Genomic DNA, 57,671 nt, shown 5'->3' on the forward strand with positions numbered 1-57,671 from the left:
TGCCGGAAATCGTATAGGTGTACTGAGTGCCCGGCGCGACGTTGGTGGTATTCAACGTGAAAGTGACATTGTCGCCCTCATCGACCGAGGCCGCGGAGCGCACCAACTCGAACGTCGCCGGCTTCGGCGCTGGCGGCGCCGGCGGCGCTTCGGCCTTGTTGCCATTGCTGGTGTTGTGCTCGATCGCGGCACCCGCCGCACCGGCGCCAGCGACACCGCCCGCAATCCACCACGCATTGGACAGTGCCGATGATGCCGTGGACGCAACGCCTGTCGACGCCGCCGCCGATGCGCTGGAGCCCGCGGAAGAGACAACCGCGCCGCTGGTCTGCGCCATGCTCACATAGCCAGCGCTCTCTCCTGCAAATCCTGTGTCGAGCACTGCACCCGGCATGGCGAGCTCAGGCGTGGCCGGCGTGATTTCCGGTGCCGCCCCGCCCGGAAATTCAACGGCCACCGGCGTCTCACCCTGCGCCGTTTTCTCGAAGAAGCCTTCGATCAGCACGGATTCGCCAAAGCCCTCGATGATCAGATCGTTGCCATCGGCGCCGCCGCGACGTGCCTTCACGCCTGCGGGCGTGGCGCCGGTCGTGGCATCGACGATCTCCAGACGCTCGCCGTGCTTCAGACGCAGTACCGTGCGCCCCGCGACGGTTGCTTTCTCAATGGATTCCACACGACCGGCAGCATTGCGTATCGAGAGTTGCATAGGAGTTCGCCTTTGAAAAATGATCCAGCCAGAGTCCGTTGGGGCGGCATGGTAGGCAGGCGGATCGGCGAACGTGGGCCGACAAGATTCAGAATGACAGTAACTGCGACTTCCCCACCATTATGCAGCCACCTCGAGACTGGCCACGGGCGTTCGACCCGGAGTCGACCGCAGCGCTCATGACGCAACGACCTGTGCATACATGCGACGCGTGCGCAATGCAGCCGCAACGTAAGCCCGCAGCTCGCGCGGAGCGATGTTCTTGGAAAGCACGATGTCCGCGCCCGAGTCGAGCAGATCGGCACGCACGATGGAACTATCCAGCCGCGTCACCGCGATCACCGGCACGCGCTGCCATTTCTCCTCGGATTTCAGCCAGCGGAAGAACTCATCGCCGCGCATCTCATCCATCATCAAGTCGCAGATGATGATGTCCGGATCGATGGCGGAGAGCCGGTTGCAGACTTCCGAGGCACTGGTTGCGAACGCGATCCGATGACCGTCACCGCCGAGCATCGCGGCCAGGGCGAGCCGTGCGGTCGCGTCGTCGTCGATGATCAGCACCAGGGGAGACGTGAGTTCGGTGCCCGCGCCCGGGTTCAGGGCGCGCACCAGCGCCGAATCGGAAACGGCGGGAGTGGTAGCTTGCAGCATGCGTGTCATCCTCGGGATGTTTCGAACACATGCGCACTGTAACGACCGAGCGCTCCGCGTGTGCGATCTGGCTCACGCAAAGTAGTTGCATCGTGCATGCAAAGCACGATGTTGGTTGCAAGGTGATGGTGACGGAGGGTCAGTTGGCGGGTGGCCGCTGCGCCTTGCCCACCGCGCCGCCCTGCGGGCCGAGCTTGCTCAGATAGCCATTGGCCTGCTCCAGATAATCCGTCACCACCTCGTGCGCCTTCGGTGTCAGCGACACGAAGTCACGCCGGGCATCCTTGGGATCGGGGATGCGCGCCATGTAGCCGCGGGTGGTCAGCTCGTTCACCCGACGCAGCAGCGTGGTCGAAGAAACATTGGAGTTGGAGATCATCAGGCCGGACACCGACAGGCGTTGATGCTGGCGCTCGGCGCGCGCGAGGTCGAGCAGCAGATCCCACGCCACATCGTCGAGCTTGTGCTGGGCATACCGGGTGCGCAGCTCGCGAAGCATTTCAATGGTTTCGATGACTGAGGTCGACGAGGAGGCAGCAGCCTCACGCACCGGCTCCGCCTGCAGCGGCGCGGGTTTCGCTGGCGCCGCTGGCGGCTCTGCGGCCACGGCCAGTCTGCGCAAGCGCTCGGTGAGCTCCTGCGATTGTTCGATCAATCGCGCCACTTCCGGTGACAGCACCTGATCCATCTGATCCTGCGCGGCCCGGGAAATCGCCCGCCGGACCGCATCCAGCAGTTCGGCGGGACGTACCGGTTTGGTGAGGAAGTCGCAGACGCCGAGACGCAACGCCTCCACGGCCGTCTGCAGGGAGGGTTGCGCAGTCAGCAGCACGACGCGCGGCGCCGGCCGGTCCAGCGCCAGGGCATTGATGCGATCGACGAACTGGAAGCCCGTCATGCCCGGCATATAGATGTCGCTGAGCACGACCGAGATGGCTTCGTTGGCGACCACGATCGCCAGTGCCTGCTCGGCGTGGGTCGCGGTATGACATCGATAGCCGGCGGACACCAGCACGCCTTCCAGGATGTGCAACATCGCGGGGTCGTCGTCGAGCAGCAGCACTTGTTCCTTCATAAAGACATCCCCGGTCGATGACGGTATCCGATCACGTGCACCGGCACATGCAATACGCACGCACCGTAATCATTATTGAGTTTCATCGCCCGTCCGTCTCCTGACCAGAGTCTGAGAGTGCGCTCGGGGAAAGCCCGATTCCTGCACTCGCCCCGCGCGCCGACCCTGCCAAGCCGCTCATAATAAATTTCGCGCCGCTTGCCCTTGCCGAAAGTAGAGCAGATCGAACTCGGCAGTAGCAACCGGATGTCCCATTTCTGGCACATATTTCATTCAGCGACCCGACGAACATGGACATATGGAGCCGCGCGCCCGACCGCCGCCATGCCCGCCGATGCACGCATTGAAAAAATTCTTCGCCTGCAGCCGCGCGCAGCAGCCGTCCGTGATCGCGATGCTGACGGGCTCGCTGCTGGCGGTGCCGGTCCTGATCATCGACGCGGCCGCAGTGTTGCCGGCGCAATACCCGCCGCTGCCGCTGGCGTTGATGGCCATCATGATCCTCGGGCTGGTTGCGGGCCGGTGGGTGGCACTGGGCGCCGTTGCGCTCACTTCCATCGACGTGCTGCTGTTCGATGGATCGTGGATCGAGTCCGCACAGCTGCTCGCCGCGGTGATCGCGGCCGAGCTGCTCCGCCACGGCCTGCGGGCGATCCTCGTAACCGCATTCCTGCTGCTGATGACCCTCGCGGCGAGCGCGTTCGCAGCGAGCGGCAAACTGCCGGGCCTGTATTTCATCACGACCAGCCTGATACAGATCAGTGCCGCAGTGGCCATGGCGGCGCTCGCGATGCTGGCGATGCCCCGGCGCAGCCCCTACTTTCCCACCCGCTGCCGCATTCAATGGGACCTGGTGTTGTTCGTGCTCGTGGTCGGCATGGCGAGCGTCGCGGCCTACTCGCTTGCATCATCGAACACCCCACAGTCCGCCCGCCTGCTCGGGCTGATGCTGCTCGCTCACGTGGTTGCGTTCGAGGTCGCCCGGCGCTTTCGCGCCATGGCGCGTGATCGGGACGGCACGCTGCGGCGCTGGCTCTTCCAGAGCTCCCGGCGGGACTCACGCCCTTACAACCGCATGCCGCCGGACGTCACCGCGCAGCTGCTCGGCCTGGCTCGCGAAACCCGCCGCCTCAAGCGCCTCGCCGATCGCGATGAGCTCGAAGTCGCCGCCGCCCGCCAGACATTGCAACGTCAAGGGCGCGAGCTGCAGCAGTCGCAACGAGCGTTGCGAGAGGCGACCGAAGCGCTCTCGCAGATCACTCAGGCGCACGAAGTCATGCAGGCGCGCTGGCAGGCGCTCGTCGAGCGCGCCGGTGACGCGCTACTCGTCACCGACGCGTGCGGGCGCATCGAATATGCGAACCGGGCGGTGGTGCGTCTGCTGGGCACGGATCCCGCCGACTTGCTCGGCACCTCGATCGAGGCACTGATTCCCCCTTACGCCCTGCTGCTGCATCCCTTCAATTTCGTTGCAAACGACGGCGCCCGCCACGGCCAGAGCACGCAGGCACCAGTACGGTGTGCGGGAAACAAGGATCGCGAGCTCGCCATCCGGATCACCGAGTTCGTTGCGACCGGCGCGACCCGGCATGCCATCCAGCTGCGCATCGCCGATCGTACCAAGCAGGCGTTGAGCGCTCTCAGACAGGCGCAGAACGCAGTGGACAGCGCGCGACGCACCCGCAATTCGTTCAACGCCGCCATGAGCCACGAGTTACGCACGCCGCTGCACGGCTTGATCGCGACACTCGACATGCTGCGTGATGAATCGCTCTCATCCCAGGGCACGCAGCGACTCGCGATCGCCAAGGCCTCGGCCCGCTCGCTGCTCAAGATTGCCAACGACATCCTGGATCTGAGCCGCATGGAAGGCGGCGATTTCACGCTCGAACGACAGACCTTCTCGTTCACTCACCTGGTGCAGGAGGCGGTAGAGGAAGCGCGGGCACAGGCAAACTCGCGCGGGCTGCAGCTGCAGACCAACCTGCTCGGCACGTTCCCGCCGGCGTTGCTCGGCGACCGGCAGCGCATCCGTCAGATCGTGGTGAATCTGATCTCGAACGCCCTCAAGTTCACCAACCAGGGCGGCGTGCGCGTCGATGCTCAGTTCGATGGCAGCCATTGCATCATCGATGTCATCGATTCCGGAGAAGGCGTGCCCGAAGACAAGCGCGAGACCATCTTCGAACCGTTCGTGCAGGCTCACGCGTCGGCGAAACATCTCGGCGCGGGCCTGGGTCTGTCCATCTGCCGGCGCTTGAGCGTGGCCATGGGCGGCAGCCTGACGCTGCTGCGGACCGGCCCCGCCGGCTCGACGTTCCGCCTCACGCTGCCCCTGCAGATCTCGGACGAGCCCGCGCCCGAGGACACCAGTCTGCGCATCTTCAACAATCCGCGCGGCCGCATCCTGGTGGTGGAAGACCATCCGGCCAATCAATACGTGGTCAAGAGCATGCTGGATGTGTTGACCTGTCCGGCCACCATCGCGAGCGGCGGCGCGGAGGCGATCGAACTGCTCCGGCACCAGGAGTTCGATCTCATCCTGATGGATTGTCAGATGCCGCGCATGGATGGCTTCGAGACCACGCAGCGCATCCGCAAGCTGCTCACCCGGCACGTGCCCATCATCGCAATGACCGCCAATGCCATGCTCGAGGATCGCAAGCGCTGTCTGGATGCCGGCATGGACGACTTCCTGCCCAAGCCGTTCGGCCGTGGCGCGCTCAACGACATTCTGTGCAAATGGCTGGCGCCCAAGCCGGGCTCCAGAGCCGGTGCGGCCAGCCTCGGGGAGTCGCTCGCGAGCACGGTGCAGAAGCTGCCGGCCATCGAGGCCGAAATCTTCGAGGAGCTGTGGCGCAATCTGCAGTGGCAGCTGCCGCCGATGCGCCGCATCTGTGAGACGTTTCTATCTTCGGTGCGTGAAACGGATGAAATGTTCGACGACGCCGATGGCGCCGCGCTCAAGCGTCAGATCCACACGTTGCTCGGCACCTCCGGCATGATCGGCGCGCGTCAGATCGAACGGATCGCCGCCGATCTGCAGAACGCGGTCAAGGCGCGCAGCTGGGACGACGTGGAAGCGATACGCGCGCCGCTGCAGAAAGCCGCTCGGGAATTCGAGCGGGATTTCGCTCGTCGACTCAACGCTCCGCCGGGCCCGCAGCACCTCTCGCTCGACGCCAGCGAGCTGTGATCCGGCTCAGAGGATGTTCCAGCTGTCCCACAGCCCGTGATCGACACTGGACTGTTGCGGATCGAGGATGAAATCCTCCAGCGCCGGCGGCCGCGGCTGCGATGACCACTGCAGGCTCAGCAAACCTGAGATCTGCTCGCCCGTCCCGGTGACGAAATGAGACAAGTCGATGGACGCACCGTGCTCCTCGATCACCAGCGCAGCCTGCAGATCCTGCGCCTGCAGGATGCGCAGCGACTGATCCTGCTCGCGCACCCGCAGGCCCGACAGGTCGATCGTGTCCACGCCGATCTCGAAGTCGGCGACCGAAACACTCGCCTCGAGTGCACTGCTCGCATCCGGGGCGATCACGAACGTATCGGCACCACCGCCGCCGAGCAGAATATCTCCTCCTCCCTGACTGATGAGCGTGTCGTTCCCCATGCCGCCCACGAGCGTATCGATGCCATCGCCGCCGAAGAGCAGATCCGCCCCCATGCCGCCGACGAAATGATCATCGCCGGCGCCACCGATCAGGGTCGAGCCCTCGTTGCCGGCGACCAGCGCGTCACCGGCGATGCGTATCGCGCCATCGTCGAACAGCAGCCGATCGGCCTGCACCCACAGCTCGTTGTCGCCCGCCAGTTGCACGATTCGCAGCAGCGGCTGATCGGGATCGAGCGCAATGCCCTGCGACTGCAACAGCAGTGCCTGCGCCTCACGGGCCGCCCCTGAAACGAACGTGATGCTGTACTGAGATTGCACCCCGTCGAGTCGCACCGTATCGAAACCCTCACCGCCGATGAAATGATCCTGGCCGCCGTTGCTGCACGGCTCGAATACCGTGGCCTGCTCGTGGGACTGAATGAAATCATCCGCGTCCGTCTCGGAGCCGATCTGCGTGCCGTTGATCACGACGGGTGCCGCGCCGGTCACGAGATGTAATTGTACCAATGCAGGCTGCGATTCGTTGCCATCGCGATCGACGACGACGACTGCCACAGCCACGGTCGCGGCACTCAGAGCGGCCGCATCGATCTGCACATGGAAGCGCCCCTGCAGGTCGGCAACTGCGGAGTAGATCTCCGCTTCGCCCCCCGCCGCGGACAATTCGATCCGCAACGACGCACCAGGCGTGGCCTCGCCCCGCAGGACGAAATCGCCGGCGGCATCCTGTCGCAAGGTCGCCATGGCGCCGATGTCCAACGTCGCCTGATCGGGTCCGGGCACATCGATCGTCGTCACGGTAATCGTGCCGGACGTTGCGCTGATATCGACACCGCCGTGCGCCGAGCCGCCGTCATCGCGTACCTGGAACGTGAATGTGGACGCAGTTCCGCCCGCATCGCCTGCGACATAGACGAGCCTGCCGGCCTCGATATCGGCGCGGCTGATCCACTGCTGTGCCGACACTGCCTCGCCATTCAACTGCAGCTGCCCGGTCGCGGGCAGCGTCATGATACGGATCGCAGACAACTCATCCGCGCCGGCGTTTGAGCCGGCGTCGTTCGCATCGGCGAACGCGAAATCGGTGATCGCGAACACATGCTGTGCGTGCTCGAGCACGCTCAATGCGCTGTCACCGGCGCTGGGCGCGTCGTTGACGGACGTGATATCGACGCTGAGCACCTGCGACTCGCCGCGCTCGATGCCCTCGTAGAACACCGTGACTGCCATGGTCAACGCGCCGTTGAAATCCTCCGGCGGCCGGATATGGATGCTGCTCAGTTCATGGTAGGCAAGCGTATAGGTGCCGTTCGCATCCGGCGTGAGAACCTGCCGCTCGATGCCGTTCGCAGTCGCGACCTCACGTTCGACGATGGCGCCATCGATCAGGAATCGCAGTGTCACATTGCTGACTGTCGCAGACGCGCCATCGACGAACTGCAACTGCGGACGTAGCGCAAACTCGAACTCGCCGCCTTCGGTCCGCACCATGTCTGGCAAGCTGGTGGCGCCCGATTCACTGATCGCGCCGCTCGGATTGGCGATCAGCTCGTCGAACAATGCTGCCAGTGGCGCGCCCTGCCCCGCGCTCAGCATCAGATCCTGCAAGTTGGTCTGCGCGAAGCGCGTTGCCTGCAACGCTTCCTGACCGAGCCCCGATTGCGCATCGAGCACGCCGTTCACCGAAGCGATCGCGCGGCTCAGGGTGAGCAGAGCCGCATCGTCGAATTGTCCGATGTCCCGCGATTCGAAAGCATCGCGCAGCGCCGCCGCGATCACCGTGGCATCGGTGAGATCGACGCCGCCGTTCGCTCCGGCAATCACGCCAGCCAGCGCCGCGAGTGCCGTCTCCCCGCTACTACCGGCATCGACGCCGGCGCCGGTCAGCACCGACTGGATGGACCACAGCGTGCTCATCACCATCTCGCCCGCGTCTTCGACCTGCGCGCCAGCGCCGGTCGCGATGTTTGCAACGGGATCGAAATCCAGCAGGCTCGTCTGGCCGGGCAGCGACAGGCCGAATGCACGGAGCACGGTTTGTTCGGCGTCCTCAGCCGTCATGCCATTGCGGCTCAGCGCGTGCACCAGTGTCGTCAATGGCGTGATCGCACTCGCGCCTTCCGGAGCGCTCAACACGATCGAGTCGAACGAAACATGCGTGAGCGTATCGACGCCACCGACCGCGACGATCGGTCCGTCATAGCCCGCCGGCAACACGAAACGACCATGAGCATCCGTATGCACGGGGGACTGACCGGGGTCGGGCAAGCCATCTCCGTCACGATCGATGAAGACCGCGGCGCCGGAGATATAACCCTTGATCACATAGCCTTCGATCGGCTGTGGCGGCGGCTCTTCCGTTGGCGGCTCCTCAGAGCGCGATGGCGATCTGTGATCATCGTCGTTGCGCGCCAGCGCCACGCCGCCCCCTGCTACTGCGAGCAGCAAGCCGACCTTGCCCGCCGTGCTCCAGCCCGACGAAGCGGCCCCGGACTCGGCAGGATCGCCAGCCGCGCCACCAACTGACGATGAACCGGAGGCCGCGCCCGAAGTCGCTTCTTTCGCGCCGCCGGTCTCAGCCGCCTGCTTTTCCCCGCCTTCTGCGGACTCGGATGATGTGCGCGCAGTCTGCACGGCAACCCGAATCAACCCACCCGCGAGATCCTTCTCGGTGAGCACATGCCTGGCGACGACGCGTCCCGAGGGGGCCGTGACTGCAACCATGTCGCCCACTTTCGGTTCGCTCGTCGCGCGCGATGTCACATTCGAACGATCGGCGTCTCGCGAGTCGCCACGATCCGCATCGTCATCCGACTCGCGCCGCTCATTCGATTGCGCGCGCGCCAGCCAGGGGCCGAGCAGCACCAGCCCCAACGGCAGCAAGCTGCTCGTATATAGCGCGCCGCGACGCCAGGGCGTGCGGCGCTGTCGCGCTCGACTCATGACAGCAACGCCTCCTGCCAGCCGTACGCCTGCAGCGGGTCGAACACGAAATCGCTGTTCGTCAGTCGCAGCCCGTTGATCATGCTCAACGTCAACGAACCGTCGGCGGCGCCCGCCTCCGAGAACAAGGCGCTCAGGTCGATCTGCGCATCGTTCGATGCAACCAGCCCCAGATCGCCGCGATCGAGCTGCCCGCCCACTGCGTTCTGCAAGTGACTCAGGTCCAGCACATCCTGCCCGCGACGGAAGTCGCTGATGATGGCGTCGAGACTCAACGCCGCCTCGCCCGTGAAGTTGTCGATGATGAACTGATCGTTGCCGCTGCCACCCTGCACGGTCAGCGCACGCCCATCGACCGAGCCAATCACCAGATAGTCGTTACCCGCGCCACCGATCACCGTGTCCGCGCCGGCCGTGCTGACGATCAGATCCGCACCGGCCCCGCCCATCAGCAGGTCATCGCCTGCGCCACCGATGATCCTGTCATCGCCGGTACCGCCGTCGACGCTGTTCGCACCGACAGATGCGCGCAGATCGATGAAGTCGTTGCCGGCGCCGCCGTGAATGACGTGGCCACCCAGGTTGCCGACGATGACGTTGTCCAGCTCGTTGCCCCAGATCTCGGTGCTGAACGCGCCGCCCAGATGCAACGAAGTCACCCCTTCGCCGAGCTCGATGCCAGCGATCTGAACGCCCGCGCCACCGCTGATCGTCAAGTTGCTGGTGACAAGCAGCACACCCTCGGTCGAGAAATCAGCGTTGTCCGCGATTTCGAGCCGATAGCCGGACTGCGCCGCCGCGATCGCCTCGCCCAAGGTATCGAAGCCACCGAGACTGTCGCCGTTCGAATCGAAGACTCGCACCGCGTAGTCGCGGAGATCGGTCGACGCCACCTTGTCGTTGTACGCCGTATCGTTCTGACGATACGCCGCCACATCATCGGTGAAGATCAGCCACTCGGTGTTCAGATGGACGTAATCGAACGACTGGTTCGCGTTGTTCGTGACTTTGAGCACGCTCACGTCGGATTGACCGTCGACGCTCGTCGTCACCGTTTCGAACGTGTAGTCCTCGCGCGAGCCGAGGAAGATCGCGTAATCGGTGCCCTCGCCGCCGATCAGATAATCAACCGCCTCGTCCTCTCCGCCGTACAGCAGATCATCACCCTCGCCACCGATCAGAATGTCGGAGCCGGCGCCGCCGCCCAGGAAGTCCGCACCAACGCCACCAGCGATGCGGTCATCGCCCGCGCCGCCGGTCAAGCTGTCGGCACCGCTGCCGCCCGTGATCTGCTGACCATCGCCGATGCCGTTGACAGTCACCGCGCCCGTCGCGCCGCTCGCATCCACATTGCCTGCAAGTGCGCTGACAACAAATGCTGAAGCACCGGTGAGCGTCAGTGTGGACGCGTCATCGAGACCCGTTGCGTCGATTGAAACGACATCGTTGGACGCCGTGCCGGCGATCCGGGTCGCCGCCGAGCCCGTCTTGATGCTGATGGCGTTGTCGTTGGCATCCGCCAGAGTAACGGCCAGTTCACCGGCCAGATCGGTTGCGACCAGGTCACCGACGAGCGAGCCGACTGAGAACGCACTGGCGCCGCTCAGGGTCAGAACGGAATCAGTCGCACCCTCCGCGAGTGCGCCGGCATTGACAGTCACCGTATCGTCCGCGCCGACGCCATCGATGCTCGTATCGGACGCACCGGTCACGATGGTGATCGCATCATCACTCGCATCCGCCGTGGTCACGGACAGTCGGCCCGTCAACGCGGCAGCCGCCACGTTGCCAGCCATCCCCGTCACGGTCACGGCACTGACACCTGCCAACGTCAGTTGTCGCACCTCGAGCTGCGCCGTCGCATCGATGATGATCTCATCGTTGGCACCGCCGCCGGTGACCGAGGTCATGCCGCTGCCAGTCGCAATCTCGATGCGGTCGTCGACCCCATTGTTGGTGGTCGTGACATTGAGTGCCCCGGAGCTCTCCGACGCATCGACGTCACCCACCAGACCGGTCACAGTGAAGCTGCTGTTGCCCGTCAGCGTCAGTGCGACATCGTCGGCGAGCCTGGTGGCGCCAACCGTGATGACGGCCGAATCCGAAGCGATGCGGGTGCGGCCGCTGCCGCTCGTGATGCTGAGATTCTCACCCGTCACGCCCGCAAGCGTGAGCTCGCCCACGTAGGCATTCGCATCGACATCGAGCGACACGCCGTTCAAAGTGACGCTATCGGCGCTGTGTCCCGCTTCCAGCGAAAGATCCGTGTCCGTGACGCTGGTGATATCGACGACGCTCGCGCCGTCGGAACGAAGGCGTACCGTTTCCACACCGCTTACCGTCAGCGACACCTGGTCGTTGTCGCCGAGCGCGACGATCAATGTATCGCTCGCGGCGCCGCCGGTGACCGTCATCGCATCGAGCTGTCCACCGGTCGCGGTGACTTCGTTGCCGAGGTCGGAGAACTCCAGGTTCTCGATGCCCAGGATGGTGGCGACACTGAGATCCACCACACCGCTGCCCATCAGCTTGATGCTGTCGGTGCCGCTTGAGCCACTGTCCGCGATGATGTCACCGGCTTCGATACCCGTGCCGATGACCTCACCGTCTTCGTTTTCGATCTCCGGCAGGATCTCATAACGATCGCTGCCTTCGCCGCCGTCGAGATCGTCCTGGCCGAGCCCGCCGACCAGCACGTCGTCGCCGGCTCCGCCGCGCAACTTGTCATTGCCGTCGCCGCCGGTGAGCCGATCGGCACCGCTGCCGCCTCTCACATAGTTATCGTCGCCGACCACGTCGGTGCCGGCCGAGTACGTGACGCCACCATCGGCGAGTTGCAGGTAATAGCCACCGGCATCCTGGGCGACGGTGTAATTCACTTCGCCGCTGCCCGTGAAGCGCAGCGTCTCCACCTGCACCAGGCTGTCGGTCGCCAGCAACGGGTCGTTGCCTGCATAGATCACGCGGAAGATGGGGCGGGTCAGATCGAAGCCATCCGGATCCATGCCCAGACTCGCGAGCCATTCGGCGATGGTTTCGTTCGACGCGACCGTTTCGCTGTCGGCGCGCGTGATCACATAGTCGGCCGCGTTGCCTGCGAACACGGCCACGTCGTCGCCGCCCTTGCCGATGATGATGTCATTGCCACCCGCACCATTCAGAACGTTGTTACCTTCCGAGCCGATCAGCAGGTCGTCGTACTTGCTGCCGACCACGCCGGTAACGCCGAACAACAGCGCTGCGGAATCCGGATCAGTCTCGCTCGCATGATAGGCAAGACCGTACGCGTCGCCGAGATAGTTGTTCAACTGAGCGCGCAGATCGACGTCCGAGCCTGCGAAGTCGTCCGCGAAGTTCGATCCGAGCGACGCGCCCGCGTCGAGATCGACGACCACGCCGTTGACCGCGGAGGTGAGCGTGATGGTGTTGTCGCCATCGCCACCGTCGACGATGTTCTGACCGCCGCCGTGCGACAGCACGAATGTTTCATTGCCCGAACCGCCGACGATCACGTCGTTGCCGTTACCGCCGGTGTAGGTCCCGTCGCCCGTGTATCCCGAGGCGTTCAGCACCATGCCGGCGCTGCCGCCGCTCACGTTGAGCTGGCCGTTGCCGCTGATCGTGAGTTGGGTCCGGCCGGCGTCACCGGTGACTTGCAGGCTCATCCCCTGCGCACCATCGAGCACGACCGATGCATCCTTGCTGATGGCGCCCTGCGCGCCCTGGTAGTCTCCGGCGCCGAAGGTCACCGAGTCGCCTTCGAGCACCAGCGCGTCGAGCGCGTTCTGCAGGGCATCGCCGCCCTGGCCGGGCGCCACCTGAATATTCAACGACGACAGGTCCAGGCTCGGATCGGAAACATCGAGATAGCGATCCTCACCTGCGAAATACAAACGTTCGATGCCATAGAGCCGGTCGGTTCCATCCAGCGCGCCCCCCGTCGAGGTCACGGTGATCGCACCGCTCGCATCGCGGCCGAAGACGTAGTCGGACTGCGATCCGCTGAACACCGCGGTGTCGACACCGGCGCCGCCATAGAGATGGTCATCGCCAATGCCGCCCGTCAGCCGGTCGTTGCCGCCGCCCGAGCGAATGATGTCGTTGCCTGCGGTACCGTCGAGCACGTCATCACCCGCGCTTCCCACCAGCAGGTTGTCGGCGGAGGATGCGAACGTCACATCGATCGACTTCACCGGCCCGTTGGTCGAGGTGGTGCCATACAGGTTCAAGGGCAACGATGCGCCGAGCGAGCCATCGAGCGACGCTGGCAACGCACCGTCGGCGTAGACGCCCGTCACGGTCTGACCGAGGAAGGTATTGCCGCTGATCGTGATCGCGGTCGCGTTGTCGTAGCTGGCGGTGCCGCCTTCGAGCGAGACGCCATAGTGACCGCCCTGGAAGATATTGCCCGTGACGTGAGCATTCTCCGCCGCGGCGCCCGGCTCCAGCCGCACGCCCGCTTCGGTGGTGACGAATCGATTCGAGCCGATGGACAAGTCGCCGAACGACTGCGCCTCGATGCCGGTGGCGCCCGAGATTGCGTTGTTCGCAATGACGGCATCGTCGACGCCGATCAATTGCACCGCAGTGTTCGCGCCGCCGTTCACGATGCTGTTGCGGAGCGTGAAGCCGTCCGCTTCGCCCGAGCCCGCGAGAATCGACCCGGCCAGGGAAATGCCGTCGAAAGTGACATTGCTTGCCGCAACTTCGAGCACGCCGCCGAAGACTCGAATGACTGCTTCCGCCCCGCGAACGGCAGAGTCGCCCGCCAGCCCGCTGTTCGGACCCCGCAAGGTGATCGAGGAGCCGATGCGACCCTCGAAGCTCGCATCGAGGTTCAGCACATAGTCACCGGCACGCAGCTCGATCACATCGCCGTCCTGAGCCACCGTCAGTGCCTGCTCCAGATCGGTGTACAGCGCCTTGAGCTGTCCGTTCGCGTCGAACACACGAATGCCGGCGCTCAGATCCAGACTGCCCGAGGCGAACTGCAATGTTTCAACGTTGGTGAGCGTGTCGACGCCGTCGGCGCCGCCGTTCCTGTGAGTGACGATGACGGTTGCGCCCTGGAACTGGATGCCGTACTCGGAAAGATCGCCGCTGAAGTGCGCGGTGTCGTGACCCTCGCCGCCGTCGATCGTGTCATCGCCGGCACCGCCGGTGAGCGCATCATCGCCGGCGCCGCCGCGCAGAATGTCGTTGCCGGCGCCGCCATCGAGCACGTCATTGCCCGCACCGCCTTCCAGCGTGTCGTTACCGAGTCCGCCATTCAACGAATCATTGCCATCGCCGCCGCGCAGGACGTCGATGCCATCGCCACCATCGAGCATGTCGTTACCGGCGCCGCCTTCCAGCGTGTCGTTGCCGAGTCCGCCGCTCAACGTATCATCGCCATCGCCGCCACGCAGGACGTCGGTACCGGCGCCGCCCACGAGAACGTCGTCGCCCCGCGTGCCCGTCAATGTGTCGTTGCCGGCGCCGCCGAGGATGTGCACCTCGCTCGAATTGACGCCCGTATCGATCAGCGAGCCCGAGCCCGCCACCGACAGCGTTGCCTCCGAGAGATTGTTGAAGGCACCGAAACTGTCGCTGGTGAGATAGTTGCTGACGCGCACGCCCTCGATGACCACGTCCGGGCCGGCATTGTGCTTGCCAGGCTCGCCGAGCTGCACGCCGGTACCGGTGCCGTCGATGGTGCCGTTGCGCACGATCAGGTCACCCACGTAAATGCCTGGATTGTTCGCGTAGCTGCCATCATCACGCGCCTTGATCGAAATCGCCGCGTCGTTGGCCGTCGCGGTGCCGCCGACCTGGGTGAAGATGAAGCCTTCGATGACGATATTGGCGTAGCTGCCGTACTTTAGGTTGATGTCGATGCCATTGCCGGGCAGGTTCTCCTGCGCGTTCTGGCCGACCTGGCTCATGGTGATGTCGCGAATGACGCTGTCGCTCAACGCCTCGACATAGATGCCCTTGGTCGCGATGTTGCTGAAGTCGCCACCATCGATGGTGATGTCGCGGAACAGCGCGTCGCCGGCGGGATCGATGTCGAAGCTGATGCCGACATCGGCGTTGCTGATGTTCACATCCAGAATCGCGAGCCCGTCCACCCGCGCCGAGCTGTTGTTGGTCCCGCCGGTCGCATTCAGGCCTGAGATGCCGGTGTCGACGTTGGTAATGACCAGCGAATCCAGCGTCAGATTGCTCAACGTCTGCGCCGCCTCGGCCATGCCGATACCGACCGTGAAGCCGCTGATCGTGACGCCGGTGATGCTCACGTTGCTCGCGGCGATGGTGATGCCTACGCCGCCGCTGCCGACGATGGTGGCACCCGGCTCACCGACAATGGTGACGCCGCTTGCAATCGTGACACCGCCCGCATGCTGGCCAGCGGCGAGCACGATGGTGTCGCCGTCCAGCGCGGCTGCAAGCGCGGCTTGCAGCGATGTGAAGTCACCATTGCCGGACGCATCGACGATGAATGTCGCCGGCGACCTCAGCTCGGCAGCATCAACCGTGGTGTCGGCGAACTGCACGAGCTCGACGCCGGTAAAGGTATCGGTGCCGTCGGGCGAGCCTCCGCGATTGTCCGTCACCGTGTAGGTCCCGCTGTCGCGGTCGTAGCTCACGGTGTAATCGGCGCGATTGCCCGAGTACACGACGGTATCGGTGCCCGCGCCGCCTGCGATGGTGTCGTTGCCGGCACCTGCGTGGATCACATCATCGCCCGCACCGGCCACGATGGTGTCATCGCCGGCACCTGCGTAGATCACATCGTCGCCTGCGCCGCCTGACAACACATCATTACCGGCCGAGCCGGAGATCGTGTCGTTGCCACCCGTTCCTTCGATTACGAACGCACCGTCGATCGAGTTGTCGGTCGTCGTGAGATTGCCCGCGTTGGCGATGACCACGCCATTGCTGCCGCCGTCGGCGACGGTGACGTTCTCGAGCGTCAGCCCATCGAGCGTTGCCGGATTCGTGGTGTAGCTGCTGTCGCCCTCATAGCCACGTGCCGCTATCTTGATGCCGGTGCCCGCACCGGTGCCGTCGAGCCCCGAGCCGGCGAAGCTCGAATCCCGAATGACGATATTGACGTAATCGCCGTACTTCAGGTTGATGTCGAAGCCGGCGTTGTATTGATAGTTGGGATCGACGCCACTGCCATTCACCGTCACGTTCTGGAACAGCGCATCGGACAGCTTCTCGGTGTAGAAGCCCTTCTGAGTGTTGTCGTTGAACGTGGTGTTCGAGAACCCGACGTGGCTCACGTGGCTTTCGCCGCTCAGGCCGCGGTCGGAATACCAGCCGATGTTGTTGCCATCGAAATGACTGTCGGCGACGGTGAGATGATCCACAGACGCCGTGCTGGGCACCTTGACGCCAACACCGTTGCCGCTCGCGGTCACTGTCTGCAGCGTAAGATAGCTCACATTCTGCAGATTCAGTCCGTACGCGAAGCCGCTGAAAGTGAGGTTCTCGATGACCAGCTCATCACCGGCTTCACCGCTCGCGCCGCTGCCGATCGCGAGGCCGCTGCCCGTGCCGCTGCCCTGAACCGTCACGTCGCCCAAGCCCTTCAGGTGCACGAACTTGCCGAGACTCAACGACTCAGCGTACGTGCCGGAGGCGATCAGCACCGTATCGCCGCGGTCGGCGGCGGCAATCGCTGCCTGGATGGAACCAAAGCCTTCGCCCGCCTGATCGACCAGCACATACACGACACCGTCGACCTGCACTTTGTCGACCCCCTCCAGCACGACCGAGGCGTCGCCATTGGACACGACCCACTCGCCGTCGCTGAAATCAATCGACCAGCCCGCGCCATACACGTCGCGGCCCGACGTGTCCGCGCGCAAGGTGATGTCGTCGTAGAGATAGGTCTCGCTTTGCCCGGAGCCATTGTGGCTGTGGACCATCACGGTATCGACCTTCGTGACATCGAACCCGTCCGCTCCCCACACCGCCGCGCCGTCGGCAGCCGTGTAGACGGTTTCACCGTTTATCTCGAAGCGCATCTCGCCCGCACCGGGTGGGGTCACGATGGCGAGATCGACCCAGCCGTCGCCAGCGTGATTGACATAGGCGCTCCACTGACCGGAGCCGTCGTGCCCGCCGTTCGCGTCGGGGCCGTCGTCGAGCCAGATGCGAAAGCCCCCTGTGAACTGCGTCCCATCCGTGGCCGTCGCGCCAAGCGTCGCGGCCCGGTCCGCATCGACATATTCAAACGCGGTGAACCAGCCGGCGCCGCCGATGGAGTTCTCCGCATTCTGCATCTGTACCCATACGCCGCTGGTCTGCGCCACGCCGTCGCTCGAAAACTCCGGATCGATATAGAAGCGGGCTTCGACGGCCGCGCCGTTGCTGAGATCCACGTCCCATCGCTCGGTGGAGCTCGGCAGGTATTTCACGCCCTGATAGGCCCGCGAGCCGGTGGTGACGCCGGCGCCATTGGTGTTGAAGGCAAGCACGCTGTTGCTCTCATCCGTCGGATCGCTGACGACCGTGAGCGATGCCAGCGCCGTGCGATCCGATTTCCAACCGGCGTTGGCGACGCCGGCGAGGGTGGCATCGGAGCTCGCACCGTCCAGACTGAAGACGGACGCGTCGTAGCTCAAATCCCGGAACAGGAAACCGCTCACACCCTCGGCTTGCACCACCTGACCGCGCAGCCAGGTTTGCTCCGGGCCCGCGCCGAGCAGCGTGAGATTGCTGGTCTCGATCGGAAAAAACCCTTCGTACGATCCCGGCGCCAGCTCGATGGTGTCGCCGTCGACCGCGGCCGCGAGGGCGACCTGGAGCTCTAACGAATTGGTGACCGTGACCGACATGCTTCTATCCTCGATGCGCTGGTGAAACTCACAGTGGCAGCGAGAATGATCGATCAATCGCGAAGCGCCGGCGGTTCAGATGCGTTCAGGATGAATGTTATTCGAGCGCGCGAGCGGATCTTTCCCTCCCCTCGGGTCGCTCGTGCCCGCATTGCATTCACTTTGGATGCGATTGAGCAGGCGCGCGACCGCGCCCTTAGGCCAAGCTACGCCTACCCCAGCTCCACCTCATCCGTCATCCACCTAACAGCGACCCACATGCCATTCCGTGATCTGCGCCGGCACTTAGCCAACATCCATCGCATTCTCGACCGGGTTCAGCCGAGCCGCAGCGGCCAGGACGGCACCGCCATCGCCACGGGGCTGAGTCAGTCGTTGAGCTCGCTGGCGAAAGCCGCGCGTGTGCAAGGCCTCACCACTTACTGTTCCCTGTCCTTGCACGTTCTGGAGCAACTCGCCTCCGCCAGGCGCACCGGCTATCTGCCCGTCGATACGCGAGCCGTACTGCACGACTGGATGCGGCTGTCGTGGACCTATTTGATCGCGCCCGCAAATCCGGCGCATGCCGCCGAACTGATCGAGCACATGGGCAGTCGACGCTGGGAGCGGCCGGTCTGTCACATTCAACGACAGGCGCTGCTCGAGAGCTTGAAGATGGAGGCGTTGCAGCTGGCGCTGTTACACAAAGGTTACGCGCGCCCCTCAGCGCTCCACTCCATGTGTCAGAGCTAGCATTCGAGGCGTGAGCCACCATGCGGCTGCGCCCAGCACCAGCAGCGTGATGGACATCGCGAAGAACAAGGGGCGCAACCCCCAGGTGTAACCCAGCGTGCCGATGTAGCCGGTCATCCAGGTCCCGATACCGATCGTGAGATACCAGCCGCCGATGAACACCGCCGACAGCGCGCGGGGCGCGAGCCGGCTGGTCAAGGCGATCTGATTGGGCCACACCAGCACATCGCCGACACCGAAGAGCACATAGACCAGCGCCATCCACAGCCACGACAGTTTCGAGCCTTCGTTCGAAGTCACCATGCCGGCCAGACACGCCAGCAGCAGATAGGCCGCGCCGATGACCAGCAAGCCCCAGGCGAGCTTGACGGGCGCGCTCGGGTTGCGGCCGCGCCGTTCGAGCGTGTTCCAGAGCCGGATGGCGCAAGGGGTGAGGATCACGAAAGAAAGGGTCGCGACGTTGACCAGCCAGGTGCTCGGTATGGTCCAGCCCAACAGCCCTCGATCCAGGTGCGTGTCGACGAACAGCAGCAACAGGCCACCGGCTTGAAAGAATGCCGCCGCGTACAGCGCGGTGAGCAGACCCTGCCAGAGAATGACTTTGATACGATCCCATTCGGGCCGGGTCAGCCGGCGCAACGTGGCTACCCCTGCCCCCTGGCTCACCGGAGTCACGCCGATATCACCGAGATAGGCGCGCTGCTTCCACAAGTAGACAGTCAGGCTCAGCAGCATGCCGAGCGCGGCGGCCGCAAAGCCCCAGTGCCACCCCATTCGTTCGCCGAGAAAACCGACCACGGCTGTGCCAAGGATGCACCCCACATACACGGCCGCGAAGAACAGGCCGAAAGCGCTATCGCGACGGCGATCGCCTGCGACGAAGAAATGACTGACGATGGAAGAAATCGTCGGCTTGATGAGTCCGGTGCCGATCAGCACCAGCAGCAGTCCGCCGAAGAACGAAACCGACGTGAGCCGGTAGACCACCTTCGCCGCACCCAGCGTGATTCCCCGCTCCCCGGCCGCGACGGCCATCTGCTGCCACTGCTCGGCTGACAGCGTCCAGTGACCCAAGGGCACGTTCGCAGCCAACCAGAGCGCGCGAAACATTTCATCGGAAACCGGCGTGGAGAACTTGCCGACCAGCCAGGGCATGAGGGCCGGACCGGCGAGACACAGATGTCCCGCTGCAATCATCAATCCACCGAGAAGAATGCAGCGGCGCTCGCCCCAATAGTTGTTGGCAATCCAGCCGCCGAGCAGCGGCCCGGCAAACGCCGCGCCCACATAGGCACCGTACAACTTGATTGCATCCACCTCGGTCCAGCCGAATCCGCCCCGTTCCACACCCGCCGTCAGGAACAGCACGAAGATGGCCATCAGGCCCCAGTAACTGAACCGCTCCCACAGCTCAGTGCCTGCCACCAGCAAGACACCCTTGGGATATCCCCACAGCAGCGGTTGCGTCGCCACGGCTTCCTCACGAACCATCACGACCACGCGGGCGCTAGTCGATCACGATCAGCCGGCGGGGCAAGGTGCAGAATGTTTGCGCACCTTCATCAGTGACGCGGAGGGTCTCGCTGAAAACGTACCCTTCCTGCTTCTCCCAGATCCCGAGAATCAAATGCACCGTCGAGTCTGCGCGCAGCTCGCGCGGATCGTCGCGTTGCAGACTGTAGCTGCCCTCCGTCCAATCGATGCCGATGCCGTAGCCGATTCTCGACTCCTTGCGCACGCCGCGCCCAGCAAACGCTTTCCAGAATGCCGCGTAAACATCCGAGCATCGGGCGCCGGTTCGTAACGCCGGCAGCGTCGCCTCGAAGCTGTCTCGAACGATGCTGTCGATCTCGAGCAGCCGAGCCGGCGGCTTGCCGAGAAACACCGTGCGAGCAACCGCGGCACAATAGCGATAACGAAATGCGCCAAGCTCGAAGTTCGTCTGCGAATTCGGCGCATAGACGCGGTTCGACCAATTGAGATGAGGCGCGCTCGCGAACGGCGTCACTGGCATCGTCACCGCATCGAACGGTGCCGTGCCGGGCTTGCCTGGCAAGCCGCTGCACAACTTCCCGACGATCGTCCCTCCAACCTCGCTCTCCGGCACACCGACCGCGATCCGGTCGATGCCGGCCAGCAACGCCTGCTCACCGATACGAGCCGCATCGGTCATGACATCGAGTTCCGCCGGTGATTTCACCGCGCGTATCTCGCTCAACCAACCGCCCGCATCGACCAGCTCCATGTCTCCCAGCGCCTCCGTCAGCGCCGCATGGGCATCGACGCCCAGACCCGGTCCGTTACGTTCGAAGGCCAGACGGGTCGCCCGAGTCCGGCTGCGAATGATGCGAGCGATCTCGCGCCAGACCGGCAGCAGGCTCAGTCCCAGCACGCGCTCGTCGTAGGCTTCGATGTTCCGATCGGCGACCCAGGTGGTTGCCGTGGCACACGGCACGTCCATCTCGCGCAGGATCATGATCGGTTCGGCGTCCTGCAGCGTCACCAGCATTCCTTGAGGAATGTAAGCGGAGTTGCCCTGGTAGCCGGTGAGATAACTGATGTTCGACTGACTGATCACGAACAGCGCTTCGACCCCGGCACGCGACATCTTCTGCTTTACGGCGCTCAATCGAGCCCGAAACTCCGCCACCGCAAACGGCAGGTCCAGCGTCGCACGTGAAAGTTCGTCGTTGCCATGATTCATGCTCATGCCCTCACCGCTGCTGATTCAACAAAGTGGTCGCGCGATCCAATCGATCGCAGTATTCGCTCAGCACGCCGGTCGTGCTCTTAAGCTGCCGTTGCGCCTCATCCCACCGCCCCGCTTCACCCGGCTCACGGATGGCCGGCAGCGTCTTCACGCCGTAGCCGCTCAGCGCTCCGGAGGCGTAGATCGCGTGCTTGTACCAATCCCTGCCGGGCAATCCTCCCGGCATCGTGAGCGCCTGCTCCATTCCCTGCAGCAGCGCATTGAGCTGGCGACGTCTCGCATCGGGCAGCGTCGAGCCCGATGAGACATGAGCAAGATGGGCAGCGTCATAGCGCTCCGCGCTCGCTTTCAAGCGCGTCACTACGGCATCGAGCGCGGCGAAATCGATCTCTGGAACCTCCGCTTCACGCTCCGGTGGCAGCACACGCCGGAGCGGATCGGCCGCCAGCACGAACGATCCATCCTCCAGCAGTTCGTTCAACGCGAGCGCCGTCTCGCGTTTGTCCTTGACCAGCGCTTGCAGCTCTTGCAGATATCCTCGAACGGCATCCGCGAAACCGACGAACGACACTGGAACGATCTCGGCCTCGGCGACTCGCAGGACGATTCTGCCAACGGTCTGTGCCTCGGCGATGCCATAGGAGAAATCGGGATCGCCAAATCTCACATAGTGTTCGAACGTGTCGTAGTTCGAATGGTAGATGCCGTCGTGCTCGCCTTCGCCGCCGTATTCGACGTTCAGCGAGGCGATTCCCAGATGCTGCAGGAAGGCCGCGAAATCCGAGCCGCCGCCGAGGGCGTAAATTGGCAGATCCGCTCCGAGCTTCGCCTGCCGAGCGATGCGCTTGCTCTCCTCACTGGCACCGGGCCGCTGCCCCTCCACTCTCATCGACGCCCGCAGGCGCTCGTAGACGCTTGCTTTCGTCTGCGGATCGATCACCTCACGCGCGACATCGCTCACCAGGGCTTGTAGCGAATGACTGCCCGCCGCGTTGAGAAAGCCACGCGTGTTGGCATCCGAGTTGAGATACAGAATCGCCTTTCGTCGCAGCTCATCGGCGTTGGCTTCGGCCCATTCCGTGGAGCCCAGCAGGCTGGGCTCCTCGCCATCCCAACTGGCAAAGACCAGGGTCCGCCGCGGTCGCCAGCCTTGTTTCAGCAACGTGCCGATGGCCTTTGCCTCCGCCATCATCGCCACGTGCCCGGACAGCGGATCCCACGCACCGTAGGTCCATGCATCGCGATGGTTGCCACGGATCACCCACTGATCCGGGCTGTCACGCCCGGGGATCGTTGCTATGACGTTGTGTAGTGTCTGCAAGCGCCACTGCGAAACGATTTTCAGATGGACCTGCGCTGGACCCGGACCAAGGTGATAAGTCAGCGGCAAGCCGCCGCGCCAGGCCGTCGGCGCCACGGGTCCCGCGAGCGCTTCGAGCAGCGGCTGCGCATCCGCATAGGAGATGGGCATGACGGGGATCTTCAGCACGGATCGAGCATCGGCCACATCCAAACGCCGTGCGTGCTTGGTCGCACCGACGCCAGGCGTCAAGGGATCACCGGGATACAGCGACGTGTCCAGCACTGAGCCACGCTGCACGCCGCTTTGCGGACGCCACGCGCCCTCGGGATACACATCCCCTTCCCCGTAGCCGTCGTCTCGTGGATCGGAATAAATCAAACATCCGATCGCGCCATGCTCGTAAGCGAGCTTGGGTTTCAGGCCGCGCCAGCCCCCGCCGTAGCGAGCGATGACGATCTTTCCTTTGACGTCGACACCGCGGCGAGCCAGCTCGCGATAATCATCGGGCATTCCGTAGTTCACATAGACCAGCGGCGCGGTGACGTCGCCGTCGCCGCCATAGATGGCATAGGGCTGCAATGTATCGGTGCGCTGTGACGTTGCATCGCCCGCGACGGCCGGCTCCTGCAAGCTCGCCACGAATTTGCGAGGTGCGATCAGCGCCAGCGAGTGCTCCTTCAGCGTCGGATAGAGCACGTCGAATGTCTCGATCCTGGCACGCCAGCCCCACTGTTGGAACCGATCGCGAACCCAGCGGGCATTCTGCAGATTGTGGGCCGCTCCGACATGATTCGGTTCGGCCGACATCCGTTGCAACCATTGGCGCAGATCGGCTGCGTTCAGCTGCGTATCGAAGCGCTGCTCGAGCGCTCGCTGGCGCGCGGCAGCCTCGGTGTGAAATCCAAGCATCGCTTGTGCCGGCACCTCACTGGCAGCCGCGGTCCACGACACTATCGAGGCCAGCGCCGCAGACAGCAGCAGACGAGAGCAAAATCTCATGGCGTGGCTTCCTGAAAACGTTCCTCGATCCAGTTGCTCCAGCGCCGGTAGATATCCCGCTGGTGCACCGGATCCTCCGGCCAGTGTCCCGCGATCGGATAGACGATGAACTGGGTCCTGACGCCGTTGTCCTGTAGCGCGTGATACAGCTTGTACGATTGAGAAATGGTCACGCGCGGATCGCCGCTGATTCCCAGAATCAATGTCGGTGAGCGGATTCGATGTGCATAGGCCAGCGGCGACTGTCGCCAGTAGTTGGCCGCGTTGTCGTGCAGCCACGGCGAGCCGTTCAGGCCATGACCGAACCAGACATTCTCATCCGATAAGTTGTATTGATCGACCAGATCGGTCACGGCCGCACCCGCCACCGCCGCACGCCAGACCGGGTAATGCGCCGCCAGCCACACAGTCATGAAGCCGCCATAGGACCAGCCGGACACCGCCATCCTTGCCGTGTCGACGATGCCCTGTGACTGGAGCATCGTCACGCCCGCCATGACGTCCCGCCCCGGACCGTCGCCCAGATCGTTGATGATGGCCGCTTGAAACTTCGCGCCGTTGCTCGCGCTGCCTCGGTAGTTGGGCCGGAACACCAGCCAGCCGCGCGCGGCCAGCAATTGCGAAAACGCGCCTTCGAAATCGCCCAGCGCCACCGTCGACGCCGACATCGGCCCGCCATGCACGAGCAACACCAGCGGATATTTCTTGCCGCGCTCGAAGCCTGGCGGATAGTTGAGCACGCCCTGCTGCTCGAACCCCTCGAGCGTCCAGCGCACCGTTTCGACCTTGCCGAGATCGAGCGCCGCGAGCGCATCGTTGAACCCCGTCACGCGTCTGGGCGTGGCGTCGATCGAGGACATGAAGTACAACTCACGCCCCCGCAGCGACTCGCTGCCGATGAATGCCAGCATTCCCTGCCGACTCGCAGTGAGCGAGTCCACCTGCGCAATGGCGCCGAGATCGACCTGGCGAGGCGAGCCCGCCCACGGTTGCACCCACAACGTCGTGCGCGTTTCCTGCAGGGCCGACAGCACTGCGCGCCTGCCGGGCAACCACACCGGTTCGGGCCACAGATCGAGATCGAGCGCGGGCGCCAGGTCGCGACTCTTGCCGCCGGACGTGGCAATCAGATATTTGCCCAGTGGACGATAGTCAGGCTCGGCACCGCGCGGCCGCCCGTAACAAATCAAGGTATCGTCCTGCGGCGGATTCCAGAGTCGCTTGACTGCGCTTTCGCCCGTCGCCGGCGCAGCCACGACGGTTCGCTGACTGCCGTCGCTCAAGCTGAGAACATGGAGCGATGAACGCAGGTTCACCGCCATGTGAGCGCTGGGCTGACTGATGAACGCGATGGAACGGCCGCCATCCTGCCACTGCAGGCCGGTAACGCTGGCTGCGCCCGAGGTCAGCTGTCTGGCGCCGCCGCCCTCGGCATCGATCAGCCAGAGCTGAGCAGGACGCGGTGCCGCCGTCGTCAGATATTCGCTGTCGCCGGCCTCGAACGATTTGTTGTGGCGCTCCTCACCATCGCGCTCGACGCCCTCATCCAAACTCAGGAACGCCAGCGAGGTACCGTCCGGGCTCCAGCGAAAATCGTTCACACCACCGCTCGCCGCCGTGATCGCGCGTGCCACGGATGTCGAAGCCCCGATGGCCATCACATATATCTGTGATCCGCCGTCGCTGGCTGCGTCGAGCCACGCCAGCCGATCGCCGCTCGGTGACCATCGCGGCGCGCTGACATTCGTTCGGCCGGGCGCCAGCTCCCGGTACGCCCCCGTATCGATGCTCACCAACAGCAGCGACCGAAGATGACGATTGTCCACGAAATCCTGTCGCGAGATCACGAGCGCGACCTGCTTGCCGTCGGGAGAGATCCTGGCCTCCGAGAGCTCGACCTGGGCCCCCAGATCCGGCAGTGAGATCGGACGGCTGTGCGCCGGCGTCACTGCGGCAACGAGCAACAACACGACGCCGAGCCAGCTCAACGAAAATCGCGAGCTCGATATTGGAATCATCAGCCAGACTCCCCTTGCAGGACCCGACACTTTCTTTGTTGCTCGCTCAACGAGCCCCGATACGCAGCGGAGTGCCGCCAGAACAGCAGACCACCGAGACACCACAGCACCATGCATCCCCACTGCAGCTTGCCGCCGGCGCCGGCCAACGCCGACACCACCGAGCTGATCAGCAAGCCGATCGACAATGCCAGGGCCAATCGCGGCAAGGTGAGTCCGCCCGGCACGCGATAAGGACGATCGATCCGCGGCTGCTCACGTCGCAGTTTGATCAGTCCAGCGCACACCAGCGAGAACACTGCGAGCAGCGGGATTGCCGCCATGTCCACGATCGGTCCGAGCGCTTTGCGTCCGAGCGCCCCCATCGACAGCGCCAGCAGCGATACGAACAGCGTGGCGCGCGCTGGGGCCTCGAAGAGCCGCAGCGTTGCGCCAGCGTGCGCCATTCCCTGGAGGATGCGAGCGCCTGACAGCAGGCAGGCATTCCATCCGGTGAGTACACCGCTCACTCCTGCAACGATGACCAGCACGGCAAGCCATGGCTGCTGCAGTCCCGCGCGAAAGGCTTCGAACACCGGCAGCTCCGCCTCACCGAGCGCCGCGCGCTCCAGAGATACACTCGCCGATACGATGGCGCCGCCATAAAACAAAAAGGCCGCCAGCGTGGCGATCGTCACGACACTGCCGATCGCGCGCAGCGGCGTGCCCGCTCGTCGATCTCGCACCGCCTGCGGCAGGACATCGAACCCCGAGAAGAAGAACGGCGTCACGATGGCGACCGACAGAATGCTCAGCCAGGCGCTGGAGGCAGTGCCGGTCGCGAACAGCGGATCGAGCCGCTCCACTCGCCCGAAGCAGGCCGCGCCGGCGAACAGGACCAGGCCGATGACGATCTTCGCGACGACGAATCCATCCTGAAACAGCGCGCGTGCTCCGACCCCTCGCAGGTTGACCGCCGTGATCGCAATCAGACCGGTCGCTCCGATCAGCAGATCGCCCCAGCGGACCGGACCGATCGCGGTCGCATACGCCACCGGGCCGTGCGTTTGTGGAATCAGCGCCTGGATCAGCCAGGCGAGCGTGACGAAATACCAGCCGCAAGTCGCCGCGTAGTTGAAGACGAGCAACCATCCCGCCGCCGCCGAGACACGCTCACCGAACGCCTCGAAGACATAAGCCATCGAGCCATTGGCGTCGGGATACATCGTCATCATCTCCGCGAAGCACAGCCCGATCAGCCACATCACCAGGGCGCCGATGCCGAATGCGACCAGCGCGCCGAGCGGCCCGGCTTCGATCACCCACAGGCCCGTGGCCACGATCCACGCGACACCGATGATCGTGCCGAACAGCACGGTGAACAGCTGAAACAGGCCGAGCCCGGTCGCAGCAACCGGAGAGCCAGGCGCACGCAGCGAGTCGCGTCTACGCATCGAGAACGGTGCTGTCGCTGGTCGACATCAGCCGGCGGATCGAAGCGCCAGAATCCGGCGTGCCTCATCGATCGTCGCCAGCTCGTAGCCCAGGTGCGTGACGATCTCGCGGGCCCGCTCGACCAATTGGCCGTTGGTCGCGAACACGCCGCGCTTCAGATACAGGTTGTCCTCCAGGCCCACCCGCACGTGTCCTCCGAGCATCGCCACCTGCGCCACCATCGGCATCTCGAGCGGACCGATGCCGAGCGCGCCCCACTCCGCATCGGGTGGCAACAGACTCTTCATGTACTGCACGGTGCCGGTATCGGCGGGTGCGCCCCACAGCACCCCCAGCACGAATTGAAACAACGGCGGTCCGTCGATCAAGCCTTCCTTGATCAGTTGCTGACCAAACAGGATATCGCCCGCGGCAAACACCTCCAGCTCCGGCTTGATCCGCAGCTGCTGCATCTGAGTCGCCATCGCGCGCAAGGTGCGGGTGGTATTCAGATAAACGGAGTCCACGCCGCCTTCGCTCTGATTGCTGGTCGTGAGATCCAGCGATGCCATGTCCGGCAAGCAGTCGCGCATGTGCTCCATCCGCTCCTCGACCGAGGCGATATCGCTCTCCGGCAACGCGCGCCCTTCGTAAGCCGGGTCGGGCATGAAATGCGCGCCCATGCCGCCGGTGAGATTGATGATGATGCGGCTGCCCGACTGCCGGATGCGGTCGACCACCTCTCGATAGAGCGCGGGGTCGCGGCTCGCCGATCCCGTCTTCGGATCCCGCACATGGATGTGCGCGATCGCGGCGCCGGCCTTGCACGCCTCGATCGCGGCATCGGCGATCTGCGCGGGCGTGACGGGAAATGCCGGATGCTTGCGATTGAACTCGCCGCCGCCGGTCACCGCGCAGGTGAGGATCACTTTCTTGTTGCGTTTCATCTAACCTTCCCATTCCACATTGCCGTCGACCTCCACGATCTGCCCGGTGACGTGTCTGGCCGTGTCCGCGGCCAGATAGACGACCATCGCCGCGACATCGCGCATCGACACCAGCGTGCGCATCGACGTGAATTCGAGATCCTTCCGCAGCACTTCCTCGAAGCTCTCCCCCTGCGCGGCCGCGACCTCTCGCAGCACTCGACGCAGTCGCTCGTTATCCATGCCGCCGGGCCGGACGACATTCGAGCGAACGCCGAACGGCCCCAGCTCCCGCGCCAGCGACATCGACAGCGCTTCGAGTGCGGCCTTCGATACGAGGTACGGCGCTCGCGACACTGGAATCGTGCGAACAGATACCGTGGAGATGTTCACGATCAGTCCCGCGCGGGCACGCTTCATCTCACCGGCGACGAGCCGAACGCAACGCGCCGCGCCCATGAAATTTGCCTGCAGGCTCTCCAACCAGTCCGCATCGGACAGCTCCTCGACACACGCTCGGGCGCCGGCGATTCCAACGTTGTTCACGAGCACGGCAACGGGATCTCCCCACGCAGCCAGCTCCGGCTCCAGACGCGTCATTGCCTTCGGGTCCGCGACGTCGATGCAGGAATGTTTCAACCGGCTCGGATCCCAGGCACTGGCGAACTCGGCGAGGCGCGCAGCATCGATGTCACAAACATGCACTCTCGCGCCACGATCGAGAAACTGTGTGGCGATCTCACGCCCCAGGCCGCCACCGCCGCCGGTGATCAGCACCAGCGGAGAGTCCGGCAGGCTCGGTGCGAAGTAACTCATCGATGTCACGGTGACTGCCTCCCGTCTTTGAGGTAGCGGTCATACCAGCTCACATACCGCTGCAGCAGGTCGCGCTCGAAGCTCGGCCGTTCGATCATGTGATGCTCGCCCGGATAGAGGACCAGCTGCGTGGGCACCCGCAACGACTTCAGCGCCTGATACATCTGCTCGCTGCCCGCGACGGGCACGTTGAAATCCCGGGCGCCGCTGACGAAGAGCGTGGGCGTTCGAACGCGGTCCGCCTGAAACAACGGACGTGAGATCCTCATCCAGACCTCCGGGCTGCGCCACGGCGCGCCGAACTCCAGCTCATTGACGTATGCGTACAGGTCCGTGCCGTAGAGTGAAATCTTGCTGCCCCAGCCCGCGCCACTCACGGCCGCCCTGAAGCGTGGATCGCTGACGATGAGATAGTTGGTCAGAATCCCGCCGAAGCTCCAGCCGCCGACCCCCAGACGATCCGGATCGGCAATCCCGAGCGAGACCGCGTGGTCGACGCCTTCGAGCAGGTCGGCGACGTCGCGCTCGCCCCAGCGCGCGAAAGTGCGATGAGCGAACTCGATGCCGCGGCCACGGCTGCCGCGATAGTTTATTTGGAGAACGGCATAGCCCTGCGCCGCCAGCACCTGGCGCGCGTCATAGGCGGGGTCGTAGTTGAACCCATGCTCGTCCTGGAGATAGGGGCCGCCATGAATCCACAGCACCGTGGGGTAGCGCACACCGCGCCGGTATCCGACCGGTTTCGTCACCAGCCCATGGATCTTCTGCCCGTCCGAGGCGACGAACTCGATCGGCTCGCTGTAGGAGAGTTCGACCTCGCGCAGCCAGCTCTCGTTGTGACGACTCAGAGCGCGCAGCACGCCACGTTCGAGTGCGTAGACTTCCGGCGGCTCACGGTCCGCCGTCGCAATCACCGCGATTCTGCCCTTCGCTTCGGTGAACGATAGAATCTTGCGCGGCCCTTCATACAACCGTTGCCACGCGCCGTCGCCGCGACTCACGCGCACCGGGTAGCGCGTTCTGTCATCGATGATCAGGCCGTAAATCGAGCGGCCGTCGCTGCCGACCGCCGTGTTGTCGATATCACGATCCAGCCGCGACAGCGGCAACGTCACCGCACCATCGGTTGCCGAAGCTACCGCCAGTTGCAGCTGATCGAACAGGCCGTACTGTGGCTCGCCACCGCGCCGGAACACGAGATCGCGACCATCCGCGCTCCAGGCGATCGGTCCCTCGTCCGTGCCGGGAAACTCGGCGCGGCGCGTCGGCAACGAACCCGGCTGAGCGTCAGCTACATAGAGATCCGTGTAGTCGGATCGATCTGCATCGGCGTCGCGATTGCTGAAGAAAGCAATCTTGGCGCCATCCGGCGACCAGGCCGGTTCGGACTCTTCGAACTCGCCGCCGCGGGTCAGCGCCGCTGCTGCCCCCGTCTGGAGGTCGTATATATAGATTCGCGTCGGATTGACGGCGTTGTGGAGATACCCATCGCCGGCATCGGTCTTGAATCGATAGCGGTCGATGACCCAGGGCATGAGCTGCTTCGGCGCCGGCGGCTGATACTCCAACGCCACGCGTTTGCCATCCGGCGCCCACGCATAGCCGGAGATTCCCCCGGGGAGATCGGTGATGCGACGAGCTTCGCCGGCGTGCTGCCGATCCAGCAGCCACAGCTGCGCATCGCCGGTGGTTGCATCCGCCTGCAGGAAACTGATCCATCGTCCATCCGGACTCCAGCGAGGCGAAGATGCGCCCGCGCAGGTCAGCTGCTCGGCGGCACCACCGCTCCAGCTCACGCGCCACACGCTGCTCCGTCGCGCATCCACAGTCAGGTCCGGAATCGTGACCGTGTAGAGCACGGACGTGCCATCGGGAGAGATCTGAGCGTCCGCAACTCGTCCGTAGTGGTTCAGATCGTCAATGGCGAGCGGCCGTGCGTGCGCATTCGGGGTCGCGAACGAGAGTGCCACGACGCTCAGTAGTATCGTCCACCCTCGGCTCATTGGGTCACTCCGTGCTCGGCACTCAGATAGCGATCGAACCAGGCAACGCTGCGCTCCATGAAATCCAGCTGATGCGCTCGCTGCGTGATGTAATGCCCCTGGCGCGGGTAGATCACCAGTTCCACGGGCACGCCGGCCCACTTCAACGCGGCATGAAACTCCAGCGCCTGGGTCACCGGACAGGAAACATCGCGCTCACCGTGCAACAGCAACACCGGCGTGCGCGCCTTGCGAATCTGGTAGAGCGGAGAACGATTCAGATACAGATCGAAGTTTTCGTAGAGCGGCGCGTCCCAATGCGACAGCTGCTCGTGCATTCGGGTGTCGCTGGAGCCCGCTTCGCTGATCCAGTTGTAGATGCCGCTGGCGGCCACGGCCGCCTTGAAGCGATGACTTCCCCAGGTCGCGCCCCAGGCGGCCGCGTAGCCGCCCCAGCTCATGCCGTAGATGCCGGCACGCTGCGCATCCGCGAGGCCGAGAGCGATGAGATGATCGAGCCCCGACTCGATGTCTTCCCACTCGCGTCCCATGAGATCGCGACGATTGCCGCGAATGAAATCGGTGCCCCGGCCGCTGCTGCCCCGGTAGTTCGGATACAGAACCAGGTAGCCGCGCGCGGCCAGCAGTTGCCCCACGTTGGTGGCTTCCTGCTGACCGAAGCCATTCCAGCCGTTCTGCGCACTCATCTCCGAGCCGCCGTGCACATGAAGGATCGTCGGATAGCGCACGCCGGGTTTGAAGCCCACCGGCTTGACGATCACACCCTCGATGAGCGTGCCGTCTTTGCTACGCCAGCGCGTCGATTCCTGCGCACCGAGCGTGAGACCGCCGAGCGGCGGATTGGAATACGTCAGTCGTTTCAGCCCGCCGCGGCCATCGAGACGGCCGATGAATATTTCCTCCGGATGCGTGGGCGAGCTGGCAACGACCGCGAAGGTTGCGGCGTTGTTGCTGAAAGTGAGTCGGCCGCGAAGGATCTGCGGTGCAGCCACCACCGGCTGCATGCTCCCGGACCTCAGATCGAGCAGCCGCATCGCGCTCTGCACGCCCTCCTCCGCGATCAGCGCCAACGTGCCGGGCCGGCCCGGAATCGGCACCACATCGATCACCGTGCCGGCATAGCCCTGCGTCAGATTCTTCGGCGCCGATGCGCCATCGACCGCGGCCAGAAACAAGCTGCCGTCGCGAGGATCCGTGACATCGATCGAACCGAGCCAGGTCACGTTCCGCCCATCGGAGGTCCAACCGACCGATCCCATCATTCCCTGCGTCCTTGCGAGTGCTTTGGGTGTGCCGCCCACGGCGTCGATCACATAAGGCAGCGAATGCAGGCAACGGTCATCGTCGGTGGTGCCGGTCGAGGCGACGAGTGCAAACGCATCGCCCGCGGGCGACCAGGCAAAATTCCAGATGTTCAGATCCGTCGGAGTGATCGTGGTTACATCACCGGATTCGACGGCCACGACGCGCAGCCTGGCGCGTGCCGACGGCGCATCGACCACCACCCAATCGCGGCCGTCCTCTCGCGCGCGCCGCTGCGCTTCGCTCTCTTCATCGCTCGCCAGGAAGGCGATCCGCCGCCCATCGGGAGACCACTGCAGATCGTTCGCGCCTCCCTGCCCCCGAGTGAGCACGACAATCGGTCCCCATCCGCCGGAATGTTTGCTGCGGATGTATATCTGTCTTGCGGCCCCGGACTCTGGGCGGGCGAGCCAGGCCAGCGTCCGGCCGTCCGGCGACCATCTCGGCATCGCCGGACTGACGCCGCCGTCCGCCCATTCGACGGGCGCGCCGCCGTTGCTATCGATCAGCCAGAGGCTGCCGAGTTGGACGCTCCGGCCATCGTCCGATGAATGGTTCTCCAGCCGATAGGCGACCTCCGCTCCCGAGGGCGACAGCGCCGCATCCGCCACGGTTCGCAGCTCGAGTGAGAGCGCCGGCGTCAGCACGGCGGCACTCGCGTCGATGCAGGCCAGCAGTAGCGAAAGTAGAGCGGCACTTCTCATGGATGCTTCTCGAGCGCGAGAGCCGGCGTTCCGGGCCTCGGTGAGGCCCGGTACCGTGCAGGAGGTGAGATGCAGCGGTTGTTAGAACTTGACCGTCGCGGAGGCCACCACCGTGCGTGGATTGCCGCGGTAGAAGTACTGGCTCGACCAGTAGGCCTCGTCGAAAACATTCTCGACATTCAGGCGCATCGTGACCGGGCGCTCAAAGGCGTTGAAGGCGTAGCTGGCACCGAGATCGAACCTCGTCCAGCTCGGCGCCTCGACGTTGCCCAGGTACACGGAGCCCGACATATAGAACGGACTCGCATAGGTGCCTCGCGCGCTCAGCGCCAGCCCCGGCAGGAAGGACAGGCTCCAGTCCCCGCCCAAAGTCACATTCACCTTGGAAACACCGTCCGCGCGCCGGCCGGAGTTGGCGGGATCTTCGGTCTTGGTCAACTCGGCATCGAGCAACATGACGCCGCCCAGCAGGCGAACGCCGGGCTGCGGCTCACCGAAGATGCCGATCTCCAGGCCGCGATTGCGCTGCTCGCCATCGAGGCTGTAAATCATGGTCTGCTGATCGATGAGCCCCTGCGGGCGAGCGATCTGGAACACAGCGAAGGTCGCGCCGAAGCTGCCGCGATCCAGCTTCACGCCCGCCTCGATCTGCTTGGATCGATACGGCGCGAAGACCTGCCCGGCATTCAGCGCCGGTGCCTGCGCCGTCGGCCCGCGCGCCAGCCCTTCCATATAGTTCGCATAGATCGACACCGCCTTGATCGGACGGAACACCACGCCGGCCGACGGACTCAACGCCTGCTCGTCGTAGGCGCTGATCTGCGCGCCGGTGCCGGGGTCGAACTCGTCGTTCTTCACCTGTTGCAGACGTGCGCCGAGCGTCAGTTGGACTTTGCCGTCCAGCATCGACAACGTATCCGCCAGCGAGACGCCGGTGAGCGTCGTGTCCAGAATTTTCGGCGGCCGCGGGAAGCCCTGCAGGTCCGGCGCCGGAATGAAGTTCGGCGTATAGATGTTCGATGGATTGGTCGGCACCATCGCCGAGCCATCGATGCTGCCGTCATAGAAACTGAGCTCGTCGCGTTTCACCTCGGTGCGAGTCGCGGCGAGCGCGAGCTGATGGCCGACCCGCCCGGTGTCGAACGAAAAACGCAGCCCCGCCTCGCTCGACGCCCCGGCCACCTTGAATGCCTTGCCCCAGAAGTTCTCGTCGAAGTCGCCGGCGCTGTTCAACGAAGTGCCGTAACTCAATACATACGATCCTTCCGTCCGGCCGAAGCCGGTGGCGATGTAACCAAAGACATTGCTGCCGAACTGATATTCGGCGCGTGCCACGCCATACACCGAATGCTCCTGCAGACCGAGCCAGGGCTGCAGGAAACGCTTGCCCGCCGGGGGCGCGCGAGGCGGCGTGGTCAGCGACTCACCGAGATAACTGTCGCCATCCACGCCGCGATAGTCGCGATGCTGATATCCAAAGTCAGCCGTCACTTGCAGACCGCCCTGATTGAAATCGATGCCAATGGCGGCGTCCTCCGCCTCCTTCGACAAGCCCTGCAAAGCGCCGTCGCCGTCCCGATACACGCCATTGACGCGAACGCCGAGCTGCTGCTCGTCGCCGAAGCGACGGCCGGCATCGACGTGCGCGCCGACCTGCGCATCCGAAACAAACATCGTCGTCAGCGCCAGCAACGGCTCGACGTCTGCTCGCTTCGGCGCGAGGTTGATCGAACCGCCGATGGATCCCACCGGTGACATGCCGCCGAGCAGCGTGCTCGGCCCCTTGATCAACTCCACGCGCTCGACCGTCTCGACAGCCACCTGATCCCACGGCGCCACGCCGTACAGGCCATCGAACGCAACGTCCTCGGTGCCTACGGTGAAGCCGCGAATATCGAACACGTCATAGGTTTGTGACTCTGAGCCTGCGGCCCGCACGGAGGCGTCCGAAGTAATCACTTGCACCAGGCCGCGGGCGCCCACATCCTGGATAAAGCTGGACGTGAAGCCCGTCGTGCTCAACGGGGTGTCCATGATGTCGCGGTTGCCCAGCAGTCCCAACCGGCTGCCTCGTGCTACCTGTCCGCCGCCGTATTCTTCGGGAAGTTTCTCGCTGGTGACGACGACGGTTTCCAGACTCGCCTCAGCCAGCGCTCGCGCGGCCTTGTCGCTCTGGGTGTCGCTCTCCGAGCCGAGCGCGACATACGACGATCTGCGGTAACCGTTCTGGCTGGTTCGCTGCGAGTCCGCCTTCGCGGCAGTCGTGATCAATAGCGCGCCCGACGTTTCATCTTCACGAAAGACCAGCGGCGTACCTCGTAGCAGCCTCGCCACGGCCTCTTGTGGGGTGAGCTCCCCGCTGACGCCCTCGGTGTGCAGCCCCTTCACCAGGTCCGTCGGATAAAAGAACTCGACGCCACTTTGCTCCGCCAACGTTCGCAACGCCACCGCCAGATCGCCCGCGGGAACGTCGATGGAGCGACGCTCCAATTCGCTCGCGCCAGCGGCGAGCGCCGCGGAACAAATCAAACCAACGAGCATCGTCCGACCCGACTGGAAACTCTGCATGTGCGCTCCCCGATAGCGGCTCTTGTAACGGCCTCTCATCAATTAAGACGAGCGGCCGGAACAAACACGGTATCGGTCGGCACGAAGTTTCCGACTAGGGATCCAGCACGTGGATGGTGTGTCCACGCCGCTCGATGACCACTGGAAAGTTCTTGCCGAGCAGCCTGATGAAGGCGTCGACGTTGTTGGAGCGAAAGTTGCCGTCGATCTTCAAGCCGGCGAGCCCGGCGCTCTCGATGACGATCTTGTCGTCGTTGTAACGATTGAATTCCGCCGCCGCGTCGGCCAGCGACGTGCTCTGGAACATCAGGAATCCAGCACGCCAGCTCAGATACTGAGTGACGTCGTTCAACGACTTCTTCTGCACCAGCACGCCTTGACGATCGCCACTGGCGATGCTGCCAGCACCGAGCAGTGACGCCGGCGGCCCGAGCGCGCCGGCCGGGGACTGCGACTCCATGCGCACCAGCCCTTCGCTGACGACCACACGAATGTCCTGGTTCTCCCGCCGCACCGAAAAGCGCGTTCCCACCGCGACCACCCGCCGCTCACCCACGATCACCACGAACGGCCGGCTGGGATCTTTCGCGACCTCGACGAACACTTCGCCACGCCGTAGTTGAATACGCCGTTCGCGTTCCTCGAATGCGACCTGCACCTCGCTGTCGGTGTTGAGCGTGATGCGCGATCCGTCGGCCAGGGAAACCAGCCGCATGCCGCCAACTTCCGTTCGATAGGTGGATCGTTGTGGCAGCAACGCCCAGGTGGCCGCGACTATCGCCAGCACCACGCTCGCCGCCAGCGCGCCCCGCCAAAGGCCGCCGCGCCTGGGCTGCACCACTGGCGCCGCATCGGCGGCGGGGCCCGTCCATGACGGTTGACCGGTCATCGCACCTGCATTCAGCGCCTTCAACCGGGCCGCCTCGCGCCATGCGTGCTCGAGTCTCAGGAACACCACACGGCGAGCGCTCGAGATTTCCAGCCAGGCCGACAACGCCTGCTGGTCCGACTCGGTCCAGTCACCGGCATCGCGCTTGAAGAGCCACCCGGCAGCCGCATTTTCCAGCTGTTCTCTACTTTCCATGAGCTGACTCACTCGTCACGTTGCGCTGCTGCTCGCCCGGCCCGGTCTGCGCTCCGCCATAGAACAGCTCGGCCAGCCGTCGAATGCCCTTCAAAGCATGCTTCTGCACGGTGGCCACCGCAATGTCGAGCCGCGAGCCGATTTCCTGCTGCGACAACCCTTCGACCCGCTGCAGCCAGAGGACTTCCCGGCATTGTCGTGGCAGCCCGTTCAACGCCACGGAAAGATGCTGGAGCTGTTGTCGGGCGGTGAGGCGTCGTTCCGGCGACAGCGGATCGATCAGCACATTCAATGCATCCAGGTCCTCGATCAGCTCGATGGATACGATCCGGCTGCGCCGGGCACGATCGATCATCAGGTGACGGGCCGTGGTGAACAGAAACGATCGCGGCGACTGCGGCAGCGCCCCCGCGGCCGACTCATATATCCGCACGTAAACGTCGTGGCAGATGTCGGGCACGTCGCTCGGGTTGGGCCAGGCTCTAAGCACGTAACGGCGCAGCGCCGCCTCGTGGCACAGAATCTCTCGCACGAACCACTCATTCACGCCCTCGACCATCGGCAGACAGTACACCGGGGCGCCGACCCGGAGAAGGAGGTCGGAACTTTCTTTACGGGGCCATACCGTGTATGCGCCCGCCAATCGTCTTACTTTAGATAGGCACGCCGCATCGACGCGCCAGTGCGCCCAGAAATCACTTCCGTACCGGCAGCGGCACCTCTTCGTGGGCCGGCTTGTAGAGGCGGCCTTCCTGCAACATCAGTCGTCCATTGACGAAGGCCGTGCGCACCTTGCGAAGCGCACTGAAATCCTCATCGGGATTGCCTTCAATCACGATGATGTCGGCGAGCTTGCCGGTCTCGATCGTGCCCAGCCGATCGGCCATGTGCAGAATCTCGGCGCTGGTCCGGGTGGCCGCGACCAGTGCTTCGGTCCTGGTGAACCCGACCTGCGTGAACGACTCGAGCTCATCGATATAGGCGCCGGGCATGTAGTCGGGACCATTGACGATGAGATCGAGGCCGATGCCCATCTTCACGCCCGCGCGACGCAGCTTTCTCGCCATCTCCACGATGGTGTCTTCGTTGAGCTCGAAGCGCCGCGAGGTGGAGCCGAAATAGCCGCCGCTGTTTCGTTGAATGATGCGATAGGTGACGAGCGTCGGCACCGAGGCGATGCCGCGCTTGGCCATGAGCGCGATGGCCTTGTCACTGCGCGGCAGCGGGTGTTCGACCGAGTCGACGCCCGCCTTGATCGCCATGTCGATATATTGGGTCTCCGCATCGACGGTCACCGGCAGCCCGAGCGAATGTGCCTCATCGACCGCAGCGTTGACCTCGTCCTGGGAATATTCGCTCGCGAGCTTGATCAGATCCGCGCCCTTCGCGAACTGGATCCGCACCGCCTCGCGCCACTGATCGGGACCGGAGGCAACCCGCACCATCGAATTGGGATTGCCGTTGGGCACTTCCGGATAGGCCGCGGTCACCGCGTGCAACGCGCCGTGCCCACCGGTTCCCGTGATCAACTGGCCGGCCGTGAAGATGCGCGGGCCCTGGATTTCACCCGAGGCCTGCAATCGCTTGAGAATGAACGGCGAATCGCCGTGAGAGGCGACATCACGCACGCTCGTGACACCGGCCTGCAGATGAATGGCCATGCGTCGTAAGCCGCGCATCACGGATTCGGCGCCGCTGGTGTTGCCGTTCGTGTAGATGGTCATGTCGGCCGCGTCGACATAGGTCAGATGCGTGTGCAGGTCGATGAGACCTGGCATCACGGTCTTGCCGGTCACGTCATAGACGACCGCATCCGCCGGCCAGTTGCGCTCACCGGGATTCAGGATCGCCGTGATCGACTTGCCCTGGACCACGATCGTCGCCGGTCGCGCCGGTGCGCCGGTGCCATCGAACAGCCGGCCGCCTACCAGGACAAACGAGCCCTTGGGGGCGTTGAAGTCGGCCGGCACCGGAATGCGCAGTCCGTCATCGGACGTCGGCACCGAGTGCGGCAGCCACTGATCGCGGTTGTAGATGGGCCGGGCCTGCGGCCCGCCGTCCTGAGCGGCGACCGTCGTCGCGATCAACGGAACCACGCACAGCAGTCGACGCAACCAGGTGATCATTCGGCGCTTCCTTTTTGTCATCGAGCGCGAAGCCGCGTGGCTTGCGTCCCAGGCTCGATTCTAGGCAGCGCACCTGCGAGCGTCACTAATATCCCTAATGTGGCTCATAAGAGATTTTGAAGGGGTCACTGCGCGTGCGACTGCGCGCGCACCTGGCGCACCACCTCATCCACGGCACTGATGACCGCATCCGCCCGATCAAATTGAATGTAGTGCCCGGAATCGAACAGCAGCTGCTGGCGGCCCTGACTCGACCAGCCGGCCTGATCGTCATGCAGACGTTTCCAGATCGCTTGCATTTTCAGCGCATCGGCTCGCGTCATTCCGAGCGCGCCGAGTACGGCATCCGGCAGCGGCCGCATCGCCGTCAGCACGACGAGGGGGCGCGCGCCCAAGGCGCGAAACGTGCCCACGTCATTCAGCGTGCGCTCCATGCCGGCCGCCTCACTCATCGCCGCGCGCATCGACTGGCTCGCGTAGGCCTTCGACATCGCAGCGGTCTGCGCAGGAATGTTTGCTACGCCGGGCTCCTCACCGAGCAGGTGGGTCCAGCCGGTCCAGGTCAGTTTGGATAGCAGTACGACGACGGGCGGCGCAACCTGCGTCAGCTGAGTCAATCCCGCCGCCCTGAGCTCGCGGTTCTGATCCGGATGCGATCCATCCACCAGCACCAGGCCGGCAACCTGCTCGCCAAACTTTCTGGTGTAGTCCAGAACGTAGACGGCGCCGAGCGAGTGCGCCACGAGAACATACGGCCCTTGCTCGCCGCTCGCTGCGAGCGTGGCATGCAGGTCCTCGGCGATGACATCCGCGTGCTGTGGCTCGTCCTTCGGTTCGCTCCACATGATGCCCGCGCGATCATAGGCGCAGGCACGCGTCAGCGAGGCGACCGAGTCGTGCACGGCACTCCAGGCCAATGAGCCGTTGGTATCGAGACCGGCCTCGAATACGACGGTCGGCGCGCCCTCGCCGCGACAATCCAGATGAATCCGCCGATCGCCGATCTCGACCATCGCGCCGCGCGGCGGGAATTCAGCGCGGGCGCGATGCCGCGCATACGCCTCATAACCGGTGCCCGTCACCAGCAGCAGAACGATGAGAACGACGATCCCGAGACCTGAACGCTTCAACCAATGACGCATGCTGGACTTCCGCCGCTATTCGAATTCAGAAGCTCACGTCGAAGGACAGGCCGGTGACGCGAGGCTCCAGGGGTAAGGACTGGATCCCGAAAATCAGACTCGGATCGAGCGCACTCTGCAGCGCCGACTGCGACAGGTAGGCGCGCTTGTCGGTCACATTGCGGACGAACAGATTCACCGTCCACTGCCCGCTCGACACGCCGGCACGGACATCGCCCAGGGTGTAAGCAGGATCGCGCGTGTTCGGACCGTCGGTGGAGAGCGTCACGACGTTCTTCTCACCGACATAGCGGACACCTGCACCGATACGAGCGCTCAGCCGATCGCCAAGCGGCCAGGTGTAATCGGCGTTGAGGGCGCCCGACCACTCGGGCACGCCAGGCAGTTGCTGGCCGGTGAGCAGCCCGCCCGGCACATCGGGCAACAACTCAGTCAGACGCGCCCGTGTGTAAGCGGCGTTGTAACCGAGCGTGAGTCCGGCGACGGGTCGGAACGATCCCTCCAGCTCGACACCCCGGCTATAAGCATCGCCGGCGTTGGCGAGGAACGCACAGCTGCAGGCCTCGTTCACGATCGCCTGCTGGATGTCCCGCCAGTCGATATCGAACACACTGACATTGAGCAACGCCCGGCCGTCGAGGAAGGTCGATTTCAGGCCGAGCTCGTAACTGATCAGCGTGTCGGAATCGACGCTCGGCACGGCGCCCGCCAGAGCCACGTTCGGGCCACCGGGGCGATAGCCCGTCGCGACCTTGGCATAGAGCATGGCGTCGTCGCTGAATCGAAACCGGCTGGAGATCGACCAGGTCGTGACACTCTCCGATGCGGTATCCGATACGGGTGGAGCATTGCCAAGCACCAGCCCGCCGAGCTGCTGAGTGAACTTCTGTTCGTTGTGCGCGTAGCGAACGCCGCCGGTGACATCGAGCACTTCAGTGAGGTTGACGGTCACGCTGCCGAAGCCCGCGTATTCCTCGAACGTCGATGGCAGCGAGCCCACGAGGACGGGGCTCAGCGGTGGCTCGGTCAACTCACGATAGTCGGTGTCGAAGATCCTGGCCCGCTGCTGGTTGGTGCTGGTCTCATCGGTATAGAAAACGCCGGCCAGCCATTCGATGCGCTTGCCCGAGGCGGAGGCGATGCGCAGCTCCTGAGTGAGCTTCTTCAGATCCAGATCGACCCGATAGTCGCTATATCCCGGCGGCAGATCCGCCAGGACAGGCACCAGTCCGTAGCTGCTGGTCGTGTCCTGCAGCCGATGCGTGATGGCGCGCGACCAACTCGTCGCGGAGGTGACGGTGAGCTCTCGTGGGGCATCCCAAACCACCGTCGCGGAGTAATAGTCGACGTTCTTCGAGAACGGTTGCAGAAACGCGTTGGCTCCCGCCATCTCCCCGAGTGTCGGCTCGCCACGAAGCAGCTCGACGGCGTCATCGGTATAAGTGCTCAACTGATCCAATGTCACCGCAGCGTTGTCATCGGAGGCAATGCGGTTCCAGATGCCGCCCAGATTCACACGCACGCTCGCGAGCGGCTCCCACGTCAAAGCGAGCCGGCCCCCATACTGACGTCCCGTGTTCGAATTGGCAGCACCGAGAAAAACGTTGTCCGTATAGCCCTGGTAGTGCTTGTCGTAGAGACTCGCGCGCAGCGCCAGCTGATCTGCGATGAGGGGAACATTGACGGCGGCACGTCCTGCGTAGCCGATTCGCCCGCCATGGTCGGCGCTGCTGGCTTCGCCACCGAATTGCGCGCTGAAGGCCGTCGGGTCTGCCTGCTTCAATACATACTTGAGCAAGCCGCCCATGGCGCCCGCGCCATAGAGCGTGCCTTGCGGACCGCGCAGCACTTCCAGGCGATCCAGGTCGTACGGCATGAGGTCCAGCGCGAAGAGCGTGGCGACGGCATAGTTACCGCTCGCACCCAGCGGCGTGTCGTCGATGTAATAGCCGATGACAGAGCCGGGGCCGACGGCGGCGATGCCGCGCAGAGTGACGGAGGCCTGCCCGGGCGACCCGCCGCCTTGAACGGCGAGGCCAGGGGCGTACTGCGCATAGTCGGCGAGCTGACTCAGCCCGAGTTCGGACAACGCCTCGCCTTTGATGGCCGTGACCGATGCTGGCACCTCCTGCAGACGCTCCGCGCGCTTCTGAGCCGTCACCACGATCTCTTCGAGACCGGCAGCCTCCTGCGCGAGCGCTCCTTGTGCCCTCGCCCGATGTTCCGCAGCATCGCGAGCCTGTTCGACCTGAGCGATCCGCAACCGGTCGCCCTGCCCCGTCGCGGTGACCGCGGGCGCGCCGCTCTTTGGCGGGTCCTGCTTCTGCCTGGATGGATCTCTCGACGCGGCGGTCGGCGCGAGCACGACGGTGGCTTCGTTCAGGAATTCGTGTTTGATGCCGGTGCCTCGAAGCAACCGTGTCAGTGCCTCATCCGCCGTCATCACCTCATCGATGGGCGGCGCCACGCGTCCTGAAATCAATGGCGGATCGAACAGGATATTGAGGTTCGCCTGGCTGCCCACCGATCGCAGCGAATCCGCCAGTGGCTGACTCGGCAGATCGAATCGCAGCCTCGCCTCCGCCTGCGCGAGCGACGCCATACAAATGAGCGTCGTCGACAACGCCGAAGCCAACGTGAATTGCAGAGTGCCGCGCATGCTGTGTCCCCGGGCAGTCCCTGCCGTTGTTATGAAGTAAGTCCTTATCGGTTTAGACACGGCAGAACGCAGCAAACCTCATTCGGCATCGCCGATGCTCGCGAGGATGGATGCGTGCTAGCGGGCGGAGCTCTGCGCGCCGGGACCGCTGAGCGTGATCTCGCGATCCTCGTGATCCACATGCAGACCATAGGTTCGGGCCAGCGCCCCGGCAAAGTTCGCTGAATCTCCAGCGCGAAAGATTCCGCTGATCCGAATGTGCGCGACGCTCGGATCCTCGATGATGAGCCGGGCTACGCTGTAACGATTCATCTCCTTCACCGCATCGACGAGCGGCGTGTCATCGAATGCCACTTGCCCGCGCTGCCACGCGGTCACGCGATCCAGCCGGGGGCGATCGATGGTGGCGGGTTCACTGGTCGCGAACGTGAGACGCTGGCCGGGCGCGAGCATCACCACCTCACCGGCGCTCGCCGGCGGCTCGACTCGCTCGGTCGTGCGTGCCGGCGCGTCGGCGGCGCGAGCATTCACAGACGAGACGGCCACTTTGCCCTCCACCAGCGTCACGGCGAGATTGCGATCCTCGCGTCTGACCAGGAACACGGTGCCGAGCGCCCTCACCTGCCGATCGCCACTCCTGACGATGAAGGGCCACCGCGGATTCTTCGCCACCTCGAACAAGGCCTCGCCCTGCTGGAGCTCAATTTCGCGCTGCTCGGGCGTGTAGCGAACGACTGCACGTGTATTGGTGTTCAGATACATCCGCGTGCCGTCCTCGAGAGCCAGCGTGCGTTGCTCACCCACCGCAGTCACGACCGCATCGGTACGCAGATACAACACGGTGCCGATCACGGTGATCGCCGCAACGACGGCCGCCGCAAGCGCCGCTTTGGAAACGCTGATGGTGAATCCCGCGAGCCCCCGCCTCGGCGTATGCTCCATCGGCCTGCGGTTGAGTCTCGCGGATTTCTCCCAGGTATCCGTGAGAAGCTCGAAGGCAGCCGCATGCTCCGCAGATTCGGCGAGCCAGCGACGCAGGCCTGCTTCCACTTCCTGCGTTCGGTTCGGTCCATGCAGCCGCGCAACCCACGCCGCAGCCTGCGCCCGGACGCTCGCGGATGGCATCGGTGAGGCTTTCAACTCGTGCGTGCTCATGGCAGCTCGTTGACGCCCGACAGGACCGCGAGCGCGCTGGCCATGTGCTTCTCGACGGCACTGATGCTGATGCCCATCTGCCGCGCGATCTGGGCGTAGCTCAAGCCATCGAGCCGCTGCATGAAAAAGATCTCCCGGGTGCGCGGATTCACGGCGTCGAGCGCGTCGCGCATTCTCTTCAGGCATTCCTCGGCGGCGAGCATTTCCTCGGGCAGCGGACGCGTATCGAGAATGTCCGTGAAGCTCTCGACCGCCTCCTCGCAATACAGCTCAGGATGCGCATCGCGTCTCGCGTTGGCGGCCAGGCGCAGCACCGTACGAACCAGGAACCCCTCCGGCCTGCGCACGTCCCCACCCTTCTCACAATATTCCTGCATCCTCAGGAACGCCTCCTGAATCAGGTCCTCCGACTCAGCATGGGTTCGACCCCGGCGCAGCAGCAGCCGTTGCAGGCGAGAGAAATAGCGCGGCAGATGCCTCATCACAGTACGATGACACGGCGGCCTGCGGAGTCAACCCACACGGCCCCATCTGAAGAATAACGACGCCATTGCTGGTTCAATGGCGCCGCCCGCTGAGGTATTTCGCTCCGTCGCGTGTCTGACTATTGAATGGGGATTTCTTTTGTCTCCTCGGAGGGCCGCGGCAGCCCGTCAGAAATCGAGCGCCACTGAGCCAATGATGGTGCGTGGCTGTCCGACCGTGATTCGCGTGGTGTTGCCAGCCGCGGGGAAATAGCGCTCATCGAGCACGTTCTTGACGTTCAAGCCGAAGCGCAGCTGCGAATCCCCTGGCACTCCGAACGATGCGTTCTTGAGGTAGTACCACAGGCTCAGGTCGACGACGGTGTAATCTCCGAGCGACCAGGTGTTGCTGGTATCGCCGAAACGGTCGGAAGTGTAATCGACACCCGCGCCCGCGCCGAGGCCAGCGAGCTTGCCGTCGCGTACTTCGTAGCTGGCCCACAAACGCACGGTGTGTTCGGCGACGCCCGGCAGCGCATTGCCTTTGAAGGCGTTGAAGTCGCCGAGGATTTCGCTATCGGTGTAGGCGTAGGAGCCAACGAAATTCAAGCCCGGCAGCGGTTCGCCGGTGGCCGAGAGCTCCGCGCCGCGCGAGCGCACTTTGCCCACGAGGTCGAGCACGCCGGTGCCATTGAGCTCGGCGATGTTGTCCTTCTCCAACTCATAGACCGATGCGGTGAGAATCAAGCGACGCTCGAGGAACTCCCCTTTCGCGCCGAGCTCGTACTGGGTCGAGGATTCCGGCGCGAACGTTCGTCCCGTCGTCGGATCCACCTGTGACACCGGATTGAAGCCTTCGCTGTAGCTCACATAGAGCGAGGTGGTCGCCGTCGGTTGATACAACAAACCGGTCTGCGGCGTGAACTCAGTCTTCTTGTCGAGCCTGGTCAGCGTGCCCGCGGCCAGATTCACGCCCCGTGTCTCATCGTAGCGCCCACCCAGCAGCAACGTGAGATTGTCCACCAGGCTGACCTGATCCTGCAGGTACACGCCAAAGGATGAACTGTCCTCGCGGCGCGGATCGCCGGCGCCGGTGAGATTGCGCGAGATCAGCCCATAGACGGGATTGAAGATGTTGAACCCGCCGGCGCTCGAGCCCGTGAAGAAACGTCGATCGATATCCTCGTCGCGGAAGTCCGAGCCGACCGCGAGGCGATGCTCGATCGGGCCGGTGGCGAAGGTGCCCTCGAGCTGCGCGTTGGCGTTGTATGAGAGCACTTCGCGATCCAGCGTGGCATCGAGCTGTCGAGTCAGATTGCCGGCGGCATTGACGCTGACCGGCCGCACCTGGACATCGAATTCATCTTCGCTGCGGTAGAGCAGATTCACACTGCCGCGCCAGTTGTCGCTGAACTGGTGCTGCAGGCGGCTTTCCACCAGATGCACCTTGGAATCGCGCTCCTCGAACCGCTCACCGAAGCGGCGACTCAGCGGAATATTGCCCGGAATGTAGCGCCCGCCGCGGCCGTCCGGAAGACTCACGAATCCGCGATCCACGGGACGATGGTCCGTGAAGTACTCGTAGGTGAGCAGCAACGCGGTGCGCTCGGTGAGATCCCAGCGCAGCGACGGGGAGATGAACTCGCGCTCGATCTCATAGAAATCGCGGAACGTGTCGGTGCGCTCCAGCGAGCCATTCAAGCGAAACGCCACCGTCTGTGCGTCGTTCACCGGACCGGTGAGATCGATCGTACCGAGTTTCTTACCGTACTCATCGAACACCAGCTGCGCGTAACCGCGCCGCTGGTAGCTCGGCTTCTTGGTGTTGATGTTGACCAGCCCGCCGGGCTCGATCTGGCCGAACAGCACCGAGGCCGGACCTTTGATGATCTCCAGCGCTTCGATGTTCTGGGTCGGCGGTTGATTGCTGGTGACCGCGCTCAACCGCATGCCGTTGCGAAAGATCGAGTCGCGCCGAAAGCCGCGAATCAGAAAGTCGGTGAGCGTGCCGCCAAAGCCATCGCCTTCGGTGAGACCGGCGACGTTGCGTAACGCCTCGCCGAGACTCGACACCTGCTGATCGAGCAGCACCTGCTCCGGAATCACCTGCAGGCTGCGCGGCGTGGTGAGCAGGTCCTGTTCGATTCTGCCGATGGTCGCGGTGCGCGCGGCATACCGATCCTGCCTCGTGCCGAAGACCACGACCTCCTGAAGTGTGTCGTCGTCCGCCGCGGCCTTCTCAGCCGCCATGCCGTCCGATGCAGGCATGAGTGCGGCGAGCACGGCCGCAGCCGTCATGGTACGTGTGCGTGGATACATTGCCTCTCCCGAAGTGCCAGTTTGTTATGAGCATCCACGCAATTAACGAACGAGCCGGCGAGAGCTGAACCTCGCCGCTCGGGTTCAGAGATCCCGGCGTCGTTCGTTTCAGGAAGAGAATGTCAGAAGGTCAATGTGACGCTGCCGAGCACGCTGCGGGGCCGGCCCACTTCGACGCGCAGATCGCCGCCGCTGGAGGGAAAGTAATGTTCATCGAACAGGTTCTTGACGGCCAGCTGCAGCCGCGCCTGCCCGAGCTGCGCCCCCGACGGGCGTCGCAGCGGCAGGTTGTACCAAAGGCTCGCATTCACCAGGGTGTACGCGCCCAGCGACCAGGTGTTGGCGTTGTTGCCGTAGCGATCGCCGGAACAGAACACGCCGGCGCCGACGCCGAGTCCATGCCAGCGACCGTCGTGAGGCTCGTAGCTCGCCCAGAAATTGAACGTATAGTCGGCGGTATTCTGCGGACGGCGACCGCGCAGGCTGCCGTACAGAATGTCCATGTCCGAGCGGGAATAGCCTGCGATGACGTTGGCGCCTCGCCACGGCTGACCGGCGAGTGTGATTTCCACGCCGCGAGCGCGAAAATCCGCGGAGTCCACCGCATCGCTGCCCACTGCGATGTGCCGGCTTTCGATATCGAACAGCGCCAGTGAAACGCTCAAGCGATCGTCCGCCGCTTGCGATTTGACGCCGAGCTCGATTTGCCACGACTGTCGCGGCGTATCCAGCGCCGTCTGAGTTTCGGTGACGAGCAGGTTAGGCTCGAATGCCTCGGCGTAGTTCACCCAGAGCGAGGTTCGCGGACCGGGCCGAAGCACGAGGCCCGCGTGTGGCGAGACGACATCGATATCGCCGGTGTTCGCCGAGCGCGCGCCGAAGACCGAGGCCGAATACACCCGCTCCCCTCGCAGGCCGAGCAACAGCGAGATCCACGGCGCCGGCGTGAAGTAGTCCTGAACGTAAGCGCCATGATCACGCTCGCGCGACGCGACTGCGCTGACATCGGTCAGCTCCGGCGATAGCTGACCGTATACGGGAGCAAAAATATCGAAGCCGGCCAGCGTCGCGCCCGTGGCGAACCGCCGGTCCTGGTCGAGATATCGAAAGTCGAAGCCCGCGCTGAGCCGGTGCTCCATCGCACCGTGGGTGAGCGCTCCGACCAGCGACGCCCGCCCATACCAGGCGCGAGTGCTCCGATCGAGTGAGCCATCGACGCGACGACTGAGCATCCCTTGGGCAGTGACTTCGACGGGCCGCACCTGCAGGTCGTCGGCCTCGCTACGTTCATGCAAGAGACCGAACTGCGCCTGCCACTTCTCGGCGATGTCGTGCGTCACGTCCGCCTGCAGGAAATGCAGTTTCAGATCGAGCTGTTCGAACGGCTCGCCCAGGCGCCGGCCCCGCGGCAGATCCGGTATGTAACGACCGCCACTCGCATCCGGCAACGTCAGCAATCCTCGATCGACGGGCCGCGACTCGTTGCGGTACTCGTAACTTGCTTCCACACGCGTGCGTGGGCCGGTCTGCCAACGCGACGCCAGGGCAAGCACGCCCTGCTCCAGCTGCGTGAAATCACGGAACGACGCCGCCTCGTGCCAGGAAAGATTCACTCGCATCGTCGCGTCCTGCTCGTGAATTGGAAAGGAGCTGTCGAGCAAGGCGAATCTGGTGTCGTAGGAGCCCATGCGCCCCTCGAGGATGGTGCGTGGCTGCGCCGATGGCTTCTTGGTGATGACGTTCACCACCCCGCCCGGCGGCAGCTGACCGAACGCAATCGACGCAGGCCCCTTGATGACTTCGATGCGCTCGACGTTGACGGTGTTGATGCGAAAGATGCTGCCGCGCCTGAAACCATCGCGATACACGGAGTTGCGCCGAAAGCCGCGCACCAGGAAATCGTCGTTGGTGCCGCCGAAGCCATCGCTGAAAGTCACGCCGGTGACGTTCTGCAGGGCTTCCGTCAGATCCAGCGCCTTCTGATCGAGCAGCACCTGTTCCGGAATGATCTCCACCGTGCGCGGCAACTCCAGAAAGCTCAATGGAAAGCCGGTCAGCGTCGTCGTGGCCTCGATGTCATAGCGACGCGGGTCCACGCCCAGGACGATCACCTCCTCCACGCTGTCGCGTCGCGCCGATGCGCCTGCCGGTGATGCCGGCGACACGTTGCGCCTGGCGGCCTCGAATATTCGAACACTGCGCCGGTCGATCTCGAACGACAGCCCCGTGCCCGAGAGCAGCGCATCGAGTGCGGCGGACGCGGACATCTGGCCATGAACGCCGTGGGTACGGGCCTTCGCTATCCGCGGGTCCGTATAGACGACCTGCAGGTGCGTTCGTTGCGAGAAGGCGATCAACGCATTACGCAACGATCCAGCCGCGACATCGAAAAGGTACTGCTGCTCGGATTGCGCGGCAGACGCGCAGCTTGTGTGGACGAGACTCAGCGGGCCCCAGAGAATCAGTACCAGCAGCGTGCGCATTGTCGTGCCATCACCTCCTCAACCCGGTGGAGCAAGGCCGCTCAGATACACGATGCCCTTGGCGGCGTCGCGCGAAATGCGAACCGGCAATGCATGTTCGATGGCCGCGAGCGCCGCGTCCGGATCATGAGCATCGAACACACCATACACACGCAGCTTCTCCAGCGCCGCGTCCGTGATCACCAGTTGCTGGTCCGTATAGCGCCCCAGCTTCCGAATGACTTCGCTCAGTGGCGCGCCATCGAAGATCAGCTGGCCGTCGCGCCAGGCCGCGACATCCTCCGGGCTGCCAAGCATGCTCAGGCGCAGGCTCGCCTCCTCGCCCGTCTGCTCCGGCGCGGCGCTGTAAGAGACTTCTTCTCCGGCACGCGCGATCACCTTGCGCAGCGTCCGGCTGACCGGATCGTGCCGTGTCACCTCGATCACACCTTCGACGACGGCGATGCGAACGAAAGCATCATGAACATCGACTTCGAAGACCGTACCGATGGCGCGCACTTCGCCATTCGCCGCGCTGACGATGAAAGGCCGATCAGGATCGTGCGCGACGGAGAACAGCGCCTCGCCGGAGCGCAACTGGATGTCACGACGTTTCGCTGTGAGTTTCACATCCATGCTCGAGCGTGCATCGAGATGGACCTGCGAGCCATCGCTCAGCTCGATCAGCTGCGGACTGCCCATTTCCGTGGCGTAGTGTTCGACGAGCGGTGTGCGGTTGATGAACACGACAGCGACGGCGAGCACGATGACTGCGGCCAGCCCCCATCCCAAAGCCATGCGATGCCACGGTGACGCGGGCGCACGCGCTTCGACGCGCGCCGGCGACGTACCCGCCGCGAAGGGCGATGGCGGCGTCATATCCCCCACCAGATCCCACAATGCTTCCAGCTCGCGATAACGCAGGTATTGGTCGGGATGCTCGCTGGCCCATTTCTCGAACAGCGCGACATCGCGTGGCTGCACCTCGCCCGAGTGCATGATGCTGAACCACTCATCGGCCTTGTCGACCGCGCGCGCTGCGTGGCGAATCGCTTCGTTGCGCATATCCGTATCCTCAGTCCTCGAGCGGCGCGAGCAGCTTGCTCTTGAGACAGGCCATCGCATGCGCCAGATGCTTGTGCACCATGCGGGTCGATATGTTCAGCCGGCCGGCGATCTGCGACACGGCCAGGTTTTCGTAACGACGTAAATAGAATACCTCGCGGCATTTCACCGGCAGCGCGTCGTAGGCTTCCATGAAAACGCCATACAGTTGCCGGTAGTTGAGCTCTTCTTCCTGGGTCGGCGCCGGGCTTTCGTGATCCTGTTCGCGGATCACGGCGGTCGGATCGATCACCTTCAACCGGTCCCGCCGCAGCCGGTCCAGCGCCAGGTTGTTGGCGATCTGAAACAAATAAGCGCGCGGATGCTCCAGCGTCTGCGGCGCCGGCATCGCCAGCAGCTTGAGCAGCGCTTCCTGGGCAAGGTCGCTGGCGGTTTCCTCACAACGCACCTTGGTGAAGATGAAGCGTTGCAGCGACGCCTGATGGGTCTGCGCCAGTCGCGACATGAACAGCGCTTTCGCCTGCTCGCGGTCCCAGACCAAGGTCATCTCGTTGGTTGCCGACTTGCCCATGGCACCTTAAACGAACCAGCGGCGCGGATGTGAACCTCCGCTCGTCACGGCGCGGGGCCCCGGACGCTCAGCCAGCGCTGGAACCAGTCCAGGGCGCCCTGCTGGGAAGTACGGCGCTCCCAGGGGCGGGTCAGCACGTGCACGCCATTGGGCAGATAGCTCATCTCGACCGGCCGGGCCAGGCTGCGAAGGCCGGCGTAGAGTTCCCAACTCGCCAGCAAGGAGGTGGGCCCGATGGCTTCCAGTCGCACGGGGCTGTGGATGGCGTCGATATTGAACGTCGGCTGCGAGTTGCGCCAGCGCTCCAGGCAGGCGCCGAAAGGCGCGCAACCGATCAGGGCTTCGTACTCCTGCCGCCGGCCACGGCCGGGCGCATTGAATCCCAGCAGATAGCTCACATAGCCCATGTCGAGCGGGTCGGCGACGACCGCCGCCGCGAACGGCACGGACGAATGCGCCAACGTGTATTGCACGTAGTAGCCCGAGCGACTGAATCCCATCAGGCCGACCCGCGCGGTGTCGATTGGAAAGCGGCTGCTCAGCGCACCGACCGCCGCCTCGAACCCGGCCTGGTGGGCTTGCGCTTCCGCCGGTGTGTTGCGCTCATCGAAGTGATCCTCCATTTGCAGAACGAACATGTCGCGCGCCGCGAGTGCCCGGGCTGCATAGCCGGTCGTGAATGGCTCCCCGGTGAGCGAATGGGAACCATCGAGCAGGAAGCGCTCGGGCCAGAAGCCGTGACTCTGGATGACCAGGGGATATCGTTTGCCGGGCATCGCGCTCACTGGACGGAGCAGACCGCCTTTCCAGACGCGCCCGCGCGCGTCGGTCCACTCGATGACCTCGGCGGTGCGCGGCAAGCGCTCGCGAAACGAGGGATTCAGGTCAGTCAGGCGGGCGCGACGGCCGCTGCGACAGTCGGTTGCCACGACATCCGGCGGCGTATTCAAACGCTCCTCGATGGCGAGCTCGAACCTGCCATCGCAGGCGGGGGATTCGATCCGGCGCCACCCGCCGGCGCGCGCTCGAAAGCGCCGTGCCGGAAGCGCACCGTCGATGCTGGATCGATGCAGGAGCAACGTGTCGTTGGCGGGCCGGCTCACGGCCGCGACGCGCTCGAAACGCTCGGTGCTCCAGTAGGAGGACAAGGGGGCGATGCGCTGTTGCAGGTTCCCCGAGCGGTCCACCTCCACGATGGCCGCGGATAAGCTCAATGCGGGGGCCAACAGCGTATTCACCAGAACGATGCTGCTCGAGTCGCGGCTCCATAGCGCCGCAGGCGCCGGATTCGCTTCAACCAGCTCCCCGGTCGGCGCATCGACGAGCGTCGTGACCGCGCCGGTGCGCACATCGATCAGCACGAAATGGGCGATCCACGGCGGCGGCGTCTCTGCATCAACCATATCCGCCGCCGATAATCGACGAATGGCGCGTGGATAAGCGTAGTCCGCCCAGGCCTTCGACCACTTCCGATACGGCCTGATCGCAACCGCATGATTACCATCCGGGGAGAGCCACACGCCGCGCGTTGACGGCAGCAAGGCGACTGGCACCTCGCTGACTGCAATCTCACGACCACTGCCCAAGTCTCGTACCCGCGTGACATAGGGGGCGCTGAGGCTGGCTTGCATGTTGACGGCCATGGCGGCAAACACGCTTTGGTCGGTGAGTCGAAACCCCTGCCGTCGTTTGCTGTCGATGTCGGGATCGGGAACCGCGATGCGTGAGGTGTATATGACGGTGTCGCCGACGATGTCATAGGACCAGACGCCACCGGGAACTTCCACCAGCGTGTCGATCCGGCCGGTCGATACGTCGCACGCATATAAACGTGGCGGTCCGGACGGGCCCTCGGCACGGAACGCGATGCGCCGGCTGTCCGCGAGCCAGCGCACATCGGCAATCGCAGGTTCATTCGTCGCCGAGGAGAATTGCGCTACGCGTGTGGACTCCGGTGGCGCGCCCCGGGCGCTCAACCACGCCCGGATCTGCTGCGTCGAGTACACGTCGATCGCGAAGTCGTTGTCACCGCTCTGAAGGTTGCCTCGGGCGGTGACAATCAACACGCGCTGACCGTCCGGGGAGAACTGGAATTCGCCGCCGGGCTCCGGAGCCACGATGCGGCGCATTTCGATGGAGTCGGCGACGGTAAAGCGACCGTCCAGGGTCGATGCTGCGTGACTCTCGCTCGCCCACGCCAGCACGGCGAGAAAAACTATCGATAGCTGTCGCACGTGCATTCAACCCTCCGGTCGCAAGGGGCGAGAACCCGTAAACGAGCGGGGCGAGGCAATCGGAACCGCGACGCGTCCACGTTCAGCAACGCGCGGCTGGTTCGTTTTACTGGAACCGCGCTTCGTCGCGCCATCGCAAAGGTTCTTCATGCGTCAGTCCACAGTGAGCGCCGCCCTGCTGCTGTCGTGGTCCCTCTCATTGCCTGCAACGAACGTCGTTGCGCGGACCCTCATCGACGAGAGTCCGGTGCAGCCGTTCGCGCAGCGTACGCTCGCGTTCTCCACCGAATCGGGAACGTGGCTGTCGCTCGATGTCTTTGCGGACGGCCGGGGCCTGGTGTTCGATCTGCTCGGCGATCTGTACCTGTTGCCGATGTCGGGGGGCAAGGCCACCCCGCTCACGCGCGGACCGGCATTCGACAGCCAGCCCTCGCTATCTCCGGATGGCCGCTGGGTCGCATTCATCAGCGATCGCGACGGCGCGGAGAATCTATGGATCGCCCGCACCGACGGCTCCGCTTCACGACAACTGACTCACGACGAATGGGGCATGTTCGCCTCGCCCGCGTGGCATCCGAACGGCAAGTCCGTCGTGGTGTCGCGCACGCTGCGCGGCTATCGCACCGGCTACGAGCTCGTCGAGTTCGATCTGACCGGCAAGGAGCTCGCCCGGCATTCCACCGTCAATCAGACCGAGGATGCGCGCAGCGAAATCAGTGCCGTTGGCGCGAGCTTCGACAACGAGGGCAAGTTTCTTTATTACGCGCGGCGTATCGGCCGGCATCCGCGCAACGTTTCCTTTCCGATCTGGGCCATTCATCGCGTGGATCTGAAGAACGGCGAGGATGTCCGTATCGTGACGGAGCCCGGCAGCGCGTTCCGCCCTCGCCTGTCCGGCGACGGACGCTGGCTCGCCTATGCGACGCGCCTGTCGGGGCCCGATGGCCCCACGGCATTGAAGCTGATGGATCTCACGAGCCACGGCAGTCGCGTGTTGCTCTCCAACCTGGATCGCGACGATCAGGAGAGCGAGGACTTCAATCGCGACATCCTGCCGGGTTTCAGCTTCACCCCCGACAGCACCGCGATCGTGCTGGCCACCGGCGGCAAGCTACGACGCCTGCCGCTCGCTGGCGGGGCGCCCACCGACATTGCGTTTCGAGCCGATGTGAGCCTCACGCTTGCGAATCCCGGCGTGCAAGGCGAGCGGCCTGAGCTGACGGACAGCCATCCGGTGCGATTGTTTCAATCGCTCGATCCGGCGCCGGACGGCACGTCGGTCGTGCTCTCCGCGCTCGGCAGTCTCTATCTCCACGACACTCGCGCCATGACGGTTCGCAAGCTGGCGACGCCGACGAACGCGTTTCACCCGCGCTGGTCCATCGATGGCCACAGCCTGCTGTATGTGAGCTGGAATCCCAACGAAGGCGGCGCGCTGTGGCGGCTGAATGTCACGGCGCCCGACGCCGCGCCCGTCAAGATCACCCGCGAGTCCGCCTACTACGCCTGGCCTGTGCAATGGCCGGACGGCAGCATCGTGGTTCAGAAAACCAGCACACGCAATCAGTTGCTGAACGTGCAAAAGTCGGGTGCGCCGGTGAGGGGCCTGCAACTCGTCCGGATCTCGCCCGATGATGGCGCGGAACAAGTGCTGACCGACGCTCCGCCAAAGGCTCGCTTCTACTATCCGCAACTGGGCAAGGCACATCGGATCGAAGGCGATACGCGCGTGTTCTTCCATGCGCACGATGGACTGATGGCGTTCGCCCCGGAAACTCGCCAGGTGACGCCGGTGTTCTCGCTGGAGCAGCCGTTCGATGAGTATATGAGGCGCACGCCGCGGCCCGCCGATGACATCCGGGTCAGCCCGCGCGGCGACTTCTACGTCGCCAAAATCGCCGAGCAGCTCTATCTCGTGCCAAGAAGCGCCGACAAGGAACCGCTGCGACTCACCGTTGCGGACGGCGCACGCAAACTCACTCGCTATGGCGTGGATCAGATGGAATGGTCCCGCGATGGTCGCACCGTGTACTGGTCGCTCGGGAACGAGCTCTCCATGCTCGAGGTCGGCGCCCTGAATGCCCGAGCGCTCCCGGCCAGCGAGCAACTGCGCAAGTCCGTTCGCTCCAGCCGCGTGGACATTCCCCTGCCGCGTCCCGACTCGGCGTCATCGCAAAAACTCGTGCTCAAAGGCGCGACGATCCTGCCGATGACCGGTGCTGCCGCGATCAAAGGTCATGCCATCGTCATCGCCGGCAATCGCATCGCAGCCATCGTGCCGGAGCAGGAAGCGGCACGCATCAGTGACGCGCGCTTCGTCGATGTCTCCGGCAAGTACATCCTGCCCGGCTTCATCGATTTGCATGCGCACTGGTCCGTGCTGAGCCGCGACGGCATCGCCGCCGGTCCCGTGTCGCCGTTCCTCGCCAATCTGGCGTACGGTGTCACTGCAACCCGCGATCCGCAGAGTTTCACAACCGATCTGTTCGCCTATGCCGACCTCGTGGAGAGCGGCGCGCTGCTGGCGCCTCGCCTGTTCACGACGGGTCCGGCGATTCAGTCCGATATTCACTTCGAATCGCCCCAGGATGTACGTGACGTCATCACTCGCTTCCGTGATTACTATCGAACCAATACCGTCAAGTTCTATCTCGCCGGCAATCGCGGCCAGCGACGGATGTTCATCACCGAAGCGAACCGCCTGGGCATGCGCGTGACCTCGGAGTCCGCGCGAAATTTCAAATGGGATTTCACGATGGTGCTCGACGGCGCCGATGGCCAGGAGCATCCAATCCCGCACGCCCCGCTCTACCAGGACGTCGTGGAAGTCTATGCACGCAGCGGCATCGTCTACACCCCAGTGATGGCGATGACGCCGGCAACCTATTCGCCGCTCAACCTGTGGACGCTGCAGTTCAAGCCCGAGGACCATCCTCGGGTGGTCCGCTTCGTTTCGCCCAACATCGTGAAGGGCGCAGCCGCGATGCTGGATACCGATGCCGACGGTGTTAGAACGACAGTGCATCCGGTATCGCAGGCGGCCGCTGCTCGCGCCATCGTCGAAGCCGGCGGTCACGTCGGCGTCGGTGCCCATGCGCTGCGCCACCTGCAGGGGCTGCGCTTCCACTGGGAGATGTGGACGCTGCACGCCGATGGCCAGGGGATGTCGGCTCAACAAGTGTTGACCGCAGCCACGCGCACCGCAGCCCAAACGCTCGGCCTGGAACGTCAGCTGGGCACACTCGAAGCCGGCAAGCTCGCGGACCTGGTCGTACTCGAACGCAACCCGCTCGACGACTTGCGCAACACCGCCAGTGTGCTCTACACGATCAGCGATGGCAGGTTGCTCAATAGTGCAACATTGGAACAGCTGTGGCCTGCCAGCGCTCCAGCCCCCCGATTGTGGTGGCACGACACGCGCGCCGAAGGAATCGTCACGCAGTAACTCTGCGCGCGCGAAGATAGGACTCGCCGTAAACGAATTGCCCCACCGCAGGTCTTGTCGCCGCTCTTGAGCTGAATGGAGCCGCGCGGGTTGGTATGGCTCGATTGTTCAATCGTGTCCGAGAGTTTTCTATCTTCTCGGGGTACCCCGTCCAACCATGATGAGCGAGCGCGGTGCCTGCGAATGCGACGGTGCACGCCGCGCAAATTTACATCATCGACAATGGATCACTCCTGGACCGGGCACGCTGCCGGACGACTGTCCGCGACGCTCAGCTCGAAGCGCGACGACGAACGCGAGTCGCCACCGTTGCGCCGATGAGTCCCATCATCATCAACGCCAGTGTCTCTGGCTCCGGGACGGTGGTCGTGCCTGCCGCGTTGTTGTAACTGATGCTGTTGACGATGGAATAACCATCGTTGCCGGCGAGCAGGACCCGGCTGATATTGCCCGCCTCGGAGCTCAGTTCGAGCGACTGCTGCCCCCGCTGATCGATGATGAGCCGCGGCATCAGTGACAACAGATTGCCAGCCGCATCGAACGCCCACGCCCACGGCGAGTCCGTCTCCTGGGTAGAATAGAACTGAATGAAATCCGTGGCGCGCTCGAACGTCACTTCCAGCAGGTGCTGAGGCTGCGAGTAACAATCGGCGTGAAGCTGCTGCAGACAGTTGCCGATGAGCCCCGCATTCGAATTCCAAGAGCTGAACGCCTTGCCATTGGCCTTCTGCCAACCAAACATCGTCGTCCCCAGCGCGTCGCACCCTCGCGCTCCTGGCGTGCACCCGTGCGCATACACCGCGCTCGACTGCCGGCCGGCTTCGGTAAACGTCACATGCGAGAGCGTGATGCCCTCATACGTATCGCCGACTTCGGTGCCCGAAACATAGGCCCCTGCGTCGATGGTGATCGGAACAGCCCACACCCCTTGCGCCGCGAGCAGGGTGCACAGTCCGAACATCGCAAGCCACGATTGTCTGATCATTGTCGATCCTTATGGGCGAATTTCCGTCGCACGGGGTGAGTTCTATGTACCCCGCGGCAACGCCTGCGAGGGATCGTGACGAGGGGCAGTGGTGCCAGCCCCGCTCCGACACGGCGGATCTAATCAACTCCCGACGGATGACTTCCGGCCGACGCTCGAGGAGCAGAAGCGATTCGAGCTGATGTCCCCGCCGGAGAGTGTCTCGAGCACCCTAGCTTCGCTCCCGACTATCCAATGGCTCCGGGCTGCGCTCGCCCGATCCAGGCCGAGGCCCGTTCGTAAGCATGGCCCACCTGGAGCACGGCCAGGTCGGCATGTTTCGGCCCGATGATCTGCATCCCCATCGGCAGATGGCTCGCACCCCCGAATCCCGCCGGCACCGACAGCGCCGGCAGACCCGCCATCGTGACCGGAAAGGTCACTTCCATCCAACGGTGATAGCTGTCCATGGTCCGGCCCGCGATCTGCGCCGGCCAGCGCAGATCGGCGTCGAACGGAAAGACCTGCGCGCTCGGCAGGATCAGGAAATCGAACCGCTCGAATGCCTGGCGGAAAGCCTCGTAAATACGGGTGCGGCCCACTTGTGCCTCGGTGATCTGACGGGCGCTGAGCTTGCGATAGCCCTCAACCTC

Annotated in this window: 31 protein-coding genes and 1 pseudogene (2 of these 32 only partly in view); 3 read left to right on the plus strand and 29 right to left on the minus strand. The window is 64.2% G+C overall.

Annotation, left to right across the window (positions count from 1 at the left end):
- The 3 genes from EKO19_RS35775 to EKO19_RS35785 all read right to left on the minus strand — a co-directional run.
- Positions 1-709 carry the start of a beta strand repeat-containing protein gene (locus EKO19_RS35775; protein ID WP_129782217.1) on the minus strand. The gene continues 5,006 nt to the left of window position 1, outside the view, so only the first 709 of its 5,715 coding nucleotides appear in the window; it begins with the start codon at positions 707-709; its stop codon lies beyond the left edge, outside the window.
- Positions 710-886: 177 nt separating this feature from the next.
- Positions 887-1,363, minus strand: a complete 477-nt coding sequence (locus EKO19_RS35780) for a response regulator (RefSeq protein WP_157995595.1) — start codon at positions 1,361-1,363, stop codon at positions 887-889.
- Between the two features lie 139 nt (positions 1,364-1,502).
- Positions 1,503-2,438 (minus strand): response regulator, encoded by a 936-nt coding sequence (locus EKO19_RS35785; protein ID WP_129782219.1) that lies wholly within the window; start codon positions 2,436-2,438, stop codon positions 1,503-1,505.
- Between the two features lie 343 nt (positions 2,439-2,781).
- Here EKO19_RS35785 and EKO19_RS35790 point away from each other — a divergent pair, with 343 nt between their 5' ends.
- Positions 2,782-5,634, plus strand: coding sequence for a response regulator (locus EKO19_RS35790; RefSeq protein WP_175597318.1), 2,853 nt, complete (start codon positions 2,782-2,784; stop codon positions 5,632-5,634).
- Between the two features lie 6 nt (positions 5,635-5,640).
- On the opposite strand, the gene EKO19_RS35795 is transcribed toward EKO19_RS35790, so the two are convergent.
- Positions 5,641-9,003, minus strand: coding sequence for a M10 family metallopeptidase C-terminal domain-containing protein (locus EKO19_RS35795; RefSeq protein ID WP_129782221.1), 3,363 nt, complete (start codon positions 9,001-9,003; stop codon positions 5,641-5,643).
- Entirely contained in the window at positions 9,000-17,834 is an 8,835-nt protein-coding gene (locus tag EKO19_RS35800) for a hypothetical protein (protein WP_129782222.1), read from the minus strand. The genes EKO19_RS35795 and EKO19_RS35800 overlap by 4 nt, the downstream gene beginning before the upstream one ends.
- A 258-nt stretch (positions 17,835-18,092) precedes the next feature.
- On the opposite strand from EKO19_RS35800, the gene EKO19_RS35805 reads away from it, so the two are divergent.
- A complete protein-coding gene (locus tag EKO19_RS35805; protein WP_129782223.1) occupies positions 18,093-18,566 on the plus strand; it encodes a hypothetical protein in 474 nt (157 codons plus the stop codon).
- Here EKO19_RS35805 and EKO19_RS35810 read toward each other — a convergent pair.
- The 22 genes and pseudogenes from EKO19_RS35810 to EKO19_RS35915 all read right to left on the minus strand — a co-directional run bounded on the left by EKO19_RS35810 (position 18,537) and on the right by EKO19_RS35915 (position 52,615).
- The gene (locus EKO19_RS35810; RefSeq protein WP_175597319.1) at positions 18,537-20,039 is read right to left on the minus strand and encodes a peptide MFS transporter; all 1,503 of its coding nucleotides are present in this window, start codon (positions 20,037-20,039) and stop codon (positions 18,537-18,539) included. The two genes, EKO19_RS35805 and EKO19_RS35810, sit on opposite strands and share 30 nt — an antisense overlap.
- A 34-nt stretch (positions 20,040-20,073) precedes the next feature.
- Positions 20,074-21,276, minus strand: coding sequence for a M24 family metallopeptidase (locus EKO19_RS35815; protein WP_129782225.1), 1,203 nt, complete (start codon positions 21,274-21,276; stop codon positions 20,074-20,076).
- 4 nt (positions 21,277-21,280) lie between these two features.
- Positions 21,281-23,578 (minus strand): transferrin receptor-like dimerization domain-containing protein, encoded by a 2,298-nt coding sequence (locus EKO19_RS35820; protein ID WP_129782226.1) that lies wholly within the window; start codon positions 23,576-23,578, stop codon positions 21,281-21,283.
- Positions 23,575-25,596, minus strand: coding sequence for a S9 family peptidase (locus tag EKO19_RS35825; RefSeq protein WP_175597320.1), 2,022 nt, complete (start codon positions 25,594-25,596; stop codon positions 23,575-23,577). Before EKO19_RS35825 ends, EKO19_RS35820 begins: the two co-directional genes overlap by 4 nt.
- Positions 25,596-27,029, minus strand: a complete 1,434-nt coding sequence (locus EKO19_RS35830) for an APC family permease (RefSeq protein ID WP_129782228.1) — start codon at positions 27,027-27,029, stop codon at positions 25,596-25,598. Before EKO19_RS35830 ends, EKO19_RS35825 begins: the two co-directional genes overlap by 1 nt.
- 27 nt (positions 27,030-27,056) lie before the next feature.
- Positions 27,057-27,956 (minus strand): beta-keto acid cleavage family enzyme, encoded by a 900-nt coding sequence (locus EKO19_RS35835; RefSeq protein WP_129782229.1) that lies wholly within the window; start codon positions 27,954-27,956, stop codon positions 27,057-27,059.
- On the minus strand, positions 27,957-28,751 hold the full coding sequence (locus EKO19_RS35840) for an SDR family oxidoreductase (protein ID WP_246039026.1): 795 nt from the start codon (positions 28,749-28,751) through the stop codon (positions 27,957-27,959).
- Between the two features lie 5 nt (positions 28,752-28,756).
- The gene (locus EKO19_RS35845; protein ID WP_129782231.1) at positions 28,757-30,754 is read right to left on the minus strand and encodes a S9 family peptidase; all 1,998 of its coding nucleotides are present in this window, start codon (positions 30,752-30,754) and stop codon (positions 28,757-28,759) included.
- Positions 30,751-32,760, minus strand: coding sequence for a S9 family peptidase (locus EKO19_RS35850; protein ID WP_129782232.1), 2,010 nt, complete (start codon positions 32,758-32,760; stop codon positions 30,751-30,753). The genes EKO19_RS35845 and EKO19_RS35850 overlap by 4 nt, the downstream gene beginning before the upstream one ends.
- A gap of 81 nt (positions 32,761-32,841) precedes the next feature.
- Entirely contained in the window at positions 32,842-35,328 is a 2,487-nt protein-coding gene (locus EKO19_RS35855) for a TonB-dependent receptor (RefSeq protein ID WP_157995596.1), read from the minus strand.
- Positions 35,329-35,422: 94 nt separating this feature from the next.
- The gene (locus EKO19_RS35860; RefSeq protein ID WP_129782234.1) at positions 35,423-36,412 is read right to left on the minus strand and encodes a FecR family protein; all 990 of its coding nucleotides are present in this window, start codon (positions 36,410-36,412) and stop codon (positions 35,423-35,425) included.
- Positions 36,402-36,959: an RNA polymerase sigma factor gene (locus EKO19_RS35865; RefSeq protein WP_157995597.1), complete on the minus strand. Its 558-nt coding sequence runs from the start codon at positions 36,957-36,959 to the stop codon at positions 36,402-36,404. Before EKO19_RS35865 ends, EKO19_RS35860 begins: the two co-directional genes overlap by 11 nt.
- A gap of 148 nt (positions 36,960-37,107) precedes the next feature.
- A complete protein-coding gene (locus tag EKO19_RS35870) occupies positions 37,108-38,538 on the minus strand; it encodes an amidohydrolase family protein (protein ID WP_157995598.1) in 1,431 nt (476 codons plus the stop codon).
- Between the two features lie 125 nt (positions 38,539-38,663).
- The gene (locus tag EKO19_RS35875) at positions 38,664-39,680 is read right to left on the minus strand and encodes an alpha/beta hydrolase (protein WP_129782237.1); all 1,017 of its coding nucleotides are present in this window, start codon (positions 39,678-39,680) and stop codon (positions 38,664-38,666) included.
- A 25-nt stretch (positions 39,681-39,705) separates the two neighbouring features.
- Positions 39,706-42,339, minus strand: coding sequence for a TonB-dependent receptor (locus EKO19_RS35880; RefSeq protein ID WP_129782238.1), 2,634 nt, complete (start codon positions 42,337-42,339; stop codon positions 39,706-39,708).
- Between the two features lie 117 nt (positions 42,340-42,456).
- Complete coding sequence (locus tag EKO19_RS35885; RefSeq protein ID WP_129782239.1) at positions 42,457-43,494, minus strand: FecR family protein; 1,038 nt, start codon at positions 43,492-43,494, stop codon at positions 42,457-42,459.
- Positions 43,491-43,976 (minus strand): RNA polymerase sigma factor, encoded by a 486-nt coding sequence (locus EKO19_RS35890; protein ID WP_129782240.1) that lies wholly within the window; start codon positions 43,974-43,976, stop codon positions 43,491-43,493. The genes EKO19_RS35885 and EKO19_RS35890 overlap by 4 nt, the downstream gene beginning before the upstream one ends.
- Before the next feature lie 171 nt (positions 43,977-44,147).
- Positions 44,148-46,277: a TonB-dependent siderophore receptor gene (locus tag EKO19_RS35895; RefSeq protein WP_129782241.1), complete on the minus strand. Its 2,130-nt coding sequence runs from the start codon at positions 46,275-46,277 to the stop codon at positions 44,148-44,150.
- 122 nt (positions 46,278-46,399) lie between these two features.
- On the minus strand, positions 46,400-48,760 hold the full coding sequence (locus EKO19_RS35900) for a TonB-dependent siderophore receptor (protein ID WP_129782242.1): 2,361 nt from the start codon (positions 48,758-48,760) through the stop codon (positions 46,400-46,402).
- A gap of 132 nt (positions 48,761-48,892) precedes the next feature.
- A pseudogene (locus tag EKO19_RS35905) lies at positions 48,893-49,864 on the minus strand (FecR family protein); the annotation flags it as partial.
- Positions 49,815-50,375, minus strand: coding sequence for an RNA polymerase sigma factor (locus EKO19_RS35910; protein ID WP_129782244.1), 561 nt, complete (start codon positions 50,373-50,375; stop codon positions 49,815-49,817). The pseudogene EKO19_RS35905 and the gene EKO19_RS35910, both read right to left, overlap by 50 nt.
- 44 nt (positions 50,376-50,419) lie before the next feature.
- Positions 50,420-52,615 carry a S9 family peptidase gene (locus EKO19_RS35915; RefSeq protein ID WP_129782245.1) on the minus strand — a complete coding sequence of 732 codons (2,196 nt, stop codon included), beginning with the start codon at positions 52,613-52,615 and terminating at the stop codon, positions 50,420-50,422.
- 142 nt (positions 52,616-52,757) lie between these two features.
- Here EKO19_RS35915 and EKO19_RS35920 point away from each other — a divergent pair, with 142 nt between their 5' ends.
- Positions 52,758-56,054: an amidohydrolase family protein gene (locus EKO19_RS35920; protein WP_129782246.1), complete on the plus strand. Its 3,297-nt coding sequence runs from the start codon at positions 52,758-52,760 to the stop codon at positions 56,052-56,054.
- A 271-nt stretch (positions 56,055-56,325) separates the two neighbouring features.
- On the opposite strand, the gene EKO19_RS35925 is transcribed toward EKO19_RS35920, so the two are convergent.
- Both EKO19_RS35925 and EKO19_RS35930 read right to left on the minus strand, forming a co-directional pair.
- Positions 56,326-57,039 carry a PEP-CTERM sorting domain-containing protein gene (locus EKO19_RS35925; protein WP_129782247.1) on the minus strand — a complete coding sequence of 238 codons (714 nt, stop codon included), beginning with the start codon at positions 57,037-57,039 and terminating at the stop codon, positions 56,326-56,328.
- A gap of 227 nt (positions 57,040-57,266) precedes the next feature.
- Positions 57,267-57,671, minus strand: the end of a protein-coding gene (locus tag EKO19_RS35930; protein WP_407676681.1) for an amidase. 1,065 nt of this gene lie beyond the right edge of the window; only the last 405 of its 1,470 coding nucleotides appear in the window; its start codon lies beyond the right edge, outside the window — the gene reads right to left on this strand; the stop codon is at positions 57,267-57,269.

Source organism: Peristeroidobacter soli, from assembly GCF_004138485.1.
In the GTDB taxonomy this organism is placed as follows: domain Bacteria; phylum Pseudomonadota; class Gammaproteobacteria; order Steroidobacterales; family Steroidobacteraceae; genus Steroidobacter; species Steroidobacter soli.

Coding starts and splice junctions, on each gene's coding strand:
- EKO19_RS35780 (WP_157995595.1), bottom strand. CDS start 1,363: ATGCTGCAAGCTACCACTCCCGCCGTTTCCGATTCGGCGCTGGTGCGC.
- EKO19_RS35785 (WP_129782219.1), bottom strand. CDS start 2,438: ATGAAGGAACAAGTGCTGCTGCTCGACGACGACCCCGCGATGTTGCAC.
- EKO19_RS35795 (WP_129782221.1), bottom strand. CDS start 9,003: ATGAGTCGAGCGCGACAGCGCCGCACGCCCTGGCGTCGCGGCGCGCTA.
- EKO19_RS35800 (WP_129782222.1), bottom strand. CDS start 17,834: ATGTCGGTCACGGTCACCAATTCGTTAGAGCTCCAGGTCGCCCTCGCG.
- EKO19_RS35805 (WP_129782223.1), top strand. CDS start 18,093: ATGCCATTCCGTGATCTGCGCCGGCACTTAGCCAACATCCATCGCATT.
- EKO19_RS35815 (WP_129782225.1), bottom strand. CDS start 21,276: ATGAGCATGAATCATGGCAACGACGAACTTTCACGTGCGACGCTGGAC.
- EKO19_RS35820 (WP_129782226.1), bottom strand. CDS start 23,578: ATGAGATTTTGCTCTCGTCTGCTGCTGTCTGCGGCGCTGGCCTCGATA.
- EKO19_RS35825 (WP_175597320.1), bottom strand. CDS start 25,596: ATGATTCCAATATCGAGCTCGCGATTTTCGTTGAGCTGGCTCGGCGTC.
- EKO19_RS35830 (WP_129782228.1), bottom strand. CDS start 27,029: ATGCGTAGACGCGACTCGCTGCGTGCGCCTGGCTCTCCGGTTGCTGCG.
- EKO19_RS35835 (WP_129782229.1), bottom strand. CDS start 27,956: ATGAAACGCAACAAGAAAGTGATCCTCACCTGCGCGGTGACCGGCGGC.
- EKO19_RS35840 (WP_246039026.1), bottom strand. CDS start 28,751: ATGAGTTACTTCGCACCGAGCCTGCCGGACTCTCCGCTGGTGCTGATC.
- EKO19_RS35845 (WP_129782231.1), bottom strand. CDS start 30,754: ATGAGCCGAGGGTGGACGATACTACTGAGCGTCGTGGCACTCTCGTTC.
- EKO19_RS35850 (WP_129782232.1), bottom strand. CDS start 32,760: ATGAGAAGTGCCGCTCTACTTTCGCTACTGCTGGCCTGCATCGACGCG.
- EKO19_RS35855 (WP_157995596.1), bottom strand. CDS start 35,328: ATGCAGAGTTTCCAGTCGGGTCGGACGATGCTCGTTGGTTTGATTTGT.
- EKO19_RS35860 (WP_129782234.1), bottom strand. CDS start 36,412: ATGGAAAGTAGAGAACAGCTGGAAAATGCGGCTGCCGGGTGGCTCTTC.
- EKO19_RS35870 (WP_157995598.1), bottom strand. CDS start 38,538: ATGATCACCTGGTTGCGTCGACTGCTGTGCGTGGTTCCGTTGATCGCG.
- EKO19_RS35875 (WP_129782237.1), bottom strand. CDS start 39,680: ATGCGTCATTGGTTGAAGCGTTCAGGTCTCGGGATCGTCGTTCTCATC.
- EKO19_RS35880 (WP_129782238.1), bottom strand. CDS start 42,339: ATGCGCGGCACTCTGCAATTCACGTTGGCTTCGGCGTTGTCGACGACG.
- EKO19_RS35885 (WP_129782239.1), bottom strand. CDS start 43,494: ATGAGCACGCACGAGTTGAAAGCCTCACCGATGCCATCCGCGAGCGTC.
- EKO19_RS35890 (WP_129782240.1), bottom strand. CDS start 43,976: ATGAGGCATCTGCCGCGCTATTTCTCTCGCCTGCAACGGCTGCTGCTG.
- EKO19_RS35895 (WP_129782241.1), bottom strand. CDS start 46,277: ATGTATCCACGCACACGTACCATGACGGCTGCGGCCGTGCTCGCCGCA.
- EKO19_RS35900 (WP_129782242.1), bottom strand. CDS start 48,760: ATGCGCACGCTGCTGGTACTGATTCTCTGGGGCCCGCTGAGTCTCGTC.
- EKO19_RS35910 (WP_129782244.1), bottom strand. CDS start 50,375: ATGGGCAAGTCGGCAACCAACGAGATGACCTTGGTCTGGGACCGCGAG.
- EKO19_RS35915 (WP_129782245.1), bottom strand. CDS start 52,615: ATGCACGTGCGACAGCTATCGATAGTTTTTCTCGCCGTGCTGGCGTGG.
- EKO19_RS35920 (WP_129782246.1), top strand. CDS start 52,758: ATGCGTCAGTCCACAGTGAGCGCCGCCCTGCTGCTGTCGTGGTCCCTC.
- EKO19_RS35925 (WP_129782247.1), bottom strand. CDS start 57,039: ATGATCAGACAATCGTGGCTTGCGATGTTCGGACTGTGCACCCTGCTC.